The 57,671-nt window shown below is 38.2% G+C and carries 51 protein-coding genes and 3 tRNA genes (2 of these 54 cut by a window edge); 40 read left to right on the forward strand and 14 right to left on the reverse strand.

Going from position 1 to position 57,671, the window contains the following annotated elements; genetic code table 11:
- Together gcvPA and gcvPB are read left to right on the forward strand one after the other, a co-directional pair.
- Positions 1 to 453 carry the final stretch of an aminomethyl-transferring glycine dehydrogenase subunit GcvPA gene (gene gcvPA, locus A37Q_RS0108870; RefSeq protein ID WP_018299924.1) on the forward strand. Its footprint begins 927 nt before the window's first position, so 453 of the gene's 1,380 nt are visible here — the last part of the coding sequence; its start codon lies beyond the left edge, outside the window; it ends in the stop codon at positions 451 to 453.
- A gap of 1 nt (position 454) precedes the next feature.
- A complete protein-coding gene (gene gcvPB / locus A37Q_RS0108875; protein ID WP_018299925.1) occupies positions 455 to 1,909 on the forward strand; it encodes an aminomethyl-transferring glycine dehydrogenase subunit GcvPB in 1,455 nt (484 codons plus the stop codon).
- A 53-nt stretch (positions 1,910 to 1,962) separates the two neighbouring features.
- Here the strand turns inward: gcvPB and A37Q_RS0108880 are convergent, their stop codons facing one another.
- The 3 genes from A37Q_RS0108880 to A37Q_RS0108890 all read right to left on the reverse strand — a co-directional run bounded on the left by A37Q_RS0108880 (position 1,963) and on the right by A37Q_RS0108890 (position 3,767).
- Complete coding sequence (locus A37Q_RS0108880) at positions 1,963 to 2,484, reverse strand: hypothetical protein (RefSeq protein ID WP_018299926.1); 522 nt, start codon at positions 2,482 to 2,484, stop codon at positions 1,963 to 1,965.
- A gap of 183 nt (positions 2,485 to 2,667) precedes the next feature.
- On the reverse strand, positions 2,668 to 3,159 hold the full coding sequence (locus A37Q_RS0108885; RefSeq protein ID WP_018299927.1) for a hypothetical protein: 492 nt from the start codon (positions 3,157 to 3,159) through the stop codon (positions 2,668 to 2,670).
- Between the two features lie 320 nt (positions 3,160 to 3,479).
- Entirely contained in the window at positions 3,480 to 3,767 is a 288-nt protein-coding gene (locus A37Q_RS0108890; RefSeq protein ID WP_018299928.1) for a hypothetical protein, read from the reverse strand.
- Between the two features lie 626 nt (positions 3,768 to 4,393).
- On the opposite strand from A37Q_RS0108890, the gene A37Q_RS0108895 reads away from it, so the two are divergent.
- From A37Q_RS0108895 to A37Q_RS0108930, 8 genes are all read left to right on the forward strand, one after another.
- Positions 4,394 to 4,891: a hypothetical protein gene (locus tag A37Q_RS0108895; RefSeq protein ID WP_018299929.1), complete on the forward strand. Its 498-nt coding sequence runs from the start codon at positions 4,394 to 4,396 to the stop codon at positions 4,889 to 4,891.
- Positions 4,892 to 4,925: 34 nt separating this feature from the next.
- On the forward strand, positions 4,926 to 5,399 hold the full coding sequence (locus A37Q_RS0108900) for a hypothetical protein (protein ID WP_018299930.1): 474 nt from the start codon (positions 4,926 to 4,928) through the stop codon (positions 5,397 to 5,399).
- A 9-nt stretch (positions 5,400 to 5,408) separates the two neighbouring features.
- Complete coding sequence (locus A37Q_RS0108905; protein WP_018299931.1) at positions 5,409 to 5,732, forward strand: hypothetical protein; 324 nt, start codon at positions 5,409 to 5,411, stop codon at positions 5,730 to 5,732.
- Between the two features lie 178 nt (positions 5,733 to 5,910).
- Positions 5,911 to 6,186, forward strand: coding sequence for a hypothetical protein (locus A37Q_RS0108910; RefSeq protein WP_018299932.1), 276 nt, complete (start codon positions 5,911 to 5,913; stop codon positions 6,184 to 6,186).
- Between the two features lie 19 nt (positions 6,187 to 6,205).
- Positions 6,206 to 6,550: a hypothetical protein gene (locus tag A37Q_RS0108915; protein WP_018299933.1), complete on the forward strand. Its 345-nt coding sequence runs from the start codon at positions 6,206 to 6,208 to the stop codon at positions 6,548 to 6,550.
- A gap of 52 nt (positions 6,551 to 6,602) precedes the next feature.
- Complete coding sequence (locus tag A37Q_RS0108920) at positions 6,603 to 7,004, forward strand: hypothetical protein (protein WP_018299934.1); 402 nt, start codon at positions 6,603 to 6,605, stop codon at positions 7,002 to 7,004.
- A 95-nt stretch (positions 7,005 to 7,099) separates the two neighbouring features.
- Positions 7,100 to 7,498: a hypothetical protein gene (locus A37Q_RS0108925; RefSeq protein WP_018299935.1), complete on the forward strand. Its 399-nt coding sequence runs from the start codon at positions 7,100 to 7,102 to the stop codon at positions 7,496 to 7,498.
- Positions 7,499 to 7,553: 55 nt separating this feature from the next.
- Positions 7,554 to 8,096 carry a hypothetical protein gene (locus tag A37Q_RS0108930; protein WP_154648661.1) on the forward strand — a complete coding sequence of 181 codons (543 nt, stop codon included), beginning with the start codon at positions 7,554 to 7,556 and terminating at the stop codon, positions 8,094 to 8,096.
- Between the two features lie 656 nt (positions 8,097 to 8,752).
- On the opposite strand, the gene A37Q_RS0108940 is transcribed toward A37Q_RS0108930, so the two are convergent.
- Positions 8,753 to 9,643, reverse strand: a complete 891-nt coding sequence (locus A37Q_RS0108940; protein ID WP_018299938.1) for a LysR family transcriptional regulator — start codon at positions 9,641 to 9,643, stop codon at positions 8,753 to 8,755.
- 7 nt (positions 9,644 to 9,650) lie between these two features.
- Positions 9,651 to 10,031 carry an antibiotic biosynthesis monooxygenase gene (locus A37Q_RS0108945; RefSeq protein ID WP_018299939.1) on the reverse strand — a complete coding sequence of 127 codons (381 nt, stop codon included), beginning with the start codon at positions 10,029 to 10,031 and terminating at the stop codon, positions 9,651 to 9,653.
- Between the two features lie 377 nt (positions 10,032 to 10,408).
- Here A37Q_RS0108945 and A37Q_RS0108950 point away from each other — a divergent pair, with 377 nt between their 5' ends.
- From A37Q_RS0108950 to A37Q_RS0109020, 14 genes are all read left to right on the forward strand, one after another.
- On the forward strand, positions 10,409 to 11,698 hold the full coding sequence (locus tag A37Q_RS0108950; protein WP_018299940.1) for an RHS repeat-associated core domain-containing protein: 1,290 nt from the start codon (positions 10,409 to 10,411) through the stop codon (positions 11,696 to 11,698).
- Positions 11,699 to 12,125: 427 nt separating this feature from the next.
- Positions 12,126 to 12,608, forward strand: a complete 483-nt coding sequence (locus A37Q_RS0108955; protein WP_018299941.1) for a hypothetical protein — start codon at positions 12,126 to 12,128, stop codon at positions 12,606 to 12,608.
- Positions 12,609 to 12,872: 264 nt separating this feature from the next.
- Complete coding sequence (locus tag A37Q_RS0108960) at positions 12,873 to 15,605, forward strand: hypothetical protein (RefSeq protein ID WP_018299942.1); 2,733 nt, start codon at positions 12,873 to 12,875, stop codon at positions 15,603 to 15,605.
- Positions 15,606 to 15,725: 120 nt separating this feature from the next.
- Positions 15,726 to 18,557: a hypothetical protein gene (locus A37Q_RS16380; protein ID WP_018299943.1), complete on the forward strand. Its 2,832-nt coding sequence runs from the start codon at positions 15,726 to 15,728 to the stop codon at positions 18,555 to 18,557.
- Positions 18,558 to 18,610: 53 nt separating this feature from the next.
- The gene (locus tag A37Q_RS0108970; protein ID WP_018299944.1) at positions 18,611 to 19,666 is read left to right on the forward strand and encodes an RHS repeat-associated core domain-containing protein; all 1,056 of its coding nucleotides are present in this window, start codon (positions 18,611 to 18,613) and stop codon (positions 19,664 to 19,666) included.
- 190 nt (positions 19,667 to 19,856) lie between these two features.
- Positions 19,857 to 20,741, forward strand: coding sequence for an RHS repeat domain-containing protein (locus A37Q_RS0108975; RefSeq protein WP_018299945.1), 885 nt, complete (start codon positions 19,857 to 19,859; stop codon positions 20,739 to 20,741).
- A 401-nt stretch (positions 20,742 to 21,142) separates the two neighbouring features.
- Entirely contained in the window at positions 21,143 to 25,900 is a 4,758-nt protein-coding gene (locus A37Q_RS0108985; RefSeq protein WP_154648662.1) for an RHS repeat domain-containing protein, read from the forward strand.
- Positions 25,901 to 26,078: 178 nt separating this feature from the next.
- On the forward strand, positions 26,079 to 27,272 hold the full coding sequence (locus A37Q_RS0108990; protein ID WP_154648663.1) for an RHS repeat domain-containing protein: 1,194 nt from the start codon (positions 26,079 to 26,081) through the stop codon (positions 27,270 to 27,272).
- Positions 27,273 to 27,361: 89 nt separating this feature from the next.
- A complete protein-coding gene (locus A37Q_RS0108995) occupies positions 27,362 to 28,474 on the forward strand; it encodes an RHS repeat-associated core domain-containing protein (protein WP_018299949.1) in 1,113 nt (370 codons plus the stop codon).
- A 94-nt stretch (positions 28,475 to 28,568) separates the two neighbouring features.
- Positions 28,569 to 28,976, forward strand: a complete 408-nt coding sequence (locus A37Q_RS0109000) for a hypothetical protein (RefSeq protein ID WP_018299950.1) — start codon at positions 28,569 to 28,571, stop codon at positions 28,974 to 28,976.
- A gap of 20 nt (positions 28,977 to 28,996) precedes the next feature.
- Positions 28,997 to 30,187 (forward strand): RHS repeat-associated core domain-containing protein, encoded by a 1,191-nt coding sequence (locus A37Q_RS0109005; RefSeq protein ID WP_018299951.1) that lies wholly within the window; start codon positions 28,997 to 28,999, stop codon positions 30,185 to 30,187.
- 137 nt (positions 30,188 to 30,324) lie between these two features.
- A complete protein-coding gene (locus A37Q_RS0109010; RefSeq protein WP_018299952.1) occupies positions 30,325 to 31,566 on the forward strand; it encodes an ATP-grasp domain-containing protein in 1,242 nt (413 codons plus the stop codon).
- Positions 31,563 to 32,411, forward strand: coding sequence for a hypothetical protein (locus tag A37Q_RS0109015; protein ID WP_018299953.1), 849 nt, complete (start codon positions 31,563 to 31,565; stop codon positions 32,409 to 32,411). Before A37Q_RS0109010 ends, A37Q_RS0109015 begins: the two co-directional genes overlap by 4 nt.
- A 152-nt stretch (positions 32,412 to 32,563) precedes the next feature.
- The gene (locus tag A37Q_RS0109020; RefSeq protein WP_169710281.1) at positions 32,564 to 33,673 is read left to right on the forward strand and encodes an RHS repeat-associated core domain-containing protein; all 1,110 of its coding nucleotides are present in this window, start codon (positions 32,564 to 32,566) and stop codon (positions 33,671 to 33,673) included.
- A gap of 47 nt (positions 33,674 to 33,720) precedes the next feature.
- Here the strand turns inward: A37Q_RS0109020 and A37Q_RS15095 are convergent, their stop codons facing one another.
- Positions 33,721 to 34,656 carry a YHYH protein gene (locus A37Q_RS15095; protein ID WP_018299955.1) on the reverse strand — a complete coding sequence of 312 codons (936 nt, stop codon included), beginning with the start codon at positions 34,654 to 34,656 and terminating at the stop codon, positions 33,721 to 33,723.
- Positions 34,657 to 34,828: 172 nt separating this feature from the next.
- Here A37Q_RS15095 and A37Q_RS0109030 point away from each other — a divergent pair, with 172 nt between their 5' ends.
- On the forward strand, positions 34,829 to 36,034 hold the full coding sequence (locus A37Q_RS0109030; protein ID WP_018299956.1) for an RHS repeat-associated core domain-containing protein: 1,206 nt from the start codon (positions 34,829 to 34,831) through the stop codon (positions 36,032 to 36,034).
- Here the strand turns inward: A37Q_RS0109030 and A37Q_RS0109035 are convergent.
- From A37Q_RS0109035 to A37Q_RS0109045, 3 genes are all read right to left on the reverse strand, one after another.
- Complete coding sequence (locus A37Q_RS0109035; protein WP_018299957.1) at positions 36,031 to 37,299, reverse strand: MFS transporter; 1,269 nt, start codon at positions 37,297 to 37,299, stop codon at positions 36,031 to 36,033. The two genes, A37Q_RS0109030 and A37Q_RS0109035, sit on opposite strands and share 4 nt — an antisense overlap.
- A gap of 13 nt (positions 37,300 to 37,312) precedes the next feature.
- Positions 37,313 to 37,750, reverse strand: a complete 438-nt coding sequence (locus A37Q_RS0109040; protein WP_018299958.1) for a GNAT family N-acetyltransferase — start codon at positions 37,748 to 37,750, stop codon at positions 37,313 to 37,315.
- Positions 37,751 to 37,936: 186 nt separating this feature from the next.
- Complete coding sequence (locus tag A37Q_RS0109045) at positions 37,937 to 39,034, reverse strand: RHS repeat-associated core domain-containing protein (protein WP_083907035.1); 1,098 nt, start codon at positions 39,032 to 39,034, stop codon at positions 37,937 to 37,939.
- A 273-nt stretch (positions 39,035 to 39,307) separates the two neighbouring features.
- On the opposite strand from A37Q_RS0109045, the gene A37Q_RS0109050 reads away from it, so the two are divergent.
- From A37Q_RS0109050 to A37Q_RS0109065, 4 genes are all read left to right on the forward strand, one after another.
- The gene (locus A37Q_RS0109050) at positions 39,308 to 40,312 is read left to right on the forward strand and encodes an RHS repeat-associated core domain-containing protein (RefSeq protein WP_018299960.1); all 1,005 of its coding nucleotides are present in this window, start codon (positions 39,308 to 39,310) and stop codon (positions 40,310 to 40,312) included.
- A gap of 48 nt (positions 40,313 to 40,360) precedes the next feature.
- A complete protein-coding gene (locus tag A37Q_RS0109055; RefSeq protein ID WP_018299961.1) occupies positions 40,361 to 41,440 on the forward strand; it encodes an RHS repeat-associated core domain-containing protein in 1,080 nt (359 codons plus the stop codon).
- Between the two features lie 154 nt (positions 41,441 to 41,594).
- Complete coding sequence (locus tag A37Q_RS0109060) at positions 41,595 to 41,990, forward strand: hypothetical protein (RefSeq protein WP_018299962.1); 396 nt, start codon at positions 41,595 to 41,597, stop codon at positions 41,988 to 41,990.
- Between the two features lie 85 nt (positions 41,991 to 42,075).
- Positions 42,076 to 43,176 (forward strand): RHS repeat-associated core domain-containing protein, encoded by a 1,101-nt coding sequence (locus A37Q_RS0109065; protein WP_018299963.1) that lies wholly within the window; start codon positions 42,076 to 42,078, stop codon positions 43,174 to 43,176.
- 47 nt (positions 43,177 to 43,223) lie between these two features.
- On the opposite strand, the gene A37Q_RS0109070 is transcribed toward A37Q_RS0109065, so the two are convergent.
- On the reverse strand, positions 43,224 to 44,747 hold the full coding sequence (locus tag A37Q_RS0109070) for an APC family permease (RefSeq protein ID WP_018299964.1): 1,524 nt from the start codon (positions 44,745 to 44,747) through the stop codon (positions 43,224 to 43,226).
- Positions 44,748 to 45,015: 268 nt separating this feature from the next.
- On the opposite strand from A37Q_RS0109070, the gene A37Q_RS0109075 reads away from it, so the two are divergent.
- The 9 genes from A37Q_RS0109075 (at position 45,016) to A37Q_RS0109115 (ending at position 53,337) form a co-directional block, all read left to right on the forward strand.
- Complete coding sequence (locus A37Q_RS0109075) at positions 45,016 to 46,542, forward strand: fumarate hydratase (protein ID WP_018299965.1); 1,527 nt, start codon at positions 45,016 to 45,018, stop codon at positions 46,540 to 46,542.
- A gap of 76 nt (positions 46,543 to 46,618) precedes the next feature.
- Positions 46,619 to 47,404 carry a class I SAM-dependent methyltransferase gene (locus A37Q_RS0109080; RefSeq protein ID WP_018299966.1) on the forward strand — a complete coding sequence of 262 codons (786 nt, stop codon included), beginning with the start codon at positions 46,619 to 46,621 and terminating at the stop codon, positions 47,402 to 47,404.
- A 138-nt stretch (positions 47,405 to 47,542) separates the two neighbouring features.
- Complete coding sequence (locus A37Q_RS0109085; RefSeq protein WP_018299967.1) at positions 47,543 to 48,496, forward strand: DnaJ C-terminal domain-containing protein; 954 nt, start codon at positions 47,543 to 47,545, stop codon at positions 48,494 to 48,496.
- Between the two features lies 1 nt (position 48,497).
- On the forward strand, positions 48,498 to 48,788 hold the full coding sequence (locus A37Q_RS15100) for a chaperone modulator CbpM (RefSeq protein ID WP_018299968.1): 291 nt from the start codon (positions 48,498 to 48,500) through the stop codon (positions 48,786 to 48,788).
- Positions 48,789 to 48,862: 74 nt separating this feature from the next.
- The gene (locus A37Q_RS0109095; RefSeq protein WP_018299969.1) at positions 48,863 to 49,909 is read left to right on the forward strand and encodes an efflux RND transporter periplasmic adaptor subunit; all 1,047 of its coding nucleotides are present in this window, start codon (positions 48,863 to 48,865) and stop codon (positions 49,907 to 49,909) included.
- Complete coding sequence (locus A37Q_RS0109100) at positions 49,910 to 52,945, forward strand: efflux RND transporter permease subunit (protein WP_018299970.1); 3,036 nt, start codon at positions 49,910 to 49,912, stop codon at positions 52,943 to 52,945. It begins immediately after the preceding gene.
- Between the two features lie 135 nt (positions 52,946 to 53,080).
- Positions 53,081 to 53,155, forward strand: a tRNA-Gly gene (locus A37Q_RS0109105).
- 3 nt (positions 53,156 to 53,158) lie between these two features.
- Positions 53,159 to 53,232: transfer RNA gene (locus tag A37Q_RS0109110), tRNA-Cys, on the forward strand.
- Positions 53,233 to 53,248: 16 nt separating this feature from the next.
- A tRNA-Leu gene (locus A37Q_RS0109115) sits at positions 53,249 to 53,337 on the forward strand.
- A gap of 312 nt (positions 53,338 to 53,649) precedes the next feature.
- On the opposite strand, the gene A37Q_RS0109120 is transcribed toward A37Q_RS0109115, so the two are convergent.
- From A37Q_RS0109120 to A37Q_RS16605, 3 genes are all read right to left on the reverse strand, one after another.
- Positions 53,650 to 53,994 (reverse strand): hypothetical protein, encoded by a 345-nt coding sequence (locus A37Q_RS0109120; RefSeq protein ID WP_018299971.1) that lies wholly within the window; start codon positions 53,992 to 53,994, stop codon positions 53,650 to 53,652.
- A gap of 680 nt (positions 53,995 to 54,674) precedes the next feature.
- Positions 54,675 to 55,109, reverse strand: a complete 435-nt coding sequence (locus A37Q_RS15105; RefSeq protein ID WP_018299972.1) for a helix-turn-helix domain-containing protein — start codon at positions 55,107 to 55,109, stop codon at positions 54,675 to 54,677.
- A 2-nt stretch (positions 55,110 to 55,111) separates the two neighbouring features.
- Positions 55,112 to 55,423 carry a type II toxin-antitoxin system HigB family toxin gene (locus A37Q_RS16605; protein ID WP_026196614.1) on the reverse strand — a complete coding sequence of 104 codons (312 nt, stop codon included), beginning with the start codon at positions 55,421 to 55,423 and terminating at the stop codon, positions 55,112 to 55,114.
- Positions 55,424 to 55,856: 433 nt separating this feature from the next.
- Here A37Q_RS16605 and A37Q_RS15110 point away from each other — a divergent pair, with 433 nt between their 5' ends.
- Positions 55,857 to 56,558 carry a metal-dependent hydrolase gene (locus A37Q_RS15110; protein ID WP_018299974.1) on the forward strand — a complete coding sequence of 234 codons (702 nt, stop codon included), beginning with the start codon at positions 55,857 to 55,859 and terminating at the stop codon, positions 56,556 to 56,558.
- Positions 56,559 to 56,635: 77 nt separating this feature from the next.
- Positions 56,636 to 57,466: an SDR family NAD(P)-dependent oxidoreductase gene (locus A37Q_RS0109140; protein ID WP_026196615.1), complete on the forward strand. Its 831-nt coding sequence runs from the start codon at positions 56,636 to 56,638 to the stop codon at positions 57,464 to 57,466.
- Here A37Q_RS0109140 and purD read toward each other — a convergent pair.
- Positions 57,463 to 57,671, reverse strand: partial view of a phosphoribosylamine--glycine ligase gene (purD, locus tag A37Q_RS0109145; protein ID WP_018299976.1) — the final stretch only. The gene runs 1,063 nt beyond the window's last position; 209 of the gene's 1,272 nt are visible here — the last part of the coding sequence; its start codon lies off the right edge, out of view; the stop codon is at positions 57,463 to 57,465. The genes A37Q_RS0109140 and purD overlap by 4 nt on opposite strands.

Here is a 57,671-nt window from a genome sequence, read left to right on the forward strand (position 1 = left end):
GCATTTTGTTTAACCTTGCAGGCGCGTGAGCAGCATATCAGAAGGGCAAAAGCAACTTCAAACATATGCTCAAATCAGGGGCTTTTGGTTACGGCAGCCACGGTGTATATGTCTTTAGTGGGACCAAGTGGTTTAAAAGAGGTTGCGCTTTTCTCGCATCAAAACTTAGCGAAGCTTCTGGCAAAATTAGCGAAGTTAAGTGAGATTAAAGTTCGCTTTAAAGAGAATTTTATGTACGAGGCGGTGATCGATTTACCGGTGCCTGCAAAAGAGGTGTTATCGCTTGCAAGCAAAGAGAATGTACAGCTTGGTTATGATATGGCGAGCTTTGATGCCACGCAAGCAAATAGCATTCTTGTCTGTACAACAGAAATTCATAATGAAGCAGATCTTGATAAATATGTAAAAGTGCTGGAATCAGCGTTGGTAAAGTTATTAGCGGGGGTGGTGTAAGATGAGCACAATTTTTGAAAAATCAGTTAACAACAGGCGCTCAAAAGCACATAGCTGGACGATTGAGGGTGATGTCGCGATTAATCAAGCAGCCTTGAGACAAGAAAAGCCAAGGCTGCCAGAGCTTGGAGAGCTTGAAGTGATTCGCCATTTCACCAAGCTCTCGCAGAAAAACTTTTCCATTGATACAGAGTTCTATCCACTTGGTTCATGTACAATGAAATATAACCCAAGAAGTGCACTTAAATGTGCTTTTAATCCTTCGGTGTTGAATATTCACCCATTTCAAGATGTCAGCACTTGGCAGGGCTTATTGGAGATGCTCTATGAGCTTCAGGATATTTTAATTGAAGTCACGGGGATGGATGCGGTGTCTTTAGTGCCATGTGCTGGTGCACAGGGTGAATTTGCTGGGGTTGAAATGATCCGTGCGTATCATATTGCCAATGGTGAAGAGAATAGAAATGAGATCATCGTGCCAGATGCTGCACACGGGACAAATCCTGCAACGGCGATGATGGCAGGGTGTAAAGTCATTGAAATTCCAACCTCGCTTGAAACAGGGGATCTTGATATTAATGCACTTGAAAAAGCGCTTGGTCCTAATACGGCAGGCATTATGCTCACCAACCCATCAACCATGGGCGTCTTTGAGCGCGATATTGAGAAAGTGGCAAAGCTTGTTCATGATGCAGGAGGACTTTTGTATTATGATGGGGCAAATTTAAATGCAATTATGGACAAAGCAAAGCCTGGAAAGATGGGCTTTGATGTGATGCATATGAATGTGCATAAAACCTTTGCAACACCACATGGCGGAGGCGGTCCAGGTGGCGGGCCTATTGCGGTGAATAATCGCTTAAAACCATTTTTGCCTGTGCCTTCTATTGTGAAAGAAGACGAGAGCTATGTCATTAAAGGCAAAGAAGCTATGCCACAAAGCATCGGTAAAATGCATGCATTTTTGGGCAATATTGGGGTGCTAATACGCGCATATGTCTATCTTAAAAATCTAGGTGGCAATGGATTAAAAGAAGCCTCAGAAATTGCGACATTAAATGCCAATTATATGATGGCAAAACTTAAAAAAGCAGGCTTTAAAGTTGTCCCTGAAAAAAGGCGCGCTTCACATGAGTTTATTATCTCTGTTGCGCCTGAGAAAAAGGAGTTTGGTGTGAATGCCAATGATTTTGCCAAAGCGCTTTTAGACAAAGATATGCATGCACCAACAATGTATTTTCCACTTTTGGTGCCAGAGTGTCTTTTGATTGAGCCAACAGAAACAGAAACCAAAGAGCAGATGGATGAGTTTATCAATGCCATGATTGAGATTCGTGAGGTCGCAAAAACACATCCAGAAAAGCTAAAAGAGGCACCTATCAGCCTACCTGTTAAAAAGGTGGATGATGTCAAAGCGGTCAGAGAGCTTGACGTGGTTTTTGGAGGATGTTGTTAGTTATTCACTTGCAAAGGAATGAATTTGTTAAATACAAGCAATAAGATAACAAGCTAAGAGTCTTCTATAATTTTGTAGGTTTTGTCTTTTCCATTATGAGGGGTCTTATGTTTATTTTTATCTTCTATTTTATAATCAGTATTTTCAGTATTAAATGAACATTCCATTTTTCTAGTATCATGGTCTTGATATTTTACACGGCAATTAGCAGTTCCAACGTCATAACTAGTATTGTCCACAATGTTAGTAAAGTTAAGAATGACGGCTTTAATATCCTTATTAGCCTTAATTTTGCTACAGATATTTAGTTTTATTACTTGTCCGTATATTGCAGTTGGTTTAGCTAAATAGTAGCAATCTCCAAAGCTGTCACAGTCTGAGTCATCAGAAGGATTTGATGGGCAAGCTGCGAGTTGCGTATTGCTAGAGATTGTAGCATTTACATAAGCGTTACTGTCATTTTTATCACTATTAATATCATTTGCAAAGGTTACAAACCTTAAATGTTCCTGTGCAAAAGTAGTGCCTGAAATGCAGGTGCTTATTATTAAGATAATGATGGCTTTTTTTAGCATAAGGTTTCCGCATTAAATTTAACTTAATTATACTCAGTCTAATTTAATTGGATCAAATATTGAGCCATGAAAAATTAAACATGTGTTTCTAATGAGCTGCATAATGAGGTGCAATACTTTTTGTGTGATTAGTTATAAACCGTACTCGGTAACGCTAAGTTAAAAGCGATCAACTGATAACACTTACTTTGTCGTGATCTTATAAGTTTTATTTTTATTTCCTTTTATCTGATGAAATTTATAATCGGTATTTTTAGTGGTGAAACTACATTCCATTGAATGTGAGTGGTAAGTGTCTATATAGCAGGTTGCAGTTCCTGCTGCATAGTTGGTATCATCTACTACATTAGTAAAATCAAGAATCACAGGGTATTTGGTGTTGCTAGAGTTCCCATCTTCACAAACTTTAAGTTCTATGTTGTTCTTATACGCTGCTTCTGCTGGAGATAAGTAGTAACAATTTCCAAAGTCAATACAATCTTGTTGGCTAAGCGGAGTTGATGGGCATGCAGAAAATGAGCTGCTGGAAACTGAAGCCTCAATATGGGTGTTGCTACTGTTGGCGTCACTGGAAATCTTATTGATGAAAGTTGCAGATCTCAAGTGTTTATCCGCAAAGCTTACGCTTGAAAGGGAGCACAGAGTGAGTGAGATTATAATGAATTTTTTAAGCATATTATTCCTCGTTAATATAGATTGATACTGAGTATTCTAAGCTTGAGTAGGTGGGGTGTTGAACTAATAAATATTAAACCTATGTTTGTATATAGCATCAGAATGATAGCTAAAAGATCTCTATAATTTCGTAAACCTTATTTTTAGTTCCACTTGTTTGCATGAATTCATAACCTGTATGGTCTTTATCACTTCGGTAGCAAAACATTCTATGTGAATTCTTACCTGCTTTTACAAAGCAAGTCAGGCTCCCGACGGTGTTGCTAACATTACTAGCAGTGTTGGTGAAGTTTAGGGTTACAGGCTTACTGTCACTTCCACTACCACAAATTTGAAGCTCTATGTTGTGGGCCATAGGTTGCAGTGGTTGGTGGATCTAGATAATAGCAATTTCCATAGTCTTTGCAGTCTTGCACATTTTTTGGGCTTTCTGGGCATTCACTTAGTTTGCTGTTATTAGAAGCTTGAGCGCTAATATAATCACTATCATTATTGGCATCGTTAGTGATGTCATTTATGAAAGTTGCAGATCGTAAGTGTTTATTTGCAAAAACCCCATGTGTGAATGTGAAAGCTGTGATAAGAATTATGACGGATTGTTTTAGCATTAGAGCTCCTTAGGTTTGTATTGCTTTGTTAGATTAAGGTATTTGTAGTTCAAGGATTGTGAAAGCTGTATGGAGATATTTTAAACATGTGTTTTCTATTCCAGTTGATAGGTTAGCTTTCAGTCTGTCTTATATACCACTCGCGAATCATTTTTCGGTGTTTAATGTTGAAGAAGTTTTTGATAGTTTTTAGTCATTGGATTGCAGGTAATAGCTTGGACTATTAGCAAGATCTGATGACTTAAAAGAACAAGAAATTCAATGGCAGAAATAGGGTAAATTGGTTTGCGGGCGGTATTATATGCTGGAAAGTATAAATTTAGTTTGCCATGTTTCATTTTTTAATATGCTTAGTTATTTTACTAGTAGGGTTAAGTATTGTTCAAAGGGTTATGGCGTCGGGAACTATAGTGAAAAAGGCTCACTAGGAGCTTATGTTGTTAACTATAGTGACTTAAACTCAATGTGACTTTAGATTTTAAGTTCTCATAGTTAGGGATGTGTCAGCGTTTTTTTAAATGATGTATTGTTTTTGAATACATTCGTTTTTCTTTTTATGAACATAAAATAATCAGCTTTATTTTACTCTTGGATACGATCGATTAACAAATGGGGTCTTGACGATTATGGAAAAGAAAATATTTTTTACGACTGTAGCATTTTGTGCATTTGGTATTGCCAGTGCACACCAGCGAAACGTTGTTATTAAGGTTGATAACAAGCTTGGTGAAAAAGTATATGCTTTGATAACAGCAACAGGCTCGGTAGCAGTTTCACAATACTGTCAAGATAGTCAAACAAATAAAATAGGTGGCTCTGGTTATAAATTAAATGGTAAGTTAGTCACTGAAGGTTATGAAGTGCAAGAAGATAGCGATACGAGTCCCGCTGACGTTAACCCGTTTTCAATTAAGATTCATGCAGAATCTAATCAGGTTGTTGATAACACTTGTTCTTATCTGAAGTTTTCTTTATCAAGTAGCGGTGATAGTCCCCTAATGGAGTGTGGCTTACTTTATAAAAGTCACAAGCTTAGACTTGAAAATTGCTATGACTCACAGGGGAATCTATATAATGCAGATGATGGGGTTTATGTGTTTAATGGACCAATTTCACAAGGGTAATGAGTGCTGCCAAGTTAATTTTATGGGGATATAAATGAAAAAATATTATTTGGGGATTTTGCTTCTGGGTGTTTTTTGCAACGCTTCTTTTGCAACCGAGATACAGATAAAGGGGCAAAATATTAATCAAAATATTGAGGTTGTTTCAGATCCAACACAAAGCTGTGATGTATCGTTTGATAACCCAACTGAGTTAATGTTAAATGCCAGCAGTCCAAATGGACTGTTAAAGTTTGTTGAAAGTAGTGCGCAAAATAACTGTGGTTTTAATCCAAACTCACCTGCACAGACTGTGGAGATGGCAACGTACAAATTAACGCTGCCAAGCATGGAGCAGAAGGGAAATTCAAACGCAATTATGCTTACCTATATTGCAAGCGTGGATACTGATGATGGGCATATTCAAGATAGTTTTTCAGCTTATCCAAAATCTTTGGGCAATATTTCTGTGGCAACGAGTTATGATCAGTCAACAGATACAGCAACTGTAACAATTAGTCAGCAGTAGGGGGCAAAAATGATTAATCAATACTGTAATGAAAGTCTAAAAGCAGCTATTAAAAATCAGTATGGCAAAAGTTTATTTGAAATGCTTAGTATATTTCAAAGTCAAGGTTTAAGTTACAACGAAGTAGCAAGTATAACCGGGTTTAATCAAGCGACAATTAGAAAGCATTGCAAGGCGCTTGGGATTCGTTTATTTGTTGGCGTAAGAGGGAGTAGCTATGCTGCGACAAAGAGTAAAATGTATTCACTTATTCGTAGCCCTCAATTTAATCATTTAAATGTTTTCACCAAAAGCTGGGTGAATTTTCCAGCAAATAAATACCCTGCAAGGTAGGAGATTATGTTAAGTCGAGTAATAAAAGTATTAACACTAATAGGGTTAAATCTATGTATTGCTGCTAATGCTGGCAACAGTGGATTTAAGGTAAAAATATATTAATTATACTAATAGAGTAGATCCGGGCTGCAGTCAAGAAAATACTCCAATCCATTCTAAAATAGATGCTATTTGGATGGATACAGGTGACTGTCTTGGAGTTCATGAAAACCCATCTGAGACATCGGTTTGTGCGTCACATGGCATGCATTCTGGAAACTCATATACTTATGATTTTCCAAAGCCTTCACCGCCGTATGATAGTGTCGAAAAGCTAAAAATACGCATTGCACATGATGGGGATGAAAAGGCTGGTCATGATTGGCCTTATTCGGATGCAACTGAACATACTACTGTAAATTGTTATGTTCATCATACACACGGCTGCGGATGGGATGTGACTTGTGACTAAATATAGAGGAGTACTTTAAGTGATTAATATCAGAATGCTGTTAGTAGTAGCATTGAGTGGAATATTAATTTCAAGTGCGTTTGCGCATAGTAAATCATCGCCTGTGGATATTTATTTTGAAAATAATACGGGGTTTTATCTGGCAGCAGATATTATTTATTGGATGTATAGCAATAGTTTAATCAACAATGATGCTATTGGCAGTAGTGGAGAGCTGTATGACATTATTCAGAATAAAGGATTCACGGATAATTCCGTTTCCTTTAATACGCAATCTGCAACCTTTAGCAATATGTTGAACTATGCAGATAGTTATACAGAAGTAAGGCCTGATTACGCAAATGGTTTGGTGAATGATCTTTAATAAACAGGTTAAAAACTTAACAACTTAACAACAAAAAAAGAGAGGATTTAATATGAAACAAATCATTATTGGCGGTTATGTTGCATTTTCTATTTTTCAATTAGGAATGTCGGCAACTTTACAAATACAAAATAATACTAATGAAACTTTAACGTTTACAAAAGATTATGGTACGCAGTGTGTCAATGATAGGAATCCGCCACAGAGTCCTTTATATTCAGGTGAAATGACAAGCATATCGGCAAAAAGAGATGATGGCAAAGCTTGCAAAACAGAAAGTCATAAATATAAATTCGATGTAATTAATTCTAAAAACAAGACCATTGGTTATTTTCAACTACATAGTAGCACAACCCAACAAGGCAATCTGCATTCAAGCTGTCAGAGTCTTGACTCTAAAAACTATTCATTTTCTAAAGAAAATGGAACTTGTACTATTTCAGATATACAGTAACAGGCTATGGTTTAGCATGAAGCTAAGCTTCGGCTTATAGGTAATATGACAGCGTTGAACTTAAATAAAATTTTGTCTAACAATTAGGGGGTAATATGAAAAAAATTATTATTGGCGGTTATGTTGCATTTTCTATTTTTCAATTAGGAATGTCGGCAACTTTACAAATACAAAATAATACTAATGAAACTTTAACGTTTACAAAATATTATCTTACGCATTGTGTCAATGATAGGAATCCGCCACAGAGTCCTTTATATTCAGGAGAAATGACAAGCATATCGGCAAAAAGAGATGATGGCAAAGCTTGCGAAACAGAAGGTCATAAATATAAATTCGATGTAATTAATTCTAAAAACGAGGTCATTGGTTATGTTGAACTACACCATAAGGCAAGCCAAGGTAGTCTTCATGCAAGTTGCAACAGTTTTGACTCTAAAAACTATTCGTTTTCTAAAGAAAATGGAACTTGCACTATTTCAGATATACAGTAACAGGCTGCGGCATAAGCAGTTATCTGATTTTCATAATGATAATAAGGGTAATAATATGAAAGCTTTGAAGTTAAATATGAAATTGGTAGCCTACCTTTCTATGTTATGTGGGTGCATAGTACTATTAGCAAGTTTGGTAAATTCTGCTACGGCTGAGTCTTTTGCAGATTTAACCAACTGTGGCAGTAATGGGAAGTGTAATATTCATTTTAATAATAATACAGGAATAATGACCAGTGTGGGAGATAAAAAAACGGTTAGTTACGCAACAACATTGAAACTTGAAGTTAAAAAATCAACTTCATGCAATGATTATGGAAATAAAATGAATATTTTTGCTGGTCAAAAAGATACGCTTAACTTAAGTACAAGCAAGCATAAAAAAGGGGATATGATTTATATTGATATGGCAAGTGGTTTATACAATAAACAAAATACTTGTTTAAGTTATGATCAGGTTCAGGATATTGTGCAGGGGAGTAATAACTGTGGTATATATGTAGTTGATACTTCTGGAACATATCAGCTTTATGTTCATTGTAATAATGGCAACATTAAGCAAATTGGTTTAGGAGGATGTTCTTGTAAAAGCGTCTGATCAATAGTAATAATTTTGCTAAGTAAAATGGGTGTCTCAAACATATAGAGTGACTCATGAGTCCTCAAATATTTTATATTGTGGGTTTTTCCCATAACTAAGTTGTTTGAACTTATAATTTGTATTCGTCGAATTTGTTTTGCATCTGAGTACTTTGTGGTTCGTGGTTTTCGTTGTACGGATATGGCATCTTGCGTTGCCAACGCTATAACTGTTATTGTTGATAATATTTGTAAAATTGATTATCACGTAATCTTTATCTTGATCCTTATAAATATTTTTTCCACAAATATCAACTTCTATATTCTGATTATAGTTTGCTGTTGTATTCAGGTAATAACAATTTGTATTTAAGTTTTCACAGTCGGCGTTGCTAGTAGGCTTTGAAGGGCATTCAGTGATTTCTGTTTCTTCGGTATTGATTATGGCTTGGATATAAGCGTTATTGCCTGCATCAGCCGAAATAGCATTTTGAAATGTAGCTGTGCGAAACACTGGGTGGGCAGCTGCAATGCTAGCTACTTAAAATAAAGCGGCACTTAAGTATTTAATCATATTAGTTTATCCTTGAAAAAGTCATTTTGTGGTGAAGGGCATAATATCACCTGAGTTAATTTAGCGGGAATAGAGGTAGGGTAAACAAGGGTTTCGCAAGTTTAAGCAATATTATATAGCTTTGCAAAATGATCAATAAAAATACGTATATTCGGGTGTTTTTCACTGCCTTCAGGGTAATAGAGATAAATGTCATTATATTTATGTGCCAGTTGATTAGGTAGGATTTCAATCAGCTCACTGGTGTGAATAAACTGGCTCACCATATCTTCATGTGCCATTATTACCCCTTGTGCATCTAAGGCTAGATCCAGCATTGCCGAGGTGTTATTTAAAACGATAGAAGGCTTAAGTGTGAGGGCATTTCCACTACGTAAATCAATATTAAGAAGACCGTTTTGCACATAGCTCGAGTGGGCAATAAACTGATGATCTACTAAATCGTCAATAAGGCGAACATGTCCATGTTTGGCAAAGTAATTTGCAGAGCAGCAGAAGATAAACCTTGATGAGGTAAGTTTTTTCTGTTTCCAGTTTTGTGGCACATCGATAGAAGCATTCACACCAAATACAATTTGTGGCTTACCACCTGTTAGGTTAGGTAAGCCTTCGGTCAAATCGAGCTTAATATTCATTTTTGGATATAAGCTCTTAAAATAATTCAAATGAGGCAGAAGATAGAGTTTTGCATAACAATAGCCGCTATATAGACTCAGCATGCCCTCGGGAGTTGATTTAATAAGAGATGCGGTTGTAATGAGATCATCAACAGCATGAGTGATCCTTAAGGTTTGTTGATAGATCAACTGACCGGTATCATTCAACTGGATCCCTTTATTGGAACGACTAAATAAGGTGAGCCCTAACTCTTGCTCAAAAAATTTAATCTGTTGGCTTAAGCGCCCTTTGGAGATATCAAGCGCTTCAGCGGCGCGTGTGACGCTATTAAGCTCACATACTTTTAAAAAACTTTCAATTAAGTTCAGCTTCATGGTTCAATTACTCTGTCATTGATATGTAGTTTTTATCATCATCCGAAACAGCAAAAGGCTTATAGTGGGAAATATTAAACTTATTCATTTTAAGTACCCGAAAAGCGTGTGCGGCATACTCACCAAATTTATCGGTAATAAGCTCAAATATCTCAGGACTTTTCTCCAAGCGATCATGTGCTTCGTGATATTTCTTTAGTGAAGTCCATTTTCCGGTAAAAAATAGCTCTAGTGTATCTTCACCAGAGGGGGATTGAAAATATTCAAGTTTAATACAGCCAGGTTGTGTAAGCATAAAACGCGCTCTTAATTCAATAAGCTTGTAATAACTTTCAGCAAACTCTTTTGAAATCTTCAATGTGCTTGTCACAATAACATATTTCGACATAGCTTCCCCAGTTAAGTTTCTTCTATTTCCTGAGTTTAGTATATACCAATCATAAGCTTTTTCCCTTTAAATAACACAAAAAGCTTACCTGATTGACTTTTCTTTAGCTCAGAACCCCATCTTTACTATCTAATATCGCCTAAGAGACTCTAATGGATACTTGAGAGATTTTCTACGGAAACATTTAAACGTGCGTTTTGCATAAATTGACTTAAAGTGTGGTTGATTTAATAGAAGATTGTCACTACAAAACCTGTTGAATGAAGTACGAACACAATATGCATATTCACTACACATTAAGCTAAGAAGCTAGCTGCTATTTTAAAAAGGTAGCTTGGGGTTATGTGCAGTTGAATATATAGGGAAGGTGAGAAGCTATGTTTAAGTTGAAAGCAAATAGGGCGTGTATTGGCGTTATTTTATTATTATCCTCAAGGTTGTTTTTTGCTTACCTAGTTAAAAAGCAAATAGTATGCTTAGGCATTATTTTAATTAGCCTTATGCTATGCAGTAATGTTTTCGCTGCAGCTGGTGATAATGCCAGCAACTTAACTATTAGATCGGACCCCTATGGTTATGATAATGAATATGGAGACCAAGAAAGCCAGTCAATTTATCTTGAGGCAAGAAATTATAGCACTAAAACATCACGTTTTATCTCACAAGATACAGAAGGGTTTTTAAATCGCTATATTTCCTTTAATGATAATCCAGTCAGCAATATTGACCCAAGTGGGCATCATTCGGTTAAACCATTTTCGATAGCTACTGATCTTGCAGGTCTTGCAGGTAGTTCATACTTGATGAAAACGATGGCTGCAGAGAGCACTTTAGTTGTGAAGGGTGGTATTTTTTTAGGGATGGCTGATCAGTTAAATGATATCGTGCTAGATGTTGGTGTATACAAATTGAAGAATCGCAAACGCTATATTGCCGATCTTGTTAGTGCTGGAGCTTTGGGGGCTTCGGTGGATTATATGCTGGGAGCAAGGAAGGGGGTGTTAGCTCTTAGGGTGTTAGCATCGGTTGCTGTTCCTGAAGCGGCTAGACATATTGGTTTTTTTGGAGGAGGGTTGTTGGATATGGCTGGGTTAGCAGTACTTACCTTCTTTGATTATCGTTCTACGACGACGGAGGTTGCAGATTTATCTGATAAAGATCAAGATACCATTAGGATTTTTGAATCTGAACAAGTTGCCAGCACTGCTAAGTCAGTAAATGCAAAAAATGAAGCTCAGGAGGCTATTAATGAGAAAGTTGAAACCCAACTCTTAGCTGCAAATATCCAAAGGAGAGCGTTTGAAAATGCAGAGAATGGAGCAGATAAAATCATTAGGTTAAACGCTGCAGTAGAATCTGCAGTTAAGGAGGGTGGTCTTACTTCGACTATGGAAAAAGTGCAGGAAATATCGAATCTACAGAATGAGGCAATAGCCCAGACGCTACAAAATATAAATAAGGAAATACGTAGAGGTGCTAAATTGGTGGATTTGGAGCCTAAGACTACTAAGTTTCTTGATATCAGCCAAAAATTTGGCCAAGTAGCATCAGAGTATGAAAAAAGCAAAAGAGGAGTGATGGCTGGTTTTCAATGGGGTAGACTCCAGAGGGTTGCCTTGCCACAACTTAAAAAATTGGCTGCCATGCAAGCAATTATGCTGCATTAAAGTTAAAGCCTTCACGACTTTTCTGCTCAAATATACCACCCGCGAATCATTTTGCGGTGTTTAATGTTGAAGAAGTTTTTGATAGTTTTGAGTCATTGGGTTGCAGGTAATAGCTCGGACTATTAGCAATATCTGATGACTCAAAAGAACAAGAAATTCAATGGCAGAAATAGAGTAAAATGGTTTGCGGGTGGTATATACATTTTTAATGTATTCTATTTGGCTAGCCATTGGCATTGTTATCGTTTTTTTTCAAAACACATGTTTTATAGTCACCCGCAAGGGAATGGTTATGGTTAATATATAATTTGATTGTAATTATAAATAATGAAATTGGGGGTTTTGAAGATTTCCCCAACTATGTTTTGAGAAAAAATTAAACATTTAACCAACTGAAGAGTTAAAAATTAACATAGGAGATAAACATATGAAAAAAACAAAATTGGCTGCAACTTTATCTTGTTGTATAGCGGTAATGACTTATGGTAACACATTTTCAGATTTAACCAATTGCGGAAGTAATGGGAAGTGTAATATACATTTTAATAACCATACTGGTGAAGAGGTAAGCATTGATGGTCGTCAAACAACAGCTTTAGCTACAACGGTTAAGGTTGATGTGTTTACGAGCGATGATACAAAAGTGGGTAATAGCATTAGTATGTTAGTAAATGACTCAAACACACTTAATTTGAGTACCGCAGCCCATCAAAAAGGGAATCATATCGAGTTGAAAGCAGAAAATTTAGAATACTGGGCTTGTTTGAAATTCAATCAGGTGAAGAAGATAGTTTCTAATAATAATAACTGTGGCATATATAGTGTTTTTAATAGTTATTATGGCGATAGTCTATATATACATTGTGATAGTGGGACGGTAGTTTCCAATGGGCCAGATAGTTGTATGTAGGATTAAGTATTTGATATTTCAAAACGCATGTTTCAATATGTTTGTTTTTTAGTCTAAAAAGTTAATTTAGACTCTCTTAGGTTTTGCAAATAATCCAAAATTATAGCGATATTGCGAGTAGCTTATTATTTGCGCGTAATGGGGAAATAAGTGCAGAATATTTTCATTCAAGCTGTCGAGTAATTTACAAAAGTGCTTGAATGCCTAAATTAATCTTACTTTAAGTGTAGTAAAGCAGCATAATTATTATGGGGATAATGGAAAATGCGAAAAAAAATCACGTCAATGGTTGTATTGATGCTATTAAATATCGTGCTCAGCACGGCAATGGCAGATACACATTATTTAACCTTGGTGAATAAATCACCGTGTACACTAAGCTTTGTAAAAGATAGCTCAATGCATGCCAAATGGGTAAATGGTCATAGTCCAGAGGATCAAGGAAACTTGCCAGCTTATAGTAGCAACATGGGTTCCAGTTATCCACAAATAATTTTAGAAGCAGTTAAGCAGTGTAGTGATGATAACTGTAATAGTCATAACAAAAAGCTAACCTATTTTTTAAGCTGTCCTGAAGGAGAAAATGACTACACAAATACAGTGAACTTTAAATGGGTTATATATTCTGAAAATAACCTGTATACTTCATTAACTTCAAATCTGGGCTACAAAACTACCCTTAAAGCACCAGATTATAGCTATGGAAACAATTTAACTTTTACCTCTAGCTATTCAGATAAATATCATACCACTTGGACAATCAGTCAAACTAAGCCAGAGAATGGCAATACTTTATCGCTAGGAGATAGTGGGAATTTAACCCCTGAAAGTGCGACCAGTGACCCAAGTGATAGCACGGGAGTTGTTAATGCAAACGCGGTGCAAATTTTGGGTATCAACAAAACAGATACAAGTGGGAATTGTCCCAGTTGGGCTTGTGTTAATGGTAAAACCAAGGGAATTTATCGCATTAGTTTTAGCTATCAAATGTATCCGACAGGTGCTGGTTTTTCCAGCCATCCACCAGTTGTGGGAGCCTTTGAGATAGAACAAGGAGGGGAAGTGATCGGTTCAGTTAAGCGAGATTATGCCTTTATTTATCGTAATGATCCAGATATAAATGGGATATCAAAAATGAGCGACACACAAAATGGGGCGGTGTATCTGCAAGATAGCTTTGTGTATGTGCAAAATCCTTCAGATAGTTACAATAGCATTGAGATTCAAGGGGGATATTATGATGCAGAAAATACTTTCAATCCAATCGGTTCTTCTGTTAAGGTCGATTTAAATGCTGCTACGGAGTACTCTGTTACAGGAGGCGCACCGCTGATTAATTTTTCCTTAAATGAGGATGGCGATGATGCCTCTAGTAGCTATGCTGCTATTATTAAAAATGGGCAGCATCAAGTTCGGGTGATCCCTGAGCTTGAGACTGGCACAGGTGGTGCAGTTATTCAAGTGCAAACCAGTAGCACGACTGCCAAGCAGAGTAATGTCTATCAGCATATGCTGTATATTGATTACTCGGAGAATCAAAGTGGCAGCGTGATTACTAACTATGTACCAGCTACAGCGGATAATGCTATTGATCAAAATTTTGAGAGCTCGTATCTTCGCTCACGTTATTACTGTGCGATTACAACTGACAGTGTGGGAACGGTAAATTATGATGATGTTGCCCATTGCTATGATGTTGGTAATCAAAACATCTCATCCAGCGATGATGATATGAGTAGCTACCCACCCAAGGAGTCGTCGCAAAATCCGGATATTCCAACGTATCTATCGCTTCGTCCTTCGGCAAATCAATCTGAGACAAGCTACTCACTGTCGCCTTGTTATGTCTATTATGACTCAGCGGATAGTCAAGTGGTGCATGGCTGCGCATATGAGCCGGCAAGTTCAAACGATCAAGAGCTCAAATTGTTTGTTGAAAAAGGCAGTAGTGATATAAATGATAGTGGGAATAATTTTTTATCACTTGCATTTGCTTATGCAGCATCTCATATTTCGGTTATCGGTAGTTTTGCTGAAGATGGAGGCAGTGAGCTCGGCGTCAATCCGCTCGACCCTGTGCTAACCATTGCGGATAATAATGGCAGCTCGATTCTCGATGAGAATAGCACGGATGCTAATTTTGCAAAAGTAATGAGTAATGAAGTGCCCTGCTATTTATATTTTCTTAAACATAATAACTTGCAGCCATTGAATAACTTTCAAGCGATATATTATTTTGATAGTTATTTCACTAACCTGTATGTTGAGCCAAATAGCGTTGGAGATTGTGGGGCTTACAACGATACTTTAAAAGGTGTAAACAGTGATACATGGGTCGGCGATACACTAGGCAATCAGGTGAATCTGTCAGACAAGGATGGGCATGTATATTCGCTTTCACCAACGCAAAATGCAAATGGTAGTTCATATGTCACTTATAGTGGTGGAAGTAGTAATGGAGCCTATCATGATTTTAATGATAATATGACGCTGTTAACAGGATGGCCGCTTTGGAACTCGTGGTATAACAGTGCTTTTCCAGATACAAATGGTGGAAGTGTTAACAATAATAATGAGCCTTTTATGCTGATGGAAAATGCCGTGTCAAGCACGATGGAAAATGGTAAAAAACTCTCTTATGATGTTTATACGCACTTTGATTATGCACAATATAGTGAGAATAATCTTGTTGTGCCATTTCCGGCTTATGCTGCACTCGCTAAAGACAATGCACAAGGTGATGTAGGCTGCTCATTTTTATATAGTAATGATAAAAATAACATTAGTGCATTTGTTAACAGTTGGTGTGAATACTTAAGCCCGATTTCAACTGCACTTGTTAATGGTAATGATGTCTCTGGCAATGCGCTCACCTCCACACAACAAAATGCAAACATGGAGGCTGTGTTGCCATCAATGGACTCAGTGTGGATTGGGGGTGGGCGAGATATACTTGGCGATTATTTAGCGCCCGTAAAAGTTGGCTATCAAAGCTGATTAAGCAAAACGCATGTTTCGTTTTAAAATCATCCAGAGCAAAATGAACTATATTATTCTAGTTTGAGTCGATGGTGATGAGATTGTTGTTACCAGAATAACTCAATAAATGGGGTGAGTATGAAATTATATCTATATATGGCAATGTTTGGGGTGGCAGGGATTGCATCTGCCCACGATCATCAGTATTTGTATTTAACCAATTCAACGCAAAATTGTACCTTAAGCTTCGAGAAAGTTAAAAATGAGAAAAACATGCACTTTTCTAGCGGTCATAAGCCAAGCGATATTGGTACACTTCAGCCGACTAAAAAAGGTGAAGTAGAGCCGGTTAAATATCTTAAGGCTTATGCAAGTTCAGGTGATCATAATGCCTATGTTACAATTGAATATGCGATGAATTGTGGGAGTAATTATTTAAATGGCAATATGGAAAATGAAAGTGGTGCGCTTGATATCACTTGGATGCTTAAAACCACTGAAAAAAATGCGCCAAAGCATTCCGTAACAACCAATTATGTCAACGGTGAAAATCCAAATTACTACTTGCGTCATAACCTAGTATATACGGTAAAATATGACAGTAATGATCAATCTTATTGGCGCTTATCTACTGAAAAGCCAACACCACAAGAGGATACGCTTGCTGTTTCAAGTAATTATACGGACTCAAATGGTGCTCCCTATTATAGTGCAAGTTTTAGTGATGTATCTGTCGATGAGATTTTACCTTTTGATCAAATCAATAGTGGCAGTAACTGTAGCACGTGGGCATGTACCACCGATGCAAAAGGTGATTCAGTAACCAATGGTATTTATCGCATTAACTTTAGTTATGACCTAAGTGCAAACTCTGATGATAGCGAACATGGTTATATGCGAACGCATCCGCCGGTAATTGGTGCATTTGAGATTTTTAAAGACTCAAGTGGGGATAGCAAAGCGATTAGTGACAGTGATTTGACACTGGTTGGAAAAGTCTCGCGTGATTATGCCTTTATGTACAAAAATTCAGATGGCAGTGTGTCGCTGAAAGATACGTTTGTATTTGTCAATTATGCCACGAATGTCGCCAATACAGGAGAAACACCAGATACATTGGTTATTGAGGGTGGTTATTATGATAATACTGGTGTATTTCATAAGGTAGCAGAATCAGACCCTATTGAGTTGTCACAGGCAACAGACTATCCAGTTGATGATTCGGCATCATATAATATTGGGGTGGATTTAAATGATTACTCCTTTAGTACACCAAGCTCACTTGCCAGTGAAAGTGCGGACATTGCCAAAAACGGGATGCAGCAGGTGAAGTTTTTGCCATTAGTCAGTGATAATGGTAATAGCTTTATCATCCCGGCACGAAATGCATCTTCGACTGAGGAAGGAAATATTTATAATCATATAGTTGATTTAAATGGAACAAACACCTCAGGGAGTGGAGCTTCGGTTATTTCAAATATGGAGCGCTGTTCTGAAAGTAATGGTAAAACAAGTTGTAGCAGTAGTGATTTTGAAACCTCATATTTAGAGTCACGCTATTACTGTGCACTTGATACGGCGAATACAGGAACAATTACACCAGAGGGTTGTTATGCTTATCTGTCACCCTTGAACCTATCGCCTTCAAGCGATTCAATGGAAAATTCCTATCCGCCGATATCGCTTCAAAATTTCAACTCACCCCCTGTTCCTCAGTATCTTTCACTTAGACCGACGTCAAGTGGTAATACTGACTTATATACTCCGGATGCCTGTACTGTATATTATGACAGTACATCGAGTTCTGCCAAGGTAACCTGTGCATCTGGTATAGACGGAACTGGTCAGGTAGACACTTTGAATGTGGTTGGAGGAGCTTCAGATGAGTCAAGTGACAGCTCGAGTTTATTTTTAACATTAGGCTTAAACTATGACAATTCAGCAACCTATGGCAGTAGTTATGCAAGTGCAAGGGTTACCTCGGCGCCATCCATTGATGGCGAGACACAAAGTGGGGTTAATTATATTGATGAGCTCTCAACGATTGCCTCAAAAAGTGACCCTTGGTTAGGCAATACGACAGATCAAGTGATCGATGATTCGGATGTGTGCTATTTGTATGTTGCCTCTGGTAATGGTGGGCTACTGGCGGGTAATGATTTTGAAGCAAAAGTCACTGACAGCAATGGTAATTATAATATCACGCCGTTAGGCGGTGGCGTGTGTGGGGTTTATAATGATATGTTAAGTGATGCTAATGGTAACGCTTGGGTTGAAGGTATTGCCGGAAGTGCCATTTCTTTTGCTACATCCAATCCATCCACTACGATTGAGAGCTATAGTGACTCAACGCCTACGAGTGAGTATTTGGTTTATAGCAGTAGTGAGAAGGCTTATAACCTGCCTACTTATGGAAAATATAATGATGCAATGGAGTTTTTACAAGGGTGGCCAGTTTGGAACTCTTGGTATATAGGGGCATATGACCAAGGTTCTATGGCTAATGAGCCTTTTATGTTGGTGATGAATGCCAAATCTAAAACAACCGTTCCAGGCAGCTCAGATACGGACTATCGCTTGGCTTACAATCAATATGGCTATGCGAACTATAGTGAGGACAACTTAGTTGTACCTTTCCCTGCCTATGTAACCTCAAATATAAATACGGATACCAACAAAGGCACGGGCTGCTCGTATTTGTTTAAATCTGATGACAATAATATCAGTGGGCTTTTAAATAGCTGGTGTGAGTATTTAGGTGACGGTGTGACAAGTGGCTTGGTTAATGGCAATAGTATTTCTCAAAGCTTTAGCAGCAACACAAAGATGAAAGATTATGTTCCTGATATGAGTGATGTCTATATTGTTGGTTTGAGGGATGTAATGGGTGATTATATCTCACCGACAGAGTGCCAATACCAAACTGATGGCAGTGGTAATGTGACTTCAAGCAACTGTACTGCTGAATAAGAATGGGGACAGATACTATGAAACGGTTTTTATCTATTATAATAAGTATACTAATGTTTGTATATGTTGGCTGTGCTTTGGCAGACACGCCAGCGCTTTCACTTGCGACAGACTCATTTTCCTACGATAATGAATATTTGGATGCTGAAAGTGCAACGATCTATCTAAAAGCGCGAAATTTAGACAGTGCTTCAATGCGCTTTATTTCACAAGATACCTATAATTACTTTAATCGTTATTTGCCATTTAATGGTGATCCAATAGGCAATATCGATCCAAGTGGTCATAATGCAAGTGCCTTCAAAAAAGGCATTGAGAAATTTGGTATAGCACTAGCAGGTTCGGGAACAGCTGTGACTTCATTTGCTGTTTCTGGTGTCACTTTAGGCATGGAAGGCGTTACCTTTAGTGGGGAGAAAGGGCATTGGGTTAGTGATCATGCACTAAACCCATTTGGCTTGAGAACTTTGTTTCAGGGTAGTAAGCGCGCACGCATGGCATGGCTAAAAGGGCTTAATCCACTGGCAGGATTTGAGCCAATTATAGATGGAGATGATGGTCATAGTGTTGGCAGTATTGCTTATTCATTTATGGGTGGCTTAATGTCTGTGGGGGCAACATATTATGCAGTAAAAAGTATTATTAGCCCAGCTGAGCCATTGACGCCAGAAGAAGAGGCTAAAATTAAAAGCAGAAGTAACTGGGATCCTAGAAAATGGCAGCAGAAAGTAAGTAATCTTATTCAGGAAGATGACAGACAGTTGAAGACTTTTATCGGAGGGAGACAGGGCTATACTTTCACAAATGATATCCAAGCTAGATTAACAAATATGGCTTGGAAATTTAATCCAGTTGGGCGTGTTGGGGCAGAGCTATTTTGGCGCGGGACTTCATTCTTTAGGGCAATGGAAAATTCAGGAGCGTACGGGCTTACAAACGATATGATTGCAAACAATTCATTTACGTTAGCAGATCGCCTGGCAGCAAGCGCCCCTGCTTATGTATCAGGTCCTTTCCGAGTAGGTTATGGCGGATATAATCTACTCGTGGCAACAGGAAACCAGAGTGCAAATAATAATAGGATTACTAGAGGTCATTATACCTTATAGTTACTAACGTTTTTGCCAAAGCATAATGCAGTTTAAGTTGATAAGCGTTTAATAACGCTGTGTAGAGAATGCCAAGAGCTTGATAGATTAAACAGTCGTTTTACATCATTCACTATCAGCTTATTTTGCTTTTTGCTTAAATTTTCCGCCATTCAAGTTAATAAATAAACGATTGAGATTGAAAGTTTCCATGATGATTTATAGATTACTTCGACTTTCTATCTTTATAGCTGGGTTTTTATGTTACACATTGAGTTTGTCACAAACAGTAATAAGCGTTTCTGAAGGGGAGCTTAGTCTTCATGATGATCCTTATTTATATGATGGTGCGTATCAAGCCGCAGAAAATAAGCTGATGTATTTAATTGCTCGGAACTATGACCCTGAGGCATCACGTTTTATTTCACAAGATAGCTACAAGCTCTTTAATCGTTATAGTAGTTTTGGCGAGGACCCTGTGCGCTATGTTGACCCAAATGGTCATCATAAAGAATTGGTTAAAAGGATTATGAATAATGTTAATAAAGGGCTGAATTTCACGCAACATCTTATTGAAAGTGTCGCTGGAGGGGTGGTTGTAGCAAAATGGCTATTTGTTGGAGGGGTAGGATTTAGCGGAGGTGTTTCCGCTTTATTGTTTTTCTCCTCTGGTTTTACTCGGTTAACTCATAACTTTATGACGATGTCTAAGTCACATGCATCCTACTCCAAAAGCTATCATAATATTCGTATACAGGGTTTAATGAATGTTTTTATGTTGCCACTTGTAGTTGCTATGGGCTTTATAGAGGCAACCAGTCCTATGACTGCAGAGCGTGAGCTTGGAATTTGGGATCAAGCAAAATATCCTTTCGCCTCAGCATTTTCCTCAGCCGTATTCAATGGCGGTGCTATTTTTGGTACGAGGAAGGTGAAAACAAAAACTGGTATCAACACCTCTGGAGAAATGCATTTTGTCTCTAATGGGCTTACTTTATCTTTTAGTGCTTTATTCTATAAATCATTTAAAAACAAATTCCCACTGCCAAAGAAGGATTTTACTAATGCTCCGCCTGATATTTTATTTGATGCTTAGCTCTGAAAATTGTCTCTAAGATAAATGGGTTAGCTGTTTGAATGGCAATTATAATTAAAATCAGTATAGGCTAAGACGTTTTGATTAAGCTTTTATGGCAGTCTTTTAAAGTGAAAACATTTGTTTTGAAATTTGATATAAATACATCTGAATTTTCTGGACAAATGCACCTTGTTGCTAACTTGATTACAGGCTTTGTTATGAGTCGATTTGTTGTTCTCCCAGAGAATGGCTAAGAGGTGGCATTTGAGTTTGGAGTCATCTAAATCAGTTTTATGTGTTGCTTTTTTAACCGCAGGTTTTCATTTTTTTGAACTTATCTGCTTTTTAGGATTGTTATGCTGTGTGATAAATCATTGATAAATAGATGTTAACTGGGAATAAATTAAAGGTGAAAAAAGGTGAGTAGTAGAATGAAAAATGGCTATAAAAAAATTGTCTTGGCAATATTAACGGCAGTGAGCGTAAATGGTTTTGGTGCTGAAAGTGCAATGAATTTTGTAATTGGCAGCGCTTCAAAGGCGGGGAATCCCTCTGCAACCAAAGTCCCTAATAAAGTGCAAAATAAGGATCAAAGTGATGCTGTTAAAGGTTTAAATGTACTGGCATCACATAATGTTCATCCAGTTACATCCTCATCAACTACGCAGCAAGATTCGATGAGCTATGGTGGATCAGGTTCCTTAACAGCGAATATTAACTCTGAAACAGGTGAGCTTTTAATTAGCTATCCTGTGGGCAGTGTTCCTGGTATTGGTGCAAACCCTTCTTTAACGTTAAATTATGATAATGATAGCAATCAGAATATCGATGGTCTTGGCACGGGTTGGAGTTTTAACCTAACCAATTATGATATTTCAACACATTATCTTTATGTTGATGGTTCTGGTTATTACATTACTGAAGAAAATGGCGTAATGACCTTTGAAGGGGAACATACGTCAAATAATATTTCATTTACTGCCTCAACTGGAAAGGCTGATGATGGTAGGGCTTATCAATATGTTATCACTACACATGCTGGTACAACAGAGTATTTGAAAACCTATACTCAAGGGAGTAATTCAGTTGCCAGAGTGATTGAGAGCAAAGATAACATGGGGAACATTGTTTATTATTACTATGGTGATGAGACAGACCCAAGCTCCACAGCAAATGGTCTTTTAACGGCAGTTAAGTCAAACTTAGGTAATGAGATTAAGCTTGATAATGAGGCATCAACTGTTACTATTACCCTGCCAGCCGTATTTGGCAATAGCACACAAAGAACGATCACGCTGACAAAAGGCACAAATGGTGTTAGTAAATTGGCAGTGAGTGATGGCAGTGACACAACATATAACTATGGGGTAAGTTATCGAGAATCTGCAGGTCAGTACTTTATTACGCAGTTATCTTACCCATCGGGAATGTACGCTAATATTTACAACAGTACAAATGATCCAAACACAAATAATTATTTAAATGCATGTTCAACTTATGCGGCATGCTCAAGTTCAAATTATGTGAAAATGCCAGTCTATGAATATGTCCAGTATGTTGATGGTACGGCTTCAGGTGCGCATACGCTTTTAAATACGACCACAGATGCTCAATATGGCTCTAATGATCATAATTTTACCGGTTACCCTTCCGTAGGATTATCAAGCTCGGAAGATATGCTATTAAATTCTAGTAATCTAAATGGCTATACCTATCAAACCTCACAAACTACCAATAATATTAAGATTGTTTCAACACTAAATCATGAGCATTTGGTAACAGAACAAGACAGTTACGATGGAAGTAATTTAATATCTAAGTCCTTATTTACGTATGTCGGTGAAACGGTAGGCGATGAAAATTCGCCGCCACCTTATGCTGATTTGTCACTGGATACTTATAGTGATACCTCTCAGTCGAGTATAACGCCGTATCAGTTTAATACTGCTGGCACGACTTTAACAACGACAAAACAAGAAAATGAATATGGTGAAGTGACAGAGTCGGTGGCACCAGATGGCAGCACAACTACCACAACCTATGATGATGCGCATTATGGTCTTCCAGTTTCTGTTGTCAATATGCCAGCTACAGCATACTTGAAAACAAGTAGTAGTGATGATGATTCAAAAGTCTATCCAACTTATACACAAAATACGATTACTCAGGATAGTTATGGGCATTGGGTGATCAGTAGCTCTGAGTCTGGTTATCAAACCACCTCAGATGGCGGGAAAACGTGGACAAATGTGCCAGTTTATCACACAGACATGACGTACGATTCTCATGGCCGACTTCTCACTAAAGTGCTAAGTTATGCAAGTAGTGCGCCTTCAGAGTATGTTAAAGGGAACATCAAAACGGTTGAGACAGATTACACTTATATTGATGATGCCACAACAAGTACAAATAAAGCGCTGGTCTGTGGGCTTTTCTCATCGGGTAGTTGTCCAACTGATGTTGAGAATAACCTTGCTGATATACAAGCAGTTATTACCACGCAAACTGGCACAGCCTATGATGGTGTTAACTATGGCAGCATTAGTACAGCGGCTATTTCAGATAAAGGAACAGGTCTTGGCTTATATGCACTAACGGATGCAAGCTCAGCTAGTAACGGTATTGCGCAAGATTTTCAACATGTATCTAGTACAAGCTATGATGCCTTTGGGCGCACGATTGAGTCAGTTGATCCATTAGGTGAGGTGACGACGATGAGCTATCATGTTGCACCAAATGATAACTATATCTCTACTTTAGATCCAGCTGGGAATACACTGGTAAGTGATTTTGATAACTTTGGTAAAATCGTCAAGCAAACAGCAACTGATGGTACGCGCACGATAGTCACAGGTACTAAAACCTATGACTATGATGAAAGTGGTAACGCTGGTTATGGCATGCTTGAGTCATCGACAGATATAAGCGGCAACATTGATACATACTTCTATGATGACTCGCAGCAACAAATGACTGATAAAGCGACAAGCTATGCACAGATGGATAATGGTGTGGGTGAAGATGAGCAGATTTTTTATCACTATACATTAAATGACAGGGTGCATAATCGTCAAATCAGCTTCTCAACATACAGCTGCTCTGAAGGTCAGTGTATTGATTCTTATAGCGTAAAGGAAGTCGATCCAAAAACAGGTGAGTTATTACATACTTATACATTGCATGCAGATGGCAGTAGTTTGCCAGATACATACAGCGCACCAACAACGCTGCAAACAGACTTTGATGACTCCACGGCTGCTGAGAATATCATTGATGATGTCAATACAGTTATTGCAGATGGTGATTGGGTATCACATACCTCAATGAGCTATGATGGCTATCATCGCTTGATATCAGGTACCAAAGATGTCAATAGTTCAGGTGATACGATTACAGTGAATAAACATTATAACGATATCGGTCAGCTGGTTTCAGTTGATAACAACAGCGCCTCTAATGATGCAATCAGCAAGCTTTCAAGTGGCGATGATGATATTCAACAACGAAGCTTTGAGTATAATCTTATAGGTAAAGAAATCGTCAAAGAGTTGCAACCGCTTAATACATCAGATGCTAGCATCTTCTATCGCAAACAAGTGTTTAGCTATAATCCACTTGGTGAGCTTCTTTCAACGGTTTACAGCGGCGCTGATGATGCCGGTAAAGTTACCACTGAGACCGTGTTCTCAGATCCAACTTATGATGGTGAAGGTAAATTAACAAGCTTTGTGAATGAGGGGGGGTATGTTAATCATACTAAATATGATGCCATTGGCCGTGCGATTGCAAACTGGGTAACTGATTCAAGTGGCAAGCTTACGGTTGATCCATTGGGTAATACACTAAAACCAACTTGTAGCATTTATAACAATGCAACGGGGAATTTAGACTATGTTTATTATGATACTTCAGATAGTGGTGATGCTAATAGCATTTGTATTGCAACCGATGATGCGCCGCCTACAGCAAGTACAGCCAATCAGTTGATTAGTTACAGTTATGATGAGCTGACCGGGGATTTGTTGAAGAAAACGTATGCCGATGGCAAAGCATTAAGCTATGAATATAACTGTGTTGATGCAAGTAGTGGTAGTGCTGTTAGCTGCTCAAGCCCGGGTAGTGGTGCTATTTACTATGGTAGTTTAAAATCAGTGACAGATATTACTGGGATGATTACCAACTATGCTTACAATGCGGTGCAGCACTCTATTATCGGCAGTATGCTCACAGCAGGGCTTGTGAATAATGGCACAACTGTAGGACATGTGCACTATAGTTATGAGCCAAGTACAAAAGTCAATCAAAGCTGTCATGCCGGTGAGCTTTGTTCAGAAACCATTGGTAATGGCGATACTGAGTACTACAGCTACGCTTATGATAAATCTACCAACCCGTACCAGCAAGTATCAACGGTAGAAACCCTTGATGCAAAAGGGACTGTGGTTGACACCATCAGCTATCAGTACAATTACATTGGTCAGATTACTGAGGAAAAAGTCTCAGATGCATTAGGAGATGATTACACCTTAGATAACAGTTATGATGCCTCTGCACGCTTATTTGAGCAGGATAAAACAGTTGGATCAAATGGTACGCCAACCAAGACACAATATATGTATGATGTAAATGGTAATATTGTTAAAGAGGTTGAGGGCAGTAATACCACGACTTATGCATTTAATGGCCTTGATCAGATTCAGAATCAGAATATTAGTTTTGATGCGATGGGTGATGAGCTGACAAATGAGAATCAAGATAATTACTATTTCAATGCACTTAATGAGCCACAGCTTGTGGGTTATAAAGACCAAGCGACAGGCACTGTGTATGAATATACATATTACCCAGATGGTTTAAGGGCGAGCAAGTGTATTAAAGGTCAAACAGACTGTATTGATTACTATTACTCAGGTGATCAGATGGTAAATGCCAGCTTAGATGGTGAAAGCTCTCACTATCTGATGGCAGACTCAAGGGTGCAGCGTCTTTTGACTGATGATGCAACAGGTAAGCTATTGGGTGATTCAGGAGATGATGATCACTATTATATGGCAAACTTTAAAGGAACCGCTTTGGGGCATATTGATGGTAGTAGTGGTTCACTTGTCTCTGCAACACAATACACACCATATGGCGCAGTGACTTCAACAACAACGGCAACAAAAAAATCTAAGTAAGCTTAGAATTATATAAATCGAACTTTCAGTTCGCTTAAGGTTTTGCATGTGGGGCATGCTCCCTTCTCTTTACGGAGCTATAAGGTTAGAGGGAAGGCCATAACACAAGATGTGAAAACATCTTGTGTTACTGGAAAAGCTTAAATATAAATTTAATGGGGAAAGAGAGGTTATTACCATGCGATACAGGCAAATAGAAGTATTATTGTTATCTCTGTTACTAATGCTAGGAAGTAGCTTTGCATTTAGCTCAGAGCTTCAAAAGGGAGCAGCGCTAAAAAACGAGGGTAATTTGGCTTTATTGGACCCTTTTGGCTTTGATAATGCTTATGGCGATAGCGAATCTCAAACGGTGTATTTAGTGGCACGAAGTTATGATACTAAGCTCAATCGTTTTATCTCGCAAGATACTTATACATTGTTTAATCGCTATGCCAGTTTTAATGGAGATCCTTTGAATAATCTTGACCCAGTGGGGCATAAATCAATAAAGTCATTTATAAACTCAGAATTGTCACATCATTGGGGAGGTGCAGTTGGTTTTGTAGTAGCTGGAGTAGCTCCATTTGCTGTTGGTTATACTTTTCAAAATCCTCTTGCAACACTTGTTGCAGGTCTAGTTACAGGGCCTATGGTGAATATGGCTCTGACTGCCATCAATGCATCTTCTAATCACCAGCAATTTAAAGCTTCATTTAACTCAGGGAAGCTTGGAGTGAGCTTTGGAATAGCGGCGCTTGCTGCGCTCGGTGGGTCGTATTTGGCGACGAGAAGTGCCGCTACAGGTGTAGAAATAGAAGAGGCTGCCAGCGCTCAGGAAGATTTTCAAGGCGCGCTCATGAAGAATGGAGGTGCAGCAAAAAAACCTAGTCTGGTATTAGCTATTGAAGATGAAACAGATGGTGTTAGCTCTCATGGAGATGGGAAATTGATGGATGTTAAAAAAATCGATGTCGCAGAGAATCCGTTGATAGCTGATAAAGCTCCTGATTTCATCAAAGTTAGTATTTCAAACGAAGCTCAAAATGCCCTTAGTGTTTCACACATAGACAAGTTTGCAAGCGCTGATGTAGATCAGAAAATGAAAACATATATGAGCCAAGTTATGAACGTACTGAAAGGTGATCAAGAGCTACAAAGATTGATGGGTAGTATCTCTGTCGTGAGCAAGGATAATCCTGAGTTTGATAATATGACCGAAGAAGCTAAGGGCTTAGTAGCTGCTGCTGTGTCTCGGGCTTCGGCTGTAATAAAAAACAATGAGGCAGATTTATTATCATCAGGGCTTACTAAAGGGCAAATAGATAATGCTCCTATGAAGGGGCTTGCCAATGCTTATCCAGAGCATCAATGGATTGGTCAGTTTCTGTGACGATACGTTTTTCATCAAACTACATCAGCAATCAAAGTTAATTTCTCAGGAAAAGGGAAAGACATACCTTATTTATAGGTCTCATTTATATGGAAAAAATTATACTCGCTATATTGCTAGCAATCTGTTCTCTAGGCAATATTTATGCATTGGGAATGCATGCAAGCACTCAGTTAAACTATGACGCTGGCGCTCAGCATTTGTCTTTATTTGACCCTTTTGGCTTTGATAATGCTTATGGGGATAGCGAATCTCAAACGGTGTATCTAGTGGCACGAAGTTATGATACTAAGCTCAATCGTTTTATCTCGCAAGATACTTATGCACTGTTTAATCGCTATGCCAGTTTTAATGGGGACCCGCTGGATAATCTTGACCCGTTGGGGCATAAAAGCCATAAAAGAAGGATTATATTCAATACAATAGCCTCAGGTTTAGGCTCTGCTGTTACAGGTTTGGTTGTTGGTTTAATTCTACCTACTCATGGGTGGCCGGGTGCCTTTTTTGGTGGACTCTCTGGAGCGATATCAGGTTCTTTGATTAGTATGGCTGCAACTGGTTTTATCGCTAAGCAAGATCATAAAACCTTTGCTCGAGCTTGGAATTGGCGCTCTTTTGCTGCTAATATTTTGTCTGCTATTGTGCTGGATGGAATTACTGGTTCTGTGCAAACTTGGTCTGGAGGAGCTCCAGTAGAGGATACATTCTCAAAAAGTTCTGTCTCTTATGAAGCATTGTCCAGTACTTTTGTGAAGCACAGTTTAGACAATGGTCAAACGAGCTTTGATCGGGATTATTTTGAATCTGAAATGAGAAAGATAGCACAGCAAACTAAGTTTTCTGCTCAAGAACGTCAATCATATAAAAATACACTAAGTAAGCTAGATGCCCAATTATTTGAATTACAGGAATATTATAATAACGATACAGCAAGCAAACTCACATCAGCTCAATTTCATAGTAATTATGCTGAATTTAAAGCTGCTGCTCGAGTTTATCAGCAAAACTTGCATAATATGGCATACTTAACATTTACTAATGCTGGAGGGGGTTTGGGTAATATAGCGGATCTTTACAACGCTCGTGTGATTGCCGAGAATGTAGGTTGTACTAAGAGCCTCAAGGATGTAAATGCTGCAAGCTTGATCAGTAAATACTTTGAATATCAATATTGGATGCTCAAGTTATCTAGGGCGGCATAGATAAATAAACTTATGTTTTGCTTGCCTATGGTATAAATATTTTTTGTTGAAGTACAATCATTTGATCACTGGAGAGTGGAGAAGTGATTAAAAAATGGGAAAACTGCTTTATATTCCAAGATATAATGAAGTCACAAATAGAAATTTGCAAATGCTTGCAGATTTTTGTTTTGACAACAATTTGCTATTTGAAATCAATATCTTAACGGGGGAAGACCCACATGGCAATCAAACTGAGCCTGATGAGCTAATCCCTCCTATTAACTGGGCCTGTAAACTTGGTGCAAAGCATATGGCAAAGGCTCAATTTATTAGCTTTCCAAACTTGCCAGTGGCCGTTTTGCATATGCTGGATGATAGTGCAAATGCTAAAGTGGTCGTGGGTGAAGCCGATTATCAAAAGCTCATTTATATGATTGATGAACATGCACAGTATAAAAAATTACTATCAACACGATTAATTGATGAAATCAGCCATATTTCAAAAGGAGCTTCGATGTAAGTTATAACAAGGAGGGTACTATGAAGGTGGTTGTTTTACTAATTATTTTTATTTCTACTGCGCTTTTCAATTGTGCAAGTGCCACACAACATAATACTAAGGCAATCGGGGTATTAAAACTGCAGATTGTAAGCGATCCATTTGCCTTTGATGATGCTTATCATGAAACTGAAAGTACTACAAGCTACCTGCTAGCAAGATATTACGATGAGAATACAGCAAGGTTTATTTCTCAAGATACCTATCGCCTATTTAATCGTTATAGTGGGTTTTCAGGAGATCCTATTAATAAGTTTGATAATAATGGCCATCATGCAAAGCGTTATCGCAAAATGAATCATATGTTTGAAGTGGCACAAGGGCTTGGAAATGCTATTTTTGGCGTGATACAGGCACCTTTGTTTAATGCGCCAAGGAGTTTAATTACTTATTTTACAATAGGCTTGTTTATGGCAGCAGGCGGCCTTAATGCAATTACAGAAGTGCAAGGAAAAAAAACCAGACGACATGCGAGGATGCCTAGGGTGATTATCAATGTTTTGTTATTAGGTATGGCTTCTAGTTTAATGACACTAAGCAAAGTGCAGGTACAAAATGGCTATCGAGTTTCCCGTCAATTTGTAGGTGGTGGGATTATGTTTGGTATGCTTTCATTTGCATTTTCCTATGGTGTGTCAGCTGCAGTAGCTTATGCGGTTAAAGGTGGCGCGCATAAAAATATATATGGTCCGATGTCTTTTGTGGGGAATATGGTTGCACTAGCCTTGTCTTACAAACTTTCAGATGCTTTATATCAGTCAGACGTAGCGCGAGAAGAAGCTCCTCTTCCTGCCATACGTGAACAGTTAATTCCTGATCAACAACAAGGTGAGGATAACTTCGTTGGCTTTGATTATTATCGTCATATTGGAGATTATCAAGTCACACATCAAGAGGTTAACCTCTTGGATGGTGAACCATTTCAACAGGGAGATCCTGTTGTTGTACACCAAAAGCAAAACTCAGCACAAGTTGAAGGTGCTGTCTCAAACAATAATAGTGAATATACTCATCCTGCAGATCAGGCTGGTATGGAAGAATGGGCGCAGTTAAAGATGGCTGACGGCAATCCTGTAACTTGTATGCTTTGTCGTTATTCTGGAGATCGCTGGGCAAGAGCAACTGCATCGATTGAGTTACAACCGCTTGGTGAAGAGCAAGAGCCAGATTAAAAAGTTATTATAATCTCTATGGCGTATGAGCATTAAAATTACGCTAAACATGGGTTTCACCTTCTTGATATTGACTTTAGAGTGACACTTTCTTAGCTTCGAATGTTAATTTCAGAACACATTAAGGAGTGAATACTTTGAAAAAGGCTGTTTTAGTCATTGACCCGCTTAGTGCGCCTCAGTACATTGTAACTAGATTTAGAGAGTGTGGGTTTCAGGTAATTGCATTATGCACAATGGCTACTGAAGATACATATTTTTCTTATGATGATTTACCTTTTGCTTGCATTCTACAATCTACTCAGAATATAGAGTTAGACATTAAACAGCTTGATAGTATTGAAGGCTATGCCATTGTCCATGGCTTTATTGGCATCACTGCTTGTGTGCCATATGCAGAGAAGTTGCTAGCAAGATTGTTTTCAGATAAGGCCAATGACCCAACAACAAGTTTATGGCGATTTGATAAGTTTATGATGAATGAGGTGCTTAAACGCAATAACTTGACGCATATTGTTCAAAAGAAGCTTCCAGCGCATCTAGAGAGTAATAAAAAGATACAGCAAACTGAGGCATTTTTTGCAGATAATCAAAGGGAGATTGTAATCAAGCCGAGTAGTGGTTCAGCTGGTTCTGTGGGGGTTCTTTCACCCTCTAGTGAGAAGGATATCAAACACTATTACCAAAGGTTGCATACAGGATTACTCTATGATTCAGATATTGTATTACAAGAGAAAATAACAGGAAAGGAGTATTATGTTGATGCAGTTAGTTTAAAAGGGAAAATAGAAATTGTGTCAGTTGGATTCTATGTAAAACATGAAGTGAATGGCTTGTTCATATATCAAAGTATTGATACGGTTGATATGTTCTCTCAAAAAATACAACCTTTGTTGCAGTACACTATCTCTTGCTTGCAAGCTTTAGGCATGCTTAATGGCTTTAGTCATACTGAGATTATTGAGACAAAATCAGGGTTTAAATTTATTGAATTAAACACGCGTATTTCGGGAATACATGGATGGTGTAATTTGCTTGCAGAGAGAAAGTATAGCCGCAATCAAATCAGTGTATATAGAGACTTACTTGATAACAAGCTTATGACGCCTATTAAAAACAGGCCTGTTAAACAAAGAATCTATATGTTTAAGAACAAAAAAGGATGCTATAGCAAAATTAACCTGCAAAGCATTAGTAACCTATCCTCTTATGTTATGCATAAAGTACTACATTCAGCGATGAGCACACAGCAGCATAATGATGAAAGCCTACTGAGCTTGGTAATGCTGATTTTGCTTGAGAGTGATAATCAAACGGTGATTGAAGATGATACGAAGATTTTGCAATGTATAGAGCAGCAAGGGAGCTGTTTAGAATGAAAGGGTACATACAAGCGTTTTTATATATTTTTGTTATTTCATTTTCAACTGTCTGGGTGAGCCACTTAGGTGATAATATTTCAATTCCTTTGCTCTTGTTTGGTGTGTCCATAGTTGCAATGCTGTTTTTTAACTTGATTAGACTTCGCTATATTATCAAAAATCATCAAACTATTGTTAAATCACCTTTTTTATGGCTTAGCATGACCATATCGATGTTATTGGTTTGGTGGTGTAGCTATTATACTGCCGTTCATGCATCTGCGAGCTTTTCCTTGGCAATACTTTTTCTCTGGCAAGCAATTGTGGCTGCTATAGTAAAAAAACGTCGATTTGTAGTGAGTTTGTCGCTAGTCATTTGGTTTTTAATTTACTGGTTGGCACCAGATGCCACGCCATTAACACTGGTTACTGCAACTCTCTCAGGAATAATGGCATACCTTTATTACTATGGCTCTTTAGCTTATGCCAAGCGCCATGACATGACAGCTCTCGATATATTGACGATTCGGTTTTATCCTATTTGTCTATTTTCACTGATTTATATTGTTATTGATGTGCATCGCAAGGTTGCCCTATATACAAATAGTACCATACAGCAGGTTGTAATGGTTTTGCTTTTGCTTGGGTTGATCAATATGGTGTTACCTAACTTTTGTTCGCAAAATAGTGTACAAAATATTGGTGCTGAGCAATTCTCATTTATTACGACATTTATCCCGCCTTTTACGTTCTTGATTCAGGGTGTCTTTTTAGGAACTTGGTCAATTTCATTGCTTGTAGCCTGTATATTAACATCGATTATTTTAAATATTGATGTGTGTGTCAAATATGCTTTTAGGTAAGCATTAGAACGTGAGAAAGCTATTGTTTGATTTTTAATGACGTAAGTTTAGAAGTTCTCGCTTATCATTAGGTTCCAAGCTAGATTACACTTGCCAAATTCGTCTTTATTTAAAATGGGGAGTTACCATTGAAGGTTATATATGGAATCGTTTTGTTTATAAGTTTGGGGGTGTTGACACAAGTCTATGCAAAGAACATTAGTACACAAAGTGATACACAGTTATTATCCTTAAGCTCAGATACCTATCAATTTGCAGGGGAATATCAAGATTCAGAAGACAATGCAATTTATCTGCGTGCTCGTTACTATAACCCACAGCAAAATCGATTTGTTAGCCAAGATACCTATGGACTTTTTAATCGTTATGCCTATGTTGGTGGTCAGGTCATTAACGATATTGATCCTACTGGGCATCATGCAAAAAACCTTTGGCACCGAATGTGGCATAGTCAAAAATATTGGCGAAAAACCGGATATAGAACAAGCATAATGGTTACAGGTGCCTTACTTTCTATTGCTGCACCTTTGATTCTAAGTCCTGGCCTTGCTCCCTTTGCTTATATAGGAGGAGGGGTTCTTAACCTTGCCGCTATTACTCAGAATATGATAGAACAAGGCGTTAGCGGTAATAAAAATGAGTTAGTGGGCAACATCCTTGCTTTGACGGGGATGGTGGTTACATCAGTAACTTGGACGTTCGACGATTCTGTTATAGCTCCAAGGGTTCGGGATAAGCTGATGACAGCAACTGAGAGAATGGGGTTTAATTTTGTGGGTAATTTTGTAGATAACACTTTAGCAAACTTAGGGATTAATTACCAAAGTGGAAATATGCATGGAGGACAGTTCTTACAGTCTATGGGCTATGGGGCTATTTCAGCAGCTTTTTTAGCGGGAACTTCAGCTATTTATATGAATTATGGTGTTTTCGATGAGGAGTACGTAAGCAGGGGGACAGCCGCAGTACTTGGTGGTGTACGTGGAGGCATTGCGCAAGGGCTTAATACATACTTTTCTAGAGCGGGTATGACTGACCGCTGGGGAGTTAGAAAGAATATTAACGATGGACTTCTAATTTCAGCTGACATGGGTTTTTTGTCAGGAGCTTTGTTATTTGCTGGTACGCATGGAATCTATAATGATGAGGAGATAAAAGATCGTGCTTGGCCTAAACTTGGAGCTCAAACTAGTTTAAGTACCATCTGGCAGACTGATATGGGCCCTATAAATAAACAGATAGATAAGGCAGTAAGAAGCTAAGATGAATTTAGCTAGAGAAATATTAAAAAGAGAATTAAATATACTGTTTACATGTCAGGAGGCGGTGCTTTTTTAAAGCTGGCATCAGCTGTGGCTTTTAAACAAAGTGGTAAAAATGGGAAGGTGTTTGTAATGACATAATAATACGTGCCATTTGGGTATTCTGAAGTTTTGCCATATTGCCCATTACATTGATCTAGATGCCCTTGTTGCTGAACATAAGTATAATCACGAAAAAAAGTACCATCATAACTGCCAGAAGGCGCATTTTTTGGACGCTCTCCTGATTTTAACTGATAACCTGTTTTTGCTTCGATAAGTGGGCTTGAGAGATCATTTGGATTCTGATGAACATAAACACCGTACATGGGGAAACCGTCAGCGGCATAGCCAATAAGTGTCATTTTATCTTTAGACATATTTGTTTTGGATAAGCGATTAAATAAAGCCTCTGGTAGTTTATGATAGTGATAAAGACCCTCAGGTGGTTGTGGATGGCCATTTGAGCTGTCTAATCCGACTGACTCTTGTGAGGCAACATACATCCAAGGAGAAGGTGAAAAATTAACACGTCCTACCGCTTTATGCCAAAACTCTCCAGTTCCTTGATCAAATGGAATGCCATTAAGTGCAACCCCCATAAATTGAGGGCCATACCAAACAACTGGATTTGATTGAGCCTGTGGATGAAGTGGTACACGAAAATGATGTGTGACGACACAAAGCATATTTGGGTCCCCTGCATCAGGAAAAGAGCCATGACTTTCTGGAATGCCATTACTGGTAATATAGCGATAATTACCCTTGACGATGATTGATACAGAGGGCGACGGTAGCGTTGTACTACATTTAGCAGTTATAGGCATATTACCAGCATGTGCACCCGATGGAGGTGGTTTTGGAAAGCTGTTAGCAGTTTGGATTGTAGCTAACATCGAGCTTAATAATATTGAGTGTGTAAGTGCTTGATATTTTTTTCTCATCAGTTTCTCCTGTAGATTGAGGTTAAGACATTTAACCCTTCAAATACCATTCTAAAAGCCATCAAAGCAGAGTCGCTGCAAATAAAGAAAACATAAGTTTATATTTTTGGCTATCTATCTTCATTTCAAGTTATACGATTAAGTATAGGCAAAGGAAAGTGTTTGTTAATCTATGAGGAAATTGGTTGTAACTTGTTGTTTAATTGTATTTAGCTTGAAAGTTTTTGCATTTGATTTTAAGGTTGATCCATATTTGTATGATACAGCATACCAAGATATTGAGAGCAACTGTATTTATCTTCATGCTCGCTACTATGCGCCCAGTAATAAAACTTTTATCTCGCAAGATAGTTATTTATTTTTTAATCGCTATCAGGCTTTTGATGATGATCCTATCGAGAGGATAGATCCTAGAGGTCATGCAAGCTTTAAAAAAGGGCTTGTTAAAGGTGTAAGGTATTTGGGAACGCCGGCAAGTGCTCTTGGTATTGGAATCATAATGGCGGGAGTCAGTAGCTTATTAAATGAAGACTCTTTAACCCTTAGAGCTGTTTTTGTATTGGGACATGGGCTGCCTAATATTTTGCAATCTATAGCGGCATCAACTAGAGGGCAATATTTAAGTGTAGTGGCAAATCTTGTCTTTGCCACCAGTGGCTTTGCGCGTTCAGTAGCATCACAACCAAATATTATGTCTAGTGTGGCTAGGCTTTCTGAGTTATCGGCAAAGGATGAAGTAGCAGATCAAACTATAGAAAATGCATTAGTGGAGTGTAACTTAATGGATTATAGAAGAGTCAATCTACAAGGGACCTTATCAAGGGGAGAGACTTCTGAGGCACTTAAGGCTGGAAAGGATGTACTGGTAAATAGAAGTGCAATATTGTCTATTGCACTTTTGGGCGCCGGTGGTGGACTGCAGGAAAATTATATCAAAGCAAAGTGGGCGCAAGGGACGGGATATCGTTCTAGCATGGTAGTGTCACTTGCATTTTTAGGGGCGTTTTCGGGGAAATTTTATGGTTTTGTGAGTGCTATGTTGCCTCAAACAAACAATGAAGCTCCTTTGTGGAAAGTGGCAAGTCTTGGTGCGCTTAGAGGAGGCATTGCCGGTAATATGTTAAATGCTATTCAATCTGGATATTATATGTATGATGATATAAAACACAATAAAGCAAGGCATAATGCTTATTTAGCGTCTGTATTTTTGCCTTTTGCAACGGGTGCAATTTCAGGGCTTACGCAAAATTGGCAGAGATCGTCAAAGAATATGGCAAGCCGCTTTGCACGCACCAGTTACTTATTTGCACGAACACCAATCTTTGAAGCGATGATGAGCAATAACACAATAAACAAGCATTATTGGCTTGGTGCTTAAAGAACTTTTTGTGCTGGGTCTTTCAAAAACAATGAAATAAAAATAGCGATCATAAACAAGATGGGTACAACTATAAAAGCATGCTGATAGTTTTTTACAGAATAGAGTAGAGTTCCATGAGTATATTGTTTGTTCTGATTAAGGTGTTTAAGTAGATAGCCAATAAATGGGTCAATGAAAATAGAGCCTAGCATAACCATCATGTTATTCAACCCCGATGCAGTGCCAACTACTGGCGTTGGATTAATATCTTTGATATAGGCAAAACTTAATGCTTGTCCGGAGGAGGATAAGCCAGCAAGAAATAATAACAAACACATTGCTATAAAAGGTATTTTAGATAATGAGACGATCACAAGAAAGCTTACTAAGCCAACTACTGCTGAGATGATCAAAAACAATTTGCGTTTGTACATTTTTGAAGATAACCAACCAATCACAACACTACCTAATGCAGATGCTCCCCACATTATAGCAATTGTACTACCTGCTTCTGTAGTACTTATATGATATAGGCAGGTTAAGTATGATACGCCCCACAAGCCTGCAAAGGCTGAAAATCCAGTCCATAAACAAAATACATATATACTAATCCAGTATGTTTTGTGGTTTTTTAGTACAAGGACCAATTGCATCCAAATGGACATGCTGTTTTTGTAACTTTCACTTTTATAGTTAGGGTTATCTCTTACAGTAATACCACTCAAACAGGCAATAACTAATCCTATAATACCAAGAATGAAAACGGTTTGATTCCAACCAATATGCGTAATAGATATTGAAACAGGAATATCTCCAAACATTGAGCCTGCATTACCAAATAATTGCCCAATGCCAACCATTACAGCAAAATAACGTCCTCCAAACCAATGATTTGTCATCATTACCATACATACGGTAGATGCCGAAGCGCCAAAACCCATGATAAAGCGCGCAAATAATATCAAGTGATAACTATTAGCTGTACTAAATAAAATACAACCTCCACCTGTTATAGAACAGGCTATCAACATAAGTAGCTGTATACCTAATTTATCTGATAACAGCCCATATGGAAGTTGCATAAGAACATAAGGAATAAAATAGATTGATGCCATAAACCCTAGTTGAATAGTGTCAACATGAAAGTCGTGCATGAATTGATTGGCCATTACGCTGGGATATATTTGCAAAATTGGATCATAAAAATAAAAAAGACATGTAATTAAATAAGAGATAACTCCAATTCTATTAATGTTGCTCGTTTTAAACCTCAGATCAAACAATATAATGCTCTCATTAAAAGGTTGGAGGCATGATTTTTGTCATTACAAAAGGATTACTTTCTTTTGTAAATCCAAATTTTTCATATAATGCAAAAGCATCCTCAGTCATTAAAAACCATTTAAATACGTCTTTAAGTTTAGGGTTTTTGATTGCACTCTCTACAAGAAGCTTTCCATAACCATTACCCCGATAATGGTGATCTATAACAACATCCCAAAGAGAAGCCGTTTCTGAAAAGTCGGTAACTACACGCGCAAAGCCGATCTGTTTAAGACCTAAATAAATACCATAACAAAGCGAGTTATCAATACTCTTTTTGAAGCGTGAATAGGGTAAATTTCGAGCCCAATAGGTATTTAAAAGCAAATTATGATAAACATAGTCAACGTCAATTCGGTCTCTCTCATCGCTTATTGTAACATCTTGATAACATATTTCATAATGACACATAGTATGAGTTACTTTCTATTTAAATCATATTGGGTAAAATTATAATGACTCTTTCGTTCTGCCGCAAACTTAGTAATGGGCTGTGTCTCGCAATTTCCATTTAGTGAAATGAGCATTTGCAAAGAGGTGTAACTATTATGCTCTTGATCATATGTGATAACCAGATTGGCTAGGTATTTAAGAGGGTTATCGCTGTCTCATAATCTGGTCAAATATAAGTTTAGATATGGTATTACAGTTATATGTCCCTTTGTCTGCATCTGGGCGAAACATTTGATATTTTAGGTGATCTGGTAGACTTTCTGCTGCAGTTTTTAGCTCAGCTCTAGAGAAGCCGGTATTAGCTCTGTTAACTAATGTTCCATATACTGGATTTGCTTCGGTGCGGCCAATAAACTTTCCTCCCTTTACTGGCTCAAAGTCAATATAGTGAATTAATTCAGCATTTCCAACTGAATGTGAGGCTCTAAAGTTATTCCCAAGCGCTTCAAACTCATCTATCTCTATCCCTTTTGGAATATAAAAACCTGTATGTTCCATATTGAGCAAAGGGCTTAGAATTTTGCCGATTTTGCCAGAAGTACTGCCCTTAGTAAAATAAATATTATTTGTGCCCAGAGAATGTATATCATTCTCTGAAAAAGCGCTTTTAAATGTCGCAAAATCTTCAATACTATAATTGATAAATTTAGCGCCACCAGCAAGAGATGCTCCAATAGCTGCTTGAATGGCAATGTCTGTAGTATAATGCGCATTAAAATAATCTTGAAACCGATATTTTCGGTTATTCAAAGCATTATTAACAGATGCATTTTCTATAGAGCTAAGCTGTGAGATGCCAGCGAATACTAAAGTGTCAAAGTAAAATCCGCCATAAGGCGCAAAGTAAACTGTTAAGCTACTTGCAGCAGTGCTTAATAAACTAAAGCTAAAAGAAGAGATATGTTTTTTATTGTGCCACCACTTAGCATGGAAAAACTTGGCACTGTGACCAGATGGGTCAAGAAAGCTAACAGGGTTATCATTAAAAGCACTATAGCGATTAAAGAGCGACAGTGTGTCTTGTGATATAAAGTGATTGCTTGAAGTGGAAAAATACCTTGCTCGCAGATAAATAGAGTTAGTTTCAACGTCTTGATAGGCTGCATCATAAAAAAATGGATCATTAGATAAACTTAAACTCGTCTCGGAAATGGCTGATGTAGCATATGAAGCATTAAAAATGCAAAGCACTGCTAGCCATACCAAGAAACATATACATCTTCTGTATATGACTTTCCCCATCAATCATACCCCACGCTTTTATTGGTTTTTTAATTTAAGTCATTTTAGGCAATGTTAGTTTGTTAATGTGATTATTTTTCAACCATCTTCAAGTATTGGTTTATTTTAATCATGAACGGTGTTTTAAATATGCTTGCTTTTTGAAACGCATGTTTAATGAGAGATTGTTTTGCAAAATGCAACAAGGGTTTTTAGTTCGGTGGTTATCGAAGGCAGTGGATCTAAGCTAGAATCTTTGTTCGGATTAGGGAATAGGAAGGGAGGCTCTAGCAAATGTGTCGTTATGTATTTCTAGTTTTATTATTTTTTTCTGTTTCAATTATTTATGCTGGAGATAAGAGCAACTCTTTAGGTGTAAAGAGTACGCTAAAACAGGCCTTGATTACCGAAGGCGTTGGATTTGATGGTGAAATGTTAGATACAGAGACAGGGTTAATATATTTGCATGCACGTAACTATAGACCAGATAAGGGTGCGTTTATTTCTCAAGATACACTTGCGCTCTTTAATCGGTATAGCGCTTTTAATGGTGAGCCAATTTCACATATTGACCCTATGGGTCATAAGGCAAAAATCATAGCAAAAATAAATCATGTGTTTGGCTATATACAAGATACTATAAATATCCTTACTGGCGTGACAGCTGTAGCAGTAGGATGCGGGTTGTCTTCACTAAGGGGAGGACTGCCCAAGAGCTATATAATAGCTGGAGGACTATTTGCTTCACTAGGTGTTTCAGGCTTAGTTGCAGATGTCAAAATGCATACACATTATGCAAAAAAGTTTAAGCAGTTTCGATTTCTAACGAGTGTGCTGTCAGTAGGCGCTGGAGAGGGGCTATTTAGCTTAGCAAATGCTCGCCAAGATTTAAGCTGGATTTCACAACTGAAAGTCTTTGCACGAGCGGCTTTGCCTAGTGTGGGGTCTTTTGGCGTACTCTCTGTACCTTATTTACTACCAAAGAAGACAAAAAGACCCTATAAGCGCTTTGCCAATGTTGCACTTGTAGTTGCAAATGTATTTAGTATTGGCTATGGAATAAAGACAGGTTTTTCTGAAGTGGAAGGCTATCGTGACTATCAAAGGTTATCAGGTGAGCATGCTAGAGTACTACCAATCAATCGTGAAGGCTCGCCAATGGCAAATAGGATGATGGAATTAGATGAAGAGAGTGATGAAGGTGGTCAGGCTAACCGGCAAACACAAGGTAGCTTGAATACTACTCTATCTACAGCCCCTGATTCGTCTGAGATAGAGAAAGACCAAGACCAAGACTAAGAGAAGGTATTGACTTACTATGAGTGTTTAGAATAAGGAGTTAACTAGATGAACAAGCGGATAAAATTGGTCAATATACTAGCCGAAGTATTAACTGTCACTGTCATTTTGTTTATGATTGCAGTTATGTTATTACCAATGCTATATGTTAGAGGCTTCTCAGCGATATCGAGGGTTTATACGTTGAATCTAGCAAACGATGATGAGGCGTATAATGGTGAAATGTTAAACGATGAAAATGTGCTATTGTATTTGCGTGCACGCGAATACTCCCCAAGTTTTCGGCGGTTTATTTCACAGGATACACTTACACTTTTTAATCGCTACCGGGCTTTTAATGATGACCCTATTATTCATGTTGATAAAGATGGGCATAAGGCAAAGAAAATCATAAGAAAGATCAATCACGTATTTGGTTATCTGCAAGACAGTGAAAATATGCTGTATAGCGTATTATTTCCTATCCTGAGATATAGGGGCGCGAGTGTTTATGTTAACTTTAGTCGCTCTGATATGGCTCTTGGGAGTGGCGCTATTCTGGCGTTGGGGGTTTTAAATCTCGTTACAGATATTAAACCGCATTTACGTTATAATAAAAAATATAAACGTTTTCGTTACCTCACGAGCTTTGCCTTAGTAATGGCAGGAAGCTGGTTTTATTCTAACGAATTTAATGAGTTCGAGGGACCTATACGACGATATATGTTACCAAGCGTTAGTGCTTTTGGACTAATGGCGCTTCCATACTCATTTGCTAAAAAACACTATCAACAAGGCTCTAATATTGCTTTATTTATTGCAAACACGATAGCATTAATCTCACTCTCTAAAACCGAGTTATATTATGAGAGGGAGTATTTAGGTCAAGAGAGTACTCATTCTATTAAATTATTATCAGGTCAAAGTGATATAGAGTTACAAGCGTCAAAACTTCATGTTGATAGTATGAATGGAGCACCAACTAGTAAGCTTTTAGCAGGTTCTAAAACTTATGGAAGCATGCTGTCAGTGTCAGAATCTCGATTGAATCCACAGGCAGAGCCTTTAGTTGAGAATCAGCCTCATTCTAATGCTAATGAATTCCAATATAAGGCTAGTTTAATTCCACATCAATTGCTATCTGATTAATTAGCTTCTCCAGATAGTGTTTATAGTAAATATTAAGTATTTTTTGTGTATTGTTTTGTATATGGAAACCCCTGTTTTGGATAAATTGGATGTTATTTTGTACAGTTTTTTGGAGTATGGATAGCGTAAGTTCAAATAGACAATGGGGTGTCTTATGCAAAAGCTTATTTATATTCCAAGCTATTATTCTTTTTCAGGTAAGTATATTCAGAGCTTATTGAAATTTTGCTCTCAAAATAAGCTTGAGTTCGATTTACATGTTATTCTCAATATTAAAGCAGCTTGTTATGTTGCAGAATATAGAGAGTGGCTAAATGCTTATGAAGCCCAAAAATGGAAAACGTTGCTAGGCAGCTATGCTAATCAGGCAACATTTGATCATACTTGTGCATATTTTGAGACAGTACTTGATTTGTTGAAGCCAGAGACGGTTAAATATATAGTCTTTGACTCATGCATCAAAAAGCACATAATGAAATTAATCTCAATTAGAGAAACTAAAAGCAAAGTTTTGCACTATAACGATTTTGCTTTTGGATACATTATATAGTAACGGGCGTTTACTTTTAGATCGTTTTACTTATATAGGCCTGATGTATAGTGACTCCCTTGTGTTGAAAGTAAGGGATAAGTTCATGATTAAAAAGGGTTTGTTACTGGTTTTGTATTTTGGTTTGTTTTTATGGATTTCTGTTAGTTATGCGGGGCAGTTAGCCATAAGTGACTCATTTGGCTATGATGGAAGTTATAATGATGCTGAAAGCACTACTTTGTATTTAAAAGCAAGAAACTATAGTGCCAGAGACAAAAGATTTATTTCTCAAGATAGTTATGGATATTTCAATCGTTATGATAGTTTTAATGCAGAGCCAATATCGACTGTAGATCCAACTGGCCACAATGCAAAAAAACTATTTCATAAAATAGGGAAAGTATTTAATTACATACAAGATATTCAAAGTGGTTTATTAGGCTCGTATCAAATAGTAAGAAGCTTCTTGGTTTCAAGTAAGCAGTTATTCTTTGCTGGAAGCCTTATAGCTGTTGCTGGTGGATTGGGTTTAGCCGCCGATATTGCCCAACATTCACAGTTTGCTAGGAAATATAATCAATTTCGCCTAGTGACTAATAGCTTTTTATTAGGTTTGGGTTCCGCTTTTGTTTGGATTAATCCCGCAGAGGAAATTTATTACGGTGGAGGCTCTATGCCTCGGAGAGTAAAGGTTCAATACCTTTTTACCAGAACGATATCCTTTGCAGGTTCGACGGGAGTTGCCTATGCGATAAATAAGGCATTAAAAAAATGGAAACATGTTCGGACTATCCAAATGTCTGCTTATTTTCTGAATACAGCCATGTATTTTTTTAATATATCGGTAATAGGTGATACAAGTGGGGAAGATGACAATGCTGCAAGAGAGAGAGATAACAGTGTTGTAAACGTGAGAGATGGCAGCGTTAGAGAAGAGTCAGCTGCAAGTGCTGCATCGCGAAGCACTGAGAGCAGTGATTCTAATGCCTATCATGACATGTCTAATACTGGTACATCTGAAGAGAGAGAGGATGAAGTTAACGCTCAGGCGACTTCAGCGAATGCTATTGGGTCAACCCAAGTGAACAGTCAACCTCAACAAATGAGCATTCGTGTAGATTTGCATAATTCACAAAGTGAAATGACTCAGGTTGCAAAAGTTAACCATTCTTTGGATGGTGATGATTTTACAAGTGACGATTAGAGTATATCGACAAATAAACATAAAATATGCTAAATCAGTTAAACGACTTAAGAAATTCGTTTTTGTTTGACAAGTACAACATAAAATAATGCACTAACAATAAAAAACAAGCTATAAAACAACACAGAGCTGCCTGTGTTTTTCAATATAATGGCGGCGATAAGCTCAAAAGCTAAATAGAGGAAGATGCCCCATGAAGCGCTTAGCATTAAGCCTAAGCTATCTTTTTGCTCATTTTTTCGATGCATAATGATATACAAAACAAAAAATGCGATGTGTAGCACAAGGGCGATGGCAAGGTTAGTAATGCCTGAAATCATCAATAAATAGGTCAAAAAGAGATAAATGACAAAGGCAAAAAGCTGTGAACATGGCAAATAACTCAATGGCAATGGCTCATTTTTGTTGGCTTTTAGCTTGCAATAAGCAATCGGCAATGCTACACAAGAGATTAAAATAAAGGTGGTGGTTAATGAGGCGATAAGCTGCCAGTTTCTAAAGAAAATAATAAGTACAAGTGAGCAGATAAAAGTGAAAATAAGTGAAGCGCGCGACATGGCAATTTTAGGATTGGTTTTAGCAAAAACCTTTGGCATTTGCTTATGCTTTGCCATTTCATTTAACATTCTTGTGCTCGCTCCCATATAGATAAGTCCTGTTCCAGATGGACTAACAAGGGCATCAGCATAAAGAATAACCGCAAGCACATTAAGCCCTAATAAGCCAGAGAGTTGTGCTAATGGCGATTCAAAGTTTAATCCTTGCCAGCCACCATCAAGCATATGTGGTGGCAGTGCGCCAATAAAGGCAATTTGTAATAACAGATAAATAACAAGCACAATAATTACGCTGCTGACTAAAGCGATTGGCACATTTCGTTTTGGGTTTTTAAGCTCAGCGGTGAAACTTGCTGCAACCTGAAAGCCAAAAAATGAATAAAAAATCCCGCAGCTGACAATTGCACTGAAAACGCTTCCTGCGCCAAAAGGTGCAAAGGCATGTTTCTCAGCTGTGAAATTGCCACTATGAAAAGCGGCAATAAGAATGGTCACTGCTGTTGCAATCGGGATAATGATCTTCAAAAGCGTAATCGAGTTATTGATCTTCGCGAAAAACTGGATACCCCAATAGTTGATCAGCGTGTAAAGAAGCATAAAGATGCCAACGATAAGAACACCGATTGCAGTTAAGGCACCATCATGGAAAATATGCGGTGTCAGCGGTGTATAAATCGAGGCGATGTATTGAGTGGTTGCCATCGCTTCTGATGGAATGACAATTAAACCCAAAAGCCAATTGGAAATGCCAGTGACAAAACCAAAGTGCTGATTGTGTGAAATGCTAATAAGGCGCGTAAATAAGCCATTTACTGGATATTTAATCGCAATTTCAGCGAGTAAAAGTGCCATGATTAGCACGGCAACCGCGCCGATAATCCATGAGAAGATCGAAGCGCCACCTGCCGCTTTTGAGGCATAATAGGAGGCAAAAAGCCAGCCACTTCCCATCATGGTACCAACACTTAATGCAATGGCTGAAAACAGCCCCGGTGAGTTTAGTTTTTTCTCCATCATTTCCCCTTGTTCTCTCATTTAATTTACACTAAAACGCGCAATGAAAGTGGATTATTTTTGCACAGCTTTGAGCGAAAGGATAGAGGGTTATGGGAAAAATGTGTATTTGATTGCTTGTAAAGTTAAGTTGGGTTTTTAATCAGATTTTAGTAAAATGCTTTTCTGAGTGAAACCAGTCATAAATTACGGTAACTAAAGATTACTAACGGCCAAAATGCCGTGTGATTGGTGGTATAGAACACAAAACAAAATGGTAAAACATATTATGGCAGTTATTAAAACAGAAGATTTTATTCAAAGCGTCGCGGATGCACTACAGTTTATCTCTTACTATCATCCACAAGATTTTGTCCAAGCGATGCATAGCGCATATCTTAAGGAAGAATCAAAGGCAGCAAAAGATGCGATGGGACAGATATTGATTAATTCAAAAATGTCAGCTTATGGTAAGCGCCCCATTTGTCAGGATACCGGAATGGTGTGTGCATTTGTCAAAGTGGGCATGGAAGCAAAGCTTGATAAAACTGATAGAACAGTGACAGAGCTTGTCAATGAAGGGGTAAGGCGTGCGTATTTAAATAGCGAGAATCCGCTTCGTGCCTCAATGGTCTCCCCGCCAAATGGTGCAAGAAAAAATACAAAAGATAATACACCTGCTATTGTCCACATTGATCTTGTTAAGGGTGATAAGATTGATGTTGAGTTGGCTGCAAAGGGTGGTGGTTCTGAGTTTAAATCAAAATTTAAAGTATTAAATCCAAGTGACAGTGTAGTTGATTGGGTGCTTGAGATGTTGCCAACTATGGGTGCGGGCTGGTGTCCGCCGGGGATCATTGGTATTGGCATTGGCGGCACAGCAGAGAAAGCGATGGTGCTTGCCAAGGAGTCACTTGGCGGCAAAATTGATATGCATGAGATTTTAGAAAGAGGCCCTAAAACACCTTTAGAGGAGCTCCGAGTTGAGTTGTATCATAAAATTAATGCACTGGGTATTGGCGCACAAGGTTTGGGGGGGCTAACCACCGTCTTGGATGTTAAAATCAATGAATATCCAACGCACGCAGCCTGTAAGCCTGTTGCGCTTATTCCAAATTGTGCAGCAACACGTCATGTGCACTTTAGCCTAGATGGTTCAGGTGTGGCGGTGCTTCCCTATCCAAAGTTAGAAGATTGGCCTGAAATTGCAGCTCAAGATCAGTCAAATATTCGCCGCGTAAATCTTGATACTATCACACAGGCAGAGATTGAAAGTTTCAAACCGGGTGAAACTTTGCTGTTAAATGGTAAGCTTTTAACAGGGCGTGATGCTGCGCATAAACGCATTGTTGACATGGTTAAAAAGGGTGAAAGTTTACCTGTCGATTTAAAGGGTAAGTTTATCTATTATGTCGGTCCTGTCGATCCAGTTGGTGATGAAGTGGTGGGACCTGCTGGTCCAACAACAGCAACGAGAATGGATAAATTTACAGATTTCATGTTAAATGAGGTTGGCATTGCCGGCATGGTGGGCAAGGCTGAGCGTGGTGAGGCGACAGTCGATGCTATTAAAAAGCGAAAAGCGGTTTATTTGATGGCTGTTGGCGGCGCTGCGTATTTGATTTCAAAATCAATTCGTCAAGCAAAAGTGGTTGGTTTTGAGGATTTGGGGATGGAAGCCATCTATGAGTTTGAAGTGGAAGATATGCCGGTTACGGTCGCTGTTGATAGTCAAGGCACTTCTGTACATAAAACAGGTCCAAGTGAGTGGAAAGTCAAAATTGAGAATATGAATAAGACACCTGAGAAGGTTTAATCACTTATCTTTAACTTTGTCAGATGGCGTTGATACAAGCTTTGGGTGTCAATGCCATAATAAAGGATCATTAATAATGGAAGGTCACACAAAAGAGAATTTAATTGAGCAATATCCAATGGAATATTGTCATATGCTTGAGCTTTGTTATGGTGAGGGAATGATGTCAGAGGGTGGTAGAAGCGCAATTGATGCACTTTTTGATGGCATTTCTCTTACCGGTAAGCGTGTGCTTGAAATTGGCTTTGGTTTGGGTGGTCTTGCACATTATTTGTCAGAGAAATACCCTGCCATTGAGTATTATGGAATTGAAGTCAATCCAAAAATGCATGAGTATGCATCTCAGAAGTATCCACAAAAGAATCTCAATTTTATCTTGCCGGAAAACCCAGATATCATGCCTTTTGAGGCGGATTATTTTGATGTGGTGTTTTCAAAGGGGGTATTGGTGCATCTGCAAGACAAACAGCCGCTTTTTAATGAGTTATACCGTGTATTGAAATCAGATGGAAAGTTTATCATTAACGATTGGCTGAGCCCTGATGGGAAAAGCTTTGGCAAGCGTGTCGATCAGATGTGTGAGCTCGAAAACTTGGCATTATTTCCTCTCTCAGAGGCAGCTTATTGCTCTCTTTTAAAGAAAAGTGGGTTTCAGCTTATATCCATTGAAGATGAAAATAAAGCCTATGCTCAATACAATGATGCGATTGTGCAAAGGCTGAAGCAAAGTGATATTAAAGCGACATTTTTACACAACTTCACGCAAAAGGAATATGCTGACTCGGTTGATGCTTATGGCTGGATTTCTGAGGCATTTGCTAATAATGAGCTTTTAGCTCGCAAATTTCTCTGTAGTAAGTAAACTTCGATTTTTTTGATTCTCGAGTGAGAGAAAAATATAAATTGCACAGTGCTTTCTTGTTAGTATGGGTAGATTTTGACGCTAAAGTTGGGTTAAATAAGAGAGTATATTAGAACATAAACGGAGTTCGCTTAACTTATGGCACAGGATTATTATGCGCTTCTTGGTGTGAGCAAAACTACTACCGATGCTGAGATAAAAAAAGCCTATCGTAAATTAGCAAAAAAATATCATCCAGATGTGAGCACAGAGGCAAACGCTGAGGAGAAGTTTAAAGAGGTTCAAGATGCTTACGATGTCTTGAAAGATAGCGAAAAAAGAAAGTTATATGATCAGTATGGCGAGCATTGGGAGCAGGCAAAGCAAGGGGGTTTCCAGCAAGGTGGGGCGCATCGTTCTCATCAAGGTTTTGGGTCTTCTGGTTTCCAGCAGGGGCAGGATTTTGGTGGATATGAAGATATCTTCGGTGAGTTTTTTCGCCAGCAACATCATCAGCGCTCCGAGCGCCAATCTCAAAGTGGTGCTTTTAATATGGATGGGCAAGATTTACATACCAAAGTTGAAGTTTCTATTGAAGATGCTTTAAATGGTGCTGAGCGAGAGCTTCATTTTTCGTATCAAGAATTAGATGAAAGTGGTCATGTGGTTGAAAAAACAAAGCGTCTTAAAGTGAAGATTCCAAAAGGTGTTGGCAACCATCAGCAAATACGTCTTAAAGCGCAAGGTGGCTCAGCAATGGGCGCTGGCAAAAAAGGGGATTTGTATCTTGAAGTGATTGTCAAATCAACGAAGCAATATAAAGTAGTAGGCAATGATATATACACCCATATTCCAGTGGCGCCATGGGAGGCAGCGCTTGGTGCGGATATTTTGATTCCAACTCCATTGGGCAAATTAAAGCTTAAAGTGCCTGCACATATACAAAGTGGCAAAAAAATGCGCTTAAAAGATAAAGGACTTCATGGTGGGGATTTCTATGTTGTGCTGGATGTTATCTTGCCACCGGCTGTTTCTGAGACGCAAAAAGCGCATTATCAAAAAATGGCAGAAGATATGGCATTTGACCCACGAAAAGATTTATTAGGAGCATAAGATGAGTCAGTTAGAGTTGAGTGTATTGTCGGATAAAGATTATTTAACAACCGTTGAAGTCTCAAGCCTATTATGTATTCCTGAAACGCTTATTATTGAATGGATTGAGCATGATGTTGTGTATGCTAGATACGAGCAAAAGGTCTATTATATTGCTTCAGATCAATTGAATAAAATCAAATCTGCATTAAGACTTGCCAATGATTTAGGCGTAAATGCGCCCGGAATTTCTATTATTTTGGCGTTGAGACAGAAGGTTAAATACTTAGAAGCTTTAGTTGAGAGAAAGTAACTTAATCCATAAAGACTTGAATACCAAGCATAGATCAGCTAAGTTATGAATATCAAATTTGCTAAGAGATGTTCATGAAAAAGCATATTATTTTTGGTGTTATTACACTTATATTATTGCTTGTTGTTATCTACTTTATTTTTATTGCCACAGGTAAGCAAAATGTAGATATTAAGATTCCACCAACAGAAGTTGCCATTGCCAAGGTGGAAAAGCATAATATTCCGATTACTGCCGAGGCAACGGGGCAATTGATCGCTCCGCAATCGGTTAGCTTAAAATCGCAAATTTCAGGCATTGTGAACAGTATCAATTTCACAAGTGGTGAGTATGTGAAAAAGGGGCAAACTTTAATGCGCCTTGATGATACTGAACAAAAAGCGAATGTCAACTCAACCCTTGCCGATTATACCCAAGCCAAAGCGCAATATGACAGGACTGAGACACTTTACAATGATAATAAAGTTGTTTCACAAAGCGAGCTTGATACGGCAAAATCAACTTATCTACAGGCAAAGGCAAAATATGAATCGGCGTTATATCAGCTGTCAAACACAACGATTAGTGCGCCATTTTCAGGCTATTTGAGCCTAACCACTTTAGCAGATGGTAGCTATGTTTCTGCAGGGGATAATCTGGTTGATTTGGTTGATAAAGAGAATTTGCAATTGGAGTATGCCCTTGATGAATCTTATGCCAGTAGCATCCACCTTGGGCAAATGGTTGATTTTAGAACCGATGCCTTTGAAGGCAAAGTGTTCCATGCTAAGGTAAGCTATATCTCTCCAAGTGTCTCCAGTGATAATTTAACCTTTACAGTGCGCGCGGCATTTGATAACAAAAACAATTTACTTTCCCCGGGAATGAGTGTGTATATTTCACAAGTGTTGAAAAAAGACAATGATGTTCTTGCGGTGCCAGAAAGTGCGCTGAGCGCACAAAGCGGTGGCTTTATTGTTTATTTGTATGAGAAAGGTAAAGCCAAGGCACAAAGTGTTAAAATAGGGCAGATTTATAGAGGGTATGTCAGCATTATAAGTGGTCTTAAGCTTGGAGATAGTGTGATTGCAACGACAGAGGGCTCTATTTCAGATGGACAAAGCGTCAAGGTGGAAAAATAGATGAAACTGCCTGAAATTTGCATTAAAAGACCAGTTTTATCTTTTGTTTTAAATGCGATTTTACTGTTATGTGGTCTTTTGAGTTTTAATTATGTTAAGCTTCAGTTTGAGCCAAGTGTATTTAAACCAAGGCTGATGATTCTGACAGACTATCCGGGGGCAAGTGCTGAAGTGGTGCAAAAAGATGTCACACAAAAACTTGTCTCGGCGATTGCTGGCACGGAAAACTTAAGCTACATCGAAGCGACTTCGATGCAAGGCCAAAGTATGATTAAACTTAACTTTGGCAATATTACTCAAGAGAAGTTTATTACTGCGCAATCAGAAGTAATGCGTGATATTGCAGGGATTGATTTGCCGCAAAATGCACAAACGCCACAGATTAAGCAAAGGGGTGATGGCTCACAGGTGCTATTTATTGGTTTTTCTGATGAAACGCGCTCTATTTCAGATTTAACCTCTTATATTGATGACTCTATTGTTAAGCAGTTGTCACAAATTCCGGGGGTGGGTGATGTGCAGATTTTCTCCGATGGGCAGGCGCTTAGGGTTGAGCTAAATCCCAAGGCGATGGCACTTTTGAAAATCTCGCCAATTACGATTAAAGATAAACTCAATGAGCTCAGCCAAAATGTTTCAGCAGGTCAGTTAATCACGCAAAATAACACCTATACAATTAACGTTGACAGTGCACTTGATAGTATTAGTAAATTTGAAGATTTGATTATTGCTAAACGTAATAATAAGCTTGTTCGCTTAAGGCAGGTGGCAACGGTGTCACTTGGTAGCCTGTCAGTGCAAAGTGCTTCTTTGAGTATGGTCGATGGCAAACCTGGGGTTGTGGTTGCGGTATCTCAAACCTCTGATGCCAACCCTATTTCAGTTGCCTCAAGTGTCACTAAAGCGGTTAACTTACTAAAGCCGACGTTGCCACCTGGCATGCATGCTGACATTGTTTTCAACATTGCGACCTCTTTGAAAGCCTCGTTATATGAGGTGATCAAAACAATTATTGAAGCCATTATTTTGGTTGCCTTCATCTCATTTTTATTTCTAGGAAGAATTCGCGCTGCCCTTGTGCCAATTGTTACTTTGCCTGTGTGTCTAATTGGCGTTTTTGTCATTATCTGGCCACTTGGTTTTAGCATCAATATGATGACCTTGCTTGCGCTGGTGCTTGCTGTGGGGCTCGTTGTTGATGATGCGATTGTTGTTTTAGAGAACTGTTATCGTTATATGCAAAAAGGTTATGATTCGGTGACAGCAGCCATGCTTGGCAGTAAAGAGATTGGCTTTGCAATTATTGGCATGACAGTGACTTTAATTGCAGTGTATATTCCGATTGCGTTTTTAAACGATAAAACGGCTGTTTTCTTTAGAGAGTTTGCCTTTACTTTGGCTGCAAGTGTGCTTATTTCTGGCTTTGTAGCATTAACCTTATCACCAACGATGTGCGCTCATACGCTTGGAAAGAATAAAGAAAGTCGCTATGAGCACTTTGTTACTCGAATATTTAAAAAGCTTGAGATGCTTTATCATCGTGCTTTGATGTTTGTGCTTCAAGTTAAAATATGGATCGCAGTCATTTTTGTTATTTTGATTATCGCGGGCTTTTCTCTATTTCGCTCAATGCCCGTTGCACTACAACCAAATGATACCATCGGGGTGGTTGGTGTTAGTATTGAAGGGCAAAGTAATGCAAGCTCTGAGTTTATTATGCAAAAGCTCAATGACATCCAAAACACGCTGCCTTCAAAGGTGTTTGATCATTCATTTGGCTTTGTTGATAATGATGCAGGAAGGACTGAGGGCTTTTCCATTAATGTTTTAAATCCAAATGAAGTGACAAATGCCGATAAGATCTCCCTTGAGCTCAATAAGATTATCAAGGAGACAAAAGGCATTCAAGGCAATAGCTTTGTGATGCCGCTTGCTGGAAACAGTAGCTTTGGCTCTGGCGATATTCAAATGTATCTTCTTGGAATGGATGATTATCAAGTGCTGTACAAGAAAGCTGAGAAGCTCGTTTCAGTGTTGATGAGCGTGCCTGGAATTTCCTATGCGCAATTGGCAAGTGGTGTAGATAGTGGTGAGTTTACCATGGAAATCAATTATACCAATGCTGCGATGTTAGATGTTGATCCAGCGAATATTCAATCAATGCTGAATATTATGTTTGGTGGGGCGCAGTTGTCTAATGAATATGAAACAAATGGGCAAAGTTATCCTATTATTGTTCAACTACCAAAAGTAGAGCTTAAAAACTTTAATGTTTTAAATAAGTTGTACATTGAGTCTGACAATAATCAATGGGTGCAGCTAGGGCGGATTATTTCGATTAAACCGGTGGTTAAAATTCCATATCTCACCACGTATAATCAGCTAAATGCAATGGCAATTAACGTTTCACTCAAAGCAGGCGCGTCAATGGGTGATATTGTGAAGAAAATTCAAACTTTAACACCAAAGCTGTTGCCGGGAACCTCTGTGGCCTTCAAGGGAGATGCCAAGGATATGTTAGATGGCAGTGGCAGTATGATTGTGATCTTTATTGCAGGACTTCTATTTATCTATCTTGTGCTTGCCGCCTTGTTTGAAAGTTTTATTGATCCATTTATTATCCTTTTAACTGTACCGCTTTGTGTCATTGGGGCACTTTTGGGATTAAAGTTGATAGGGGGGACATTAAATATCTACACCGATATTGGCTTAATCACATTAATTGGCCTTGTATCAAAACATGGGGTCTTGATTGTACAGTTCTCAAATGAGCTATTAGCAAAAGGAGAGAGCTTATCAAATGCGGTCGTTAAAGGCGCAGCTACAAGGCTTAGACCTATTTTAATGACCTCAGCAACCATGATTTTAGGTGCGCTGCCACTTCTTTATAGCTCAGGGGTGGGAGAGCATGCCAGAGAGCAAATTGGTATGGTGATTGTTGCCGGTTTATTCTTAGGGTCGATTTTCTCGCTTTTTATTGTCCCTGTTGCCTATCATATTTTGAAATCATGGCGCTATAAAAAGGTGAATATTTAGTCTAGAAATTATCTATGGTGAGCGCGTATAAATTAAGATGTTGCGCTGAATTTCACCACATTAATATAAAGCACAAAAACTTTACTAAAGAGCATTGACTTTAGGGGGTAAATCCTTATAATCTGATCCTGTTCTGCGGGAATAGCTCAGTGGTAGAGCACAACCTTGCCAAGGTTGGGGTCGCGAGTTCGAACCTCGTTTCCCGCTCCAGATGGCTGGGTAGCAAAGTGGTTATGCAGAGGCCTGCAAAGCCTTGGACACCGGTTCGATTCCGGTCTCAGCCTCCAGAACATTGCGTCAAACGCCCGGGTGGTGAAATTGGTAGACACAAGGGACTTAAAATCCCTCGAGACTTAACTCTCGTGCCGGTTCGAGTCCGGCCCCGGGCACCATAAGTTAATTTTACAAAGCCTTAAGAACCCAGTTACAATAAGGGGTGAGTTTAAACTGTTGTCTCATAAAATATCATAAATAGCAGGTAGTGTTTTCCTTTATCTTTTATATATTTCTTCCCCATTCAAGTCGGTTGATGTATAGTCATTCTAATAAATATCCAAGTACTTAAACCTATATATAACAAGGGATTGATATGAAAGCATTTGGTCAGTTATATACTGAAACTACTATAAATACTAATCACAGTGTCCTTCTATATTCCATCCCGCTCTACTATATTTTCCTTACTTTAGCGTGTTAATAGTCGATTAGACATCAGAAAATTGGCATGTAATATGATGGGCTCCTTTTGAGATTTTGCTCACTGTATAAGCTTTATCTTTTGTACCATTTATTGCACAGGAAGCATCACCAGAATTCCATTGATCAGCCATATAATCAGCATATAGTTGACTAACTTTACTCTGTGAATCTGAATCAATATTAATATTAACATGACCTTCACCGAACCCTCCATCACTAGCAGTAACTTCAACTGTAATGCTAGTGTTACTTCCAGCAGGAACTTCCATTGGAAAACTTCCTCCCGTATCTGCTTTAGCATCATCAAAGCTTGGTTTTTCGATATAAATAGGTTTTGAACTTGTATTCATAATATTAAAGGTGAATTTTGCAAAAACGGCCTCAGAGCAAAATATACAGAAGATAAATACTAATATAAAAAAAAATTTTTCACTTTAATTTTCCTCATTATTTTACCCCCTCACAATCTTCACCCATTCCGAACCCCACGATTCCGAACCCCACGATTCCGAATTCATTTTATCAGCGTTTCACAACAGACTGGCTATTGATAAGAAAAACATACGTTTTGTGAAAAGAAACATGACATTTTGCCTATTTAAAAATAGTCAGTTAAGTATGAATTTTTTATTTTCATGCGCTTAAATACAAAATATATTCCTCGCTGTGAGACATGGAGAGTGGAATGCGAAGTCCTAGGTAGCCTCATCTTGAGTGTGTCAAGCATCGTGACGTCAGTCGCCAGAGCGCAGGTCATACTCGAAGTTTGTAACGTAGAATCGGAGGCATGTAGAGGAGAAGAATACAATGTTTTCGTTGTGGCTTACCTGCCAAGGCGGATAGCTCGGGCCAATTATCCGCGGAGCAATGCGATTCGATTTAGCATAGGATATGCCAAGTCTATTATAAGCCCTTATGCATACTCAATACATATCACGTTGTTATACAAAGTTTTAAACTACATTATTTGGTCGTGCCAGTGGATGAAACTCCTTATATCTTAGCTAACAAAAAATTTAGCCTATTAAACCTAGTGAACTGAATCACTATTATCCCAAGAGATAAAAGCATCAGCACTTAAATTAAAGCGTTTACTTAGCTTTGCAACTTGCTCTAGTGTTAGCTGGCGATGACCATTTAAAAATTTAGAAACGTTGCCTTGGTTGCCAAAAATGTCTACAAGGTCTTTTTGCTTAAGATTATATTCTGTCATAAGAAATTGAACCAACTTGTTGGGAGTGGTTAATTCTGAAAGCTGTGGCAAATGCATGTTTTCATAATCAGCAATATGTTGTTCTATTATCTCCAAAATTGGTGAATATTCGTGTTGAGTATTATCACCTATAAGATCGGCTAGCTCTAGGGATAAATTTATTAGCTGATTTAGTTCGGCATCATTTGTTGGTGGCTTAAGCCATGGTGCAACGACACTAAGTGCTTGCTGTGTTTTTTTTGCTTCTAACATTGCTATGTGCCTCCATTTAATAACTTCATTTGGTTTATGCGCTTACTATATTCTGCATGAGTCCAAATTGCTCTGGTGTACACTTTTTGTCTGTTGTAATGAATGGTAGTAATTAGTCTGTAAGCATTACCGCCAATATTAAAAACTGTATACTTACCCACCGAGTCAACGCTATTAGTGAATGATTCTCTTAGTTCATGCAGGCTCTTTGCGTTAGATAATTTTATCTTGTACGCCCATTCAAGCAGTGGCTCTGTTGCTTGAGTATTATGCTCGCAGTATGCGATAAGCATTGCTCTACTAATTAAATGCATGATTTAAATAGTGTTAGTAGGTTCTCGTTCAATAATATGTCATTTTGACATATAAATCAAGTGTATTTTTTTAAAGGCTATTAATCAGGTGAGTTATAAACGCGCAAAAAGCACTTTTTGAATGACTGAAAAAATGCATTTCGTTTTGGATACCTATGTAAATGGAGAGAGCAATGAAAAGCGAAATGATAGGCTTATCATCTACAACACAAAAGGTTTATGTACGAGTATACTTTAGTCTTTGACAATTGATATTGACTCATATAAATTAACTCTCTCTTGTATAGAGGAGCATCAATGGCCAAAGTGTACACTGTTATGTACACCGTGAATTTCTCATGATTGTTGTAACTCTTATGGAATAAGGCTTTATTGATTGATGTTAGGAGTTGGCCCCGATCATCTTATAAAGCGATTTAGTTATGGATTTTAAATGGCAAATTTTCACACACACATTGTTGGTGCTGCAGGCACGGGAATCGTTGTAAATACAGTTTTGCTGGCGGCAAAAGTCACCTCACCATCTTTGTTTGCAAGTGGTGTTGCACTCACTGCATTAGCAGGGATTATGCCAGATGTAGATTCTGATCATTCAGATTCCATTAAGATTATTTTTGATATCCTTGGTATTGTCATTGGTACTATCCTTGCCATTGTGCTATTACCATTTTTAGGGATATTACCCGGATTGCTTGTGCTATTTGCGAGCTTTCTTCTCATTCGTTATGGCGTTGTCATGCCCTTTAGAAAGCTCACTGCCCATCGTGGTATATTCCACTCGGTGCCGATGGCCTTTTTAATGTGCTTTTTTACTGCGCTTATCAGTTATCGTATCGGTGGGCTCTCAGCACTGAGTTCGTGGATATTGGCATCAATGATTCTTGTGGGTTTTATAACGCATCTGCTATTAGATGAGATTTATAGTGTAAACTTATCGGGCGTATCCTTGAAAAAATCTTTTGGAACAGCCTTTAAGTTTTACTCACGACATAACCTTCTTGGTACAGCTTTAGTGTACATTTTGATGTTGATTTCTTTTATGCTATCGCCAACACCTATTGGCTTTTTGCAAAATGTGAAGCTAAATGTTCAGCATACACAGTTAATTGGGAATGTGTTTCAGCACAATAAATAGCATTTTATCCTACTTGTTTCTTTTAGGTTATCATGAGATGCTTTTAGATGTTAAGTGATGGTGTAGGTGTAGGAAAAATGGCAAGTTCAATAAAAAAACAAAGTATATTAATTACTGGTTGCTCGGAGGGTGGGATAGGCTATGAAACTGCCAAATATCTCAAAGCACTAGGGCATGATGTTTTTGCTTCTGCGCGAAAACAAGAAGAGGTTGATAGGCTTCAAAGTGAAGGGTTTGATGCTTATTTGATGGATGTGAGAAATGAAAAGGAAATCGAGATAACATTAGCGCAAATTTTAAAAAAAACGAACAATACGCTTGATGCATTATTTAATAATGCAGGGTTTGGTCAAGCGGGGGCGCTTGAGGATATCCCCACTCAATATTTAAAAGAGCAATTTGAAACGAATGTCTTTGCGCTACACTATTTAACGCGTGCGGTGCTCAAAATTATGCGTAAACAAGACTCAGGGAAAATCATTCAGCATGGCTCTGTGCTAGGGCTTGTTTCAATGAAATATAAAGGCGCATACAATGCCAGCAAATATGCTGTTGAGGGGATGGTTGATACCATGCGCCAAGAGCTAATAGGCTCTAATATATCTATGAGTGTATTAAATACAGGTCCTGTAACAAGTAATTTTCGCAAAAATGCACTTAAGAGCATTAAAAATATAGATATCGAAAACTCGGTTCATAGTATGGAGTATCAGAAAATCATAGTAGGGCAGCATAAAAAGGTACCCTTTAATAAAGAAGCGATTTGTGTTGCCAAAGTGGTTGAGAAAATTCTCAATGCTAAAAGACCAAAACCAAGATATAGTATTACCTTTTTCACAACGCTTGCAATGGTGCTTAAGAGGCTTCTTTCAACAAGATGGCTGGATCGGATTTTTAGTCGGTTTTAAAATGCCTTTTTACCAATATCAGTGCGATGATATTCATTATCCCAATGAATTTTATCAACTAATTGGTAAGCATGATCGTAGGCATCGGCAACCGTATCACCAAGTGCTACTGCGCAAAGCACTCTGCCGCCATGAGTTAATACTTGATCCTTATGTGATGTAGTTCCTGCGTGGAAAATTTTATTACATTTCCCATCATCTGATG

The sequence above is a fragment of the Fangia hongkongensis FSC776 = DSM 21703 genome, assembly GCF_000379445.1.
GTDB classification, from domain to species: domain Bacteria; phylum Pseudomonadota; class Gammaproteobacteria; order Francisellales; family Francisellaceae; genus Fangia; species Fangia hongkongensis.

What these genes read in the sequence shown, in the direction of transcription:
- gcvPB (WP_018299925.1), top strand. Translation starts at nt 455, where the DNA reads ATGAGCACAATTTTTGAAAAATCAGTTAACAACAGGCGCTCAAAAGCA.
- A37Q_RS0108880 (WP_018299926.1), bottom strand. Translation starts at nt 2,484, where the DNA reads ATGCTAAAAAAAGCCATCATTATCTTAATAATAAGCACCTGCATTTCA.
- A37Q_RS0108885 (WP_018299927.1), bottom strand. Translation starts at nt 3,159, where the DNA reads ATGCTTAAAAAATTCATTATAATCTCACTCACTCTGTGCTCCCTTTCA.
- A37Q_RS0108890 (WP_018299928.1), bottom strand. Translation starts at nt 3,767, where the DNA reads ATGCTAAAACAATCCGTCATAATTCTTATCACAGCTTTCACATTCACA.
- A37Q_RS0108895 (WP_018299929.1), top strand. Translation starts at nt 4,394, where the DNA reads ATGGAAAAGAAAATATTTTTTACGACTGTAGCATTTTGTGCATTTGGT.
- A37Q_RS0108900 (WP_018299930.1), top strand. Translation starts at nt 4,926, where the DNA reads ATGAAAAAATATTATTTGGGGATTTTGCTTCTGGGTGTTTTTTGCAAC.
- A37Q_RS0108905 (WP_018299931.1), top strand. Translation starts at nt 5,409, where the DNA reads ATGATTAATCAATACTGTAATGAAAGTCTAAAAGCAGCTATTAAAAAT.
- A37Q_RS0108910 (WP_018299932.1), top strand. Translation starts at nt 5,911, where the DNA reads ATGGATACAGGTGACTGTCTTGGAGTTCATGAAAACCCATCTGAGACA.
- A37Q_RS0108920 (WP_018299934.1), top strand. Translation starts at nt 6,603, where the DNA reads ATGAAACAAATCATTATTGGCGGTTATGTTGCATTTTCTATTTTTCAA.
- A37Q_RS0108925 (WP_018299935.1), top strand. Translation starts at nt 7,100, where the DNA reads ATGAAAAAAATTATTATTGGCGGTTATGTTGCATTTTCTATTTTTCAA.
- A37Q_RS0108930 (WP_154648661.1), top strand. Translation starts at nt 7,554, where the DNA reads ATGAAAGCTTTGAAGTTAAATATGAAATTGGTAGCCTACCTTTCTATG.
- A37Q_RS0108940 (WP_018299938.1), bottom strand. Translation starts at nt 9,643, where the DNA reads ATGAAGCTGAACTTAATTGAAAGTTTTTTAAAAGTATGTGAGCTTAAT.
- A37Q_RS0108945 (WP_018299939.1), bottom strand. Translation starts at nt 10,031, where the DNA reads ATGTCGAAATATGTTATTGTGACAAGCACATTGAAGATTTCAAAAGAG.
- A37Q_RS0108950 (WP_018299940.1), top strand. Translation starts at nt 10,409, where the DNA reads ATGTTTAAGTTGAAAGCAAATAGGGCGTGTATTGGCGTTATTTTATTA.
- A37Q_RS0108955 (WP_018299941.1), top strand. Translation starts at nt 12,126, where the DNA reads ATGAAAAAAACAAAATTGGCTGCAACTTTATCTTGTTGTATAGCGGTA.
- A37Q_RS0108960 (WP_018299942.1), top strand. Translation starts at nt 12,873, where the DNA reads ATGCGAAAAAAAATCACGTCAATGGTTGTATTGATGCTATTAAATATC.
- A37Q_RS16380 (WP_018299943.1), top strand. Translation starts at nt 15,726, where the DNA reads ATGAAATTATATCTATATATGGCAATGTTTGGGGTGGCAGGGATTGCA.
- A37Q_RS0108970 (WP_018299944.1), top strand. Translation starts at nt 18,611, where the DNA reads ATGTTTGTATATGTTGGCTGTGCTTTGGCAGACACGCCAGCGCTTTCA.
- A37Q_RS0108975 (WP_018299945.1), top strand. Translation starts at nt 19,857, where the DNA reads ATGATGATTTATAGATTACTTCGACTTTCTATCTTTATAGCTGGGTTT.
- A37Q_RS0108990 (WP_154648663.1), top strand. Translation starts at nt 26,079, where the DNA reads ATGCGATACAGGCAAATAGAAGTATTATTGTTATCTCTGTTACTAATG.
- A37Q_RS0108995 (WP_018299949.1), top strand. Translation starts at nt 27,362, where the DNA reads ATGGAAAAAATTATACTCGCTATATTGCTAGCAATCTGTTCTCTAGGC.
- A37Q_RS0109000 (WP_018299950.1), top strand. Translation starts at nt 28,569, where the DNA reads ATGGGAAAACTGCTTTATATTCCAAGATATAATGAAGTCACAAATAGA.
- A37Q_RS0109005 (WP_018299951.1), top strand. Translation starts at nt 28,997, where the DNA reads ATGAAGGTGGTTGTTTTACTAATTATTTTTATTTCTACTGCGCTTTTC.
- A37Q_RS0109015 (WP_018299953.1), top strand. Translation starts at nt 31,563, where the DNA reads ATGAAAGGGTACATACAAGCGTTTTTATATATTTTTGTTATTTCATTT.
- A37Q_RS15095 (WP_018299955.1), bottom strand. Translation starts at nt 34,656, where the DNA reads ATGAGAAAAAAATATCAAGCACTTACACACTCAATATTATTAAGCTCG.
- A37Q_RS0109030 (WP_018299956.1), top strand. Translation starts at nt 34,829, where the DNA reads ATGAGGAAATTGGTTGTAACTTGTTGTTTAATTGTATTTAGCTTGAAA.
- A37Q_RS0109040 (WP_018299958.1), bottom strand. Translation starts at nt 37,750, where the DNA reads ATGTGTCATTATGAAATATGTTATCAAGATGTTACAATAAGCGATGAG.
- A37Q_RS0109045 (WP_083907035.1), bottom strand. Translation starts at nt 39,034, where the DNA reads ATGGGGAAAGTCATATACAGAAGATGTATATGTTTCTTGGTATGGCTA.
- A37Q_RS0109050 (WP_018299960.1), top strand. Translation starts at nt 39,308, where the DNA reads ATGTGTCGTTATGTATTTCTAGTTTTATTATTTTTTTCTGTTTCAATT.
- A37Q_RS0109055 (WP_018299961.1), top strand. Translation starts at nt 40,361, where the DNA reads ATGAACAAGCGGATAAAATTGGTCAATATACTAGCCGAAGTATTAACT.
- A37Q_RS0109060 (WP_018299962.1), top strand. Translation starts at nt 41,595, where the DNA reads ATGCAAAAGCTTATTTATATTCCAAGCTATTATTCTTTTTCAGGTAAG.
- A37Q_RS0109065 (WP_018299963.1), top strand. Translation starts at nt 42,076, where the DNA reads ATGATTAAAAAGGGTTTGTTACTGGTTTTGTATTTTGGTTTGTTTTTA.
- A37Q_RS0109070 (WP_018299964.1), bottom strand. Translation starts at nt 44,747, where the DNA reads ATGGAGAAAAAACTAAACTCACCGGGGCTGTTTTCAGCCATTGCATTA.
- A37Q_RS0109075 (WP_018299965.1), top strand. Translation starts at nt 45,016, where the DNA reads ATGGCAGTTATTAAAACAGAAGATTTTATTCAAAGCGTCGCGGATGCA.
- A37Q_RS0109080 (WP_018299966.1), top strand. Translation starts at nt 46,619, where the DNA reads ATGGAAGGTCACACAAAAGAGAATTTAATTGAGCAATATCCAATGGAA.
- A37Q_RS0109085 (WP_018299967.1), top strand. Translation starts at nt 47,543, where the DNA reads ATGGCACAGGATTATTATGCGCTTCTTGGTGTGAGCAAAACTACTACC.
- A37Q_RS15100 (WP_018299968.1), top strand. Translation starts at nt 48,498, where the DNA reads ATGAGTCAGTTAGAGTTGAGTGTATTGTCGGATAAAGATTATTTAACA.
- A37Q_RS0109095 (WP_018299969.1), top strand. Translation starts at nt 48,863, where the DNA reads ATGAAAAAGCATATTATTTTTGGTGTTATTACACTTATATTATTGCTT.
- A37Q_RS0109100 (WP_018299970.1), top strand. Translation starts at nt 49,910, where the DNA reads ATGAAACTGCCTGAAATTTGCATTAAAAGACCAGTTTTATCTTTTGTT.
- A37Q_RS0109120 (WP_018299971.1), bottom strand. Translation starts at nt 53,994, where the DNA reads ATGAATACAAGTTCAAAACCTATTTATATCGAAAAACCAAGCTTTGAT.
- A37Q_RS15105 (WP_018299972.1), bottom strand. Translation starts at nt 55,109, where the DNA reads ATGTTAGAAGCAAAAAAAACACAGCAAGCACTTAGTGTCGTTGCACCA.
- A37Q_RS16605 (WP_026196614.1), bottom strand. Translation starts at nt 55,423, where the DNA reads ATGCATTTAATTAGTAGAGCAATGCTTATCGCATACTGCGAGCATAAT.
- A37Q_RS15110 (WP_018299974.1), top strand. Translation starts at nt 55,857, where the DNA reads ATGGCAAATTTTCACACACACATTGTTGGTGCTGCAGGCACGGGAATC.
- A37Q_RS0109140 (WP_026196615.1), top strand. Translation starts at nt 56,636, where the DNA reads ATGGCAAGTTCAATAAAAAAACAAAGTATATTAATTACTGGTTGCTCG.